54 protein-coding genes and 1 pseudogene (2 of these 55 cut by a window edge) are annotated in these 55,826 nt (G+C 67.1%); 28 read left to right on the top strand and 27 right to left on the bottom strand.

What is annotated here, in order from left to right:
- Positions 1–763: the 3' portion of a TatD family hydrolase gene (locus AC1DQR_RS24820; RefSeq protein WP_416048620.1), read on the top strand. The gene continues 23 nt to the left of window position 1, outside the view; only the last 763 of its 786 coding nucleotides appear in the window; the start codon falls outside the window, past its left edge; it ends in the stop codon at positions 761–763.
- Positions 764–945: 182 nt separating this feature from the next.
- On the top strand, positions 946–1,488 hold the full coding sequence (speG, locus tag AC1DQR_RS24815) for a spermidine N1-acetyltransferase (protein ID WP_183036417.1): 543 nt from the start codon (positions 946–948) through the stop codon (positions 1,486–1,488).
- 24 nt (positions 1,489–1,512) lie between these two features.
- Here the strand turns inward: speG and AC1DQR_RS24810 are convergent, their stop codons facing one another.
- The 3 genes from AC1DQR_RS24810 to AC1DQR_RS24800 form a co-directional block, all read right to left on the bottom strand.
- The gene (locus AC1DQR_RS24810; protein WP_477133971.1) at positions 1,513–3,366 is read right to left on the bottom strand and encodes a flavin monoamine oxidase family protein; all 1,854 of its coding nucleotides are present in this window, start codon (positions 3,364–3,366) and stop codon (positions 1,513–1,515) included.
- A 37-nt stretch (positions 3,367–3,403) separates the two neighbouring features.
- Positions 3,404–4,708, bottom strand: a complete 1,305-nt coding sequence (locus tag AC1DQR_RS24805) for a cytochrome c (protein ID WP_416048622.1) — start codon at positions 4,706–4,708, stop codon at positions 3,404–3,406.
- A gap of 136 nt (positions 4,709–4,844) precedes the next feature.
- Entirely contained in the window at positions 4,845–5,030 is a 186-nt protein-coding gene (locus AC1DQR_RS24800; protein WP_150990214.1) for a DUF2970 domain-containing protein, read from the bottom strand.
- Positions 5,031–5,217: 187 nt separating this feature from the next.
- Here AC1DQR_RS24800 and AC1DQR_RS24795 point away from each other — a divergent pair, with 187 nt between their 5' ends.
- Complete coding sequence (locus AC1DQR_RS24795; RefSeq protein ID WP_416048623.1) at positions 5,218–6,633, top strand: aminotransferase-like domain-containing protein; 1,416 nt, start codon at positions 5,218–5,220, stop codon at positions 6,631–6,633.
- Positions 6,634–6,639: 6 nt separating this feature from the next.
- Here AC1DQR_RS24795 and AC1DQR_RS24790 read toward each other — a convergent pair whose 3' ends face one another.
- Positions 6,640–8,220 (bottom strand): glycine betaine ABC transporter substrate-binding protein, encoded by a 1,581-nt coding sequence (locus tag AC1DQR_RS24790; protein WP_477133975.1) that lies wholly within the window; start codon positions 8,218–8,220, stop codon positions 6,640–6,642.
- 183 nt (positions 8,221–8,403) lie between these two features.
- Between AC1DQR_RS24790 and AC1DQR_RS24785 the strand changes: the two genes are divergently transcribed.
- The 9 genes and pseudogenes from AC1DQR_RS24785 to AC1DQR_RS24745 all read left to right on the top strand — a co-directional run.
- Positions 8,404–9,441, top strand: a complete 1,038-nt coding sequence (locus tag AC1DQR_RS24785; protein WP_477133970.1) for a LysR family transcriptional regulator — start codon at positions 8,404–8,406, stop codon at positions 9,439–9,441.
- Positions 9,438–10,931, top strand: a complete 1,494-nt coding sequence (locus AC1DQR_RS24780; protein WP_416048626.1) for an NAD(P)-binding domain-containing protein — start codon at positions 9,438–9,440, stop codon at positions 10,929–10,931. The genes AC1DQR_RS24785 and AC1DQR_RS24780 overlap by 4 nt, the downstream gene beginning before the upstream one ends.
- Positions 10,928–11,914 carry an ABC transporter permease gene (locus AC1DQR_RS24775; RefSeq protein ID WP_416048627.1) on the top strand — a complete coding sequence of 329 codons (987 nt, stop codon included), beginning with the start codon at positions 10,928–10,930 and terminating at the stop codon, positions 11,912–11,914. Before AC1DQR_RS24780 ends, AC1DQR_RS24775 begins: the two co-directional genes overlap by 4 nt.
- The gene (locus tag AC1DQR_RS24770; RefSeq protein WP_416048628.1) at positions 11,911–12,861 is read left to right on the top strand and encodes an ABC transporter permease; all 951 of its coding nucleotides are present in this window, start codon (positions 11,911–11,913) and stop codon (positions 12,859–12,861) included. The genes AC1DQR_RS24775 and AC1DQR_RS24770 overlap by 4 nt, the downstream gene beginning before the upstream one ends.
- Positions 12,858–13,868, top strand: a complete 1,011-nt coding sequence (locus tag AC1DQR_RS24765; protein ID WP_416048629.1) for an ABC transporter ATP-binding protein — start codon at positions 12,858–12,860, stop codon at positions 13,866–13,868. The genes AC1DQR_RS24770 and AC1DQR_RS24765 overlap by 4 nt, the downstream gene beginning before the upstream one ends.
- Positions 13,865–14,902, top strand: a complete 1,038-nt coding sequence (locus AC1DQR_RS24760) for an ABC transporter ATP-binding protein (protein WP_416048630.1) — start codon at positions 13,865–13,867, stop codon at positions 14,900–14,902. The genes AC1DQR_RS24765 and AC1DQR_RS24760 overlap by 4 nt, the downstream gene beginning before the upstream one ends.
- A gap of 81 nt (positions 14,903–14,983) precedes the next feature.
- Positions 14,984–16,558, top strand: a complete 1,575-nt coding sequence (locus tag AC1DQR_RS24755; RefSeq protein WP_477133969.1) for an ABC transporter substrate-binding protein — start codon at positions 14,984–14,986, stop codon at positions 16,556–16,558.
- A gap of 12 nt (positions 16,559–16,570) precedes the next feature.
- A complete protein-coding gene (locus AC1DQR_RS24750; protein WP_416048632.1) occupies positions 16,571–17,869 on the top strand; it encodes an acyl-CoA thioester hydrolase/BAAT C-terminal domain-containing protein in 1,299 nt (432 codons plus the stop codon).
- A gap of 105 nt (positions 17,870–17,974) precedes the next feature.
- Positions 17,975–19,026: pseudogene (locus AC1DQR_RS24745) on the top strand (CMD domain-containing protein); the annotation flags it as partial.
- Positions 19,027–19,045: 19 nt separating this feature from the next.
- On the opposite strand, the gene AC1DQR_RS24740 reads toward AC1DQR_RS24745, so the two are convergent.
- On the bottom strand, positions 19,046–19,414 hold the full coding sequence (locus AC1DQR_RS24740) for a cupin domain-containing protein (RefSeq protein ID WP_416048633.1): 369 nt from the start codon (positions 19,412–19,414) through the stop codon (positions 19,046–19,048).
- Between the two features lie 34 nt (positions 19,415–19,448).
- Positions 19,449–23,075, bottom strand: coding sequence for an FtsK/SpoIIIE family DNA translocase (locus AC1DQR_RS24735; RefSeq protein ID WP_477133968.1), 3,627 nt, complete (start codon positions 23,073–23,075; stop codon positions 19,449–19,451).
- 276 nt (positions 23,076–23,351) lie between these two features.
- Here AC1DQR_RS24735 and AC1DQR_RS24730 point away from each other — a divergent pair, with 276 nt between their 5' ends.
- Positions 23,352–24,569, top strand: a complete 1,218-nt coding sequence (locus AC1DQR_RS24730) for an EAL domain-containing response regulator (RefSeq protein ID WP_477133967.1) — start codon at positions 23,352–23,354, stop codon at positions 24,567–24,569.
- 26 nt (positions 24,570–24,595) lie between these two features.
- Here AC1DQR_RS24730 and AC1DQR_RS24725 read toward each other — a convergent pair whose 3' ends face one another.
- Positions 24,596–25,009 carry a DoxX family protein gene (locus tag AC1DQR_RS24725; protein WP_416048635.1) on the bottom strand — a complete coding sequence of 138 codons (414 nt, stop codon included), beginning with the start codon at positions 25,007–25,009 and terminating at the stop codon, positions 24,596–24,598.
- A gap of 145 nt (positions 25,010–25,154) precedes the next feature.
- The gene (locus tag AC1DQR_RS24720) at positions 25,155–26,111 is read right to left on the bottom strand and encodes a LysR family transcriptional regulator (RefSeq protein ID WP_416048636.1); all 957 of its coding nucleotides are present in this window, start codon (positions 26,109–26,111) and stop codon (positions 25,155–25,157) included.
- Between the two features lie 147 nt (positions 26,112–26,258).
- Here AC1DQR_RS24720 and AC1DQR_RS24715 point away from each other — a divergent pair, with 147 nt between their 5' ends.
- The gene (locus AC1DQR_RS24715) at positions 26,259–26,861 is read left to right on the top strand and encodes an FMN-dependent NADH-azoreductase (RefSeq protein ID WP_416048637.1); all 603 of its coding nucleotides are present in this window, start codon (positions 26,259–26,261) and stop codon (positions 26,859–26,861) included.
- Positions 26,862–27,203: 342 nt separating this feature from the next.
- The gene (gene egtB, locus AC1DQR_RS24710; RefSeq protein WP_416048638.1) at positions 27,204–28,493 is read left to right on the top strand and encodes an ergothioneine biosynthesis protein EgtB; all 1,290 of its coding nucleotides are present in this window, start codon (positions 27,204–27,206) and stop codon (positions 28,491–28,493) included.
- Positions 28,494–28,568: 75 nt separating this feature from the next.
- Here the strand turns inward: egtB and AC1DQR_RS24705 are convergent, their stop codons facing one another.
- The 7 genes from AC1DQR_RS24705 to mltG all read right to left on the bottom strand — a co-directional run bounded on the left by AC1DQR_RS24705 (position 28,569) and on the right by mltG (position 34,015).
- Positions 28,569–29,258 carry an ankyrin repeat domain-containing protein gene (locus tag AC1DQR_RS24705; RefSeq protein WP_477133966.1) on the bottom strand — a complete coding sequence of 230 codons (690 nt, stop codon included), beginning with the start codon at positions 29,256–29,258 and terminating at the stop codon, positions 28,569–28,571.
- Position 29,259: 1 nt separating this feature from the next.
- Positions 29,260–30,054, bottom strand: coding sequence for a TatD family hydrolase (locus tag AC1DQR_RS24700; protein WP_477133965.1), 795 nt, complete (start codon positions 30,052–30,054; stop codon positions 29,260–29,262).
- A 113-nt stretch (positions 30,055–30,167) separates the two neighbouring features.
- Positions 30,168–30,689, bottom strand: coding sequence for an N-acetyltransferase family protein (locus AC1DQR_RS24695; RefSeq protein ID WP_477133964.1), 522 nt, complete (start codon positions 30,687–30,689; stop codon positions 30,168–30,170).
- Positions 30,690–30,771: 82 nt separating this feature from the next.
- On the bottom strand, positions 30,772–31,209 hold the full coding sequence (locus AC1DQR_RS24690) for a PilZ domain-containing protein (RefSeq protein WP_236701899.1): 438 nt from the start codon (positions 31,207–31,209) through the stop codon (positions 30,772–30,774).
- Between the two features lie 64 nt (positions 31,210–31,273).
- Positions 31,274–32,281: a DNA polymerase III subunit delta' gene (locus AC1DQR_RS24685; RefSeq protein ID WP_416048642.1), complete on the bottom strand. Its 1,008-nt coding sequence runs from the start codon at positions 32,279–32,281 to the stop codon at positions 31,274–31,276.
- Positions 32,282–32,396: 115 nt separating this feature from the next.
- Positions 32,397–33,011 (bottom strand): dTMP kinase, encoded by a 615-nt coding sequence (tmk, locus tag AC1DQR_RS24680; RefSeq protein WP_174426361.1) that lies wholly within the window; start codon positions 33,009–33,011, stop codon positions 32,397–32,399.
- Positions 33,012–33,019: 8 nt separating this feature from the next.
- On the bottom strand, positions 33,020–34,015 hold the full coding sequence (gene mltG, locus AC1DQR_RS24675; RefSeq protein WP_416048643.1) for an endolytic transglycosylase MltG: 996 nt from the start codon (positions 34,013–34,015) through the stop codon (positions 33,020–33,022).
- Between the two features lie 189 nt (positions 34,016–34,204).
- Between mltG and ygfZ the strand changes: the two genes are divergently transcribed.
- The 3 genes from ygfZ (at position 34,205) to AC1DQR_RS24660 (ending at position 36,458) form a co-directional block, all read left to right on the top strand.
- Complete coding sequence (gene ygfZ / locus AC1DQR_RS24670) at positions 34,205–35,200, top strand: CAF17-like 4Fe-4S cluster assembly/insertion protein YgfZ (RefSeq protein ID WP_416048644.1); 996 nt, start codon at positions 34,205–34,207, stop codon at positions 35,198–35,200.
- A 25-nt stretch (positions 35,201–35,225) separates the two neighbouring features.
- Complete coding sequence (locus AC1DQR_RS24665; protein WP_150990383.1) at positions 35,226–35,516, top strand: DUF4936 family protein; 291 nt, start codon at positions 35,226–35,228, stop codon at positions 35,514–35,516.
- A gap of 114 nt (positions 35,517–35,630) precedes the next feature.
- A complete protein-coding gene (locus AC1DQR_RS24660; RefSeq protein ID WP_477133963.1) occupies positions 35,631–36,458 on the top strand; it encodes an NRDE family protein in 828 nt (275 codons plus the stop codon).
- Between the two features lie 11 nt (positions 36,459–36,469).
- Here AC1DQR_RS24660 and AC1DQR_RS24655 read toward each other — a convergent pair whose 3' ends face one another.
- Together AC1DQR_RS24655 and AC1DQR_RS24650 are read right to left on the bottom strand one after the other, a co-directional pair.
- Positions 36,470–36,952 carry a hypothetical protein gene (locus tag AC1DQR_RS24655; RefSeq protein ID WP_416048646.1) on the bottom strand — a complete coding sequence of 161 codons (483 nt, stop codon included), beginning with the start codon at positions 36,950–36,952 and terminating at the stop codon, positions 36,470–36,472.
- Positions 36,953–37,045: 93 nt separating this feature from the next.
- A complete protein-coding gene (locus AC1DQR_RS24650) occupies positions 37,046–37,945 on the bottom strand; it encodes a LysR substrate-binding domain-containing protein (protein WP_416048647.1) in 900 nt (299 codons plus the stop codon).
- Between the two features lie 156 nt (positions 37,946–38,101).
- Here AC1DQR_RS24650 and AC1DQR_RS24645 point away from each other — a divergent pair, with 156 nt between their 5' ends.
- Positions 38,102–39,373 carry an MFS transporter gene (locus tag AC1DQR_RS24645; protein ID WP_416050488.1) on the top strand — a complete coding sequence of 424 codons (1,272 nt, stop codon included), beginning with the start codon at positions 38,102–38,104 and terminating at the stop codon, positions 39,371–39,373.
- 20 nt (positions 39,374–39,393) lie between these two features.
- Here AC1DQR_RS24645 and AC1DQR_RS24640 read toward each other — a convergent pair whose 3' ends face one another.
- Positions 39,394–39,819, bottom strand: a complete 426-nt coding sequence (locus tag AC1DQR_RS24640; protein WP_416048648.1) for a GNAT family N-acetyltransferase — start codon at positions 39,817–39,819, stop codon at positions 39,394–39,396.
- A gap of 202 nt (positions 39,820–40,021) precedes the next feature.
- Between AC1DQR_RS24640 and AC1DQR_RS24635 the strand changes: the two genes are divergently transcribed.
- The 7 genes from AC1DQR_RS24635 (at position 40,022) to denD (ending at position 47,050) form a co-directional block, all read left to right on the top strand.
- Complete coding sequence (locus AC1DQR_RS24635) at positions 40,022–40,774, top strand: FadR/GntR family transcriptional regulator (protein WP_416048649.1); 753 nt, start codon at positions 40,022–40,024, stop codon at positions 40,772–40,774.
- A 42-nt stretch (positions 40,775–40,816) separates the two neighbouring features.
- Positions 40,817–41,713 carry an L-threonate dehydrogenase gene (ltnD, locus tag AC1DQR_RS24630; protein ID WP_416048650.1) on the top strand — a complete coding sequence of 299 codons (897 nt, stop codon included), beginning with the start codon at positions 40,817–40,819 and terminating at the stop codon, positions 41,711–41,713.
- 11 nt (positions 41,714–41,724) lie between these two features.
- Complete coding sequence (gene otnK, locus AC1DQR_RS24625) at positions 41,725–43,029, top strand: 3-oxo-tetronate kinase (protein ID WP_477133962.1); 1,305 nt, start codon at positions 41,725–41,727, stop codon at positions 43,027–43,029.
- The gene (gene otnC / locus AC1DQR_RS24620; protein WP_267603086.1) at positions 43,026–43,664 is read left to right on the top strand and encodes a 3-oxo-tetronate 4-phosphate decarboxylase; all 639 of its coding nucleotides are present in this window, start codon (positions 43,026–43,028) and stop codon (positions 43,662–43,664) included. Before otnK ends, otnC begins: the two co-directional genes overlap by 4 nt.
- 183 nt (positions 43,665–43,847) lie before the next feature.
- Complete coding sequence (locus AC1DQR_RS24615) at positions 43,848–45,179, top strand: MFS transporter (protein ID WP_416048652.1); 1,332 nt, start codon at positions 43,848–43,850, stop codon at positions 45,177–45,179.
- Between the two features lie 49 nt (positions 45,180–45,228).
- Positions 45,229–46,011: a 2-oxo-tetronate isomerase gene (gene otnI / locus AC1DQR_RS24610; protein WP_477133961.1), complete on the top strand. Its 783-nt coding sequence runs from the start codon at positions 45,229–45,231 to the stop codon at positions 46,009–46,011.
- A 49-nt stretch (positions 46,012–46,060) separates the two neighbouring features.
- Positions 46,061–47,050 carry a D-erythronate dehydrogenase gene (gene denD / locus AC1DQR_RS24605; protein WP_416048654.1) on the top strand — a complete coding sequence of 330 codons (990 nt, stop codon included), beginning with the start codon at positions 46,061–46,063 and terminating at the stop codon, positions 47,048–47,050.
- Between the two features lie 81 nt (positions 47,051–47,131).
- Here denD and AC1DQR_RS24600 read toward each other — a convergent pair whose 3' ends face one another.
- The 3 genes from AC1DQR_RS24600 to AC1DQR_RS24590 all read right to left on the bottom strand — a co-directional run bounded on the left by AC1DQR_RS24600 (position 47,132) and on the right by AC1DQR_RS24590 (position 49,916).
- Complete coding sequence (locus tag AC1DQR_RS24600) at positions 47,132–47,569, bottom strand: YbgC/FadM family acyl-CoA thioesterase (protein ID WP_416048655.1); 438 nt, start codon at positions 47,567–47,569, stop codon at positions 47,132–47,134.
- 215 nt (positions 47,570–47,784) lie between these two features.
- Entirely contained in the window at positions 47,785–48,771 is a 987-nt protein-coding gene (locus tag AC1DQR_RS24595; RefSeq protein ID WP_150990354.1) for a tripartite tricarboxylate transporter substrate binding protein, read from the bottom strand.
- A gap of 116 nt (positions 48,772–48,887) precedes the next feature.
- Complete coding sequence (locus AC1DQR_RS24590) at positions 48,888–49,916, bottom strand: alpha/beta hydrolase (protein ID WP_477133960.1); 1,029 nt, start codon at positions 49,914–49,916, stop codon at positions 48,888–48,890.
- A 253-nt stretch (positions 49,917–50,169) separates the two neighbouring features.
- Here AC1DQR_RS24590 and AC1DQR_RS24585 point away from each other — a divergent pair, with 253 nt between their 5' ends.
- Together AC1DQR_RS24585 and AC1DQR_RS24580 are read left to right on the top strand one after the other, a co-directional pair.
- On the top strand, positions 50,170–51,318 hold the full coding sequence (locus tag AC1DQR_RS24585; RefSeq protein WP_416048657.1) for an iron-containing alcohol dehydrogenase: 1,149 nt from the start codon (positions 50,170–50,172) through the stop codon (positions 51,316–51,318).
- 80 nt (positions 51,319–51,398) lie between these two features.
- On the top strand, positions 51,399–51,920 hold the full coding sequence (locus AC1DQR_RS24580) for an O-acetyl-ADP-ribose deacetylase (protein WP_043346598.1): 522 nt from the start codon (positions 51,399–51,401) through the stop codon (positions 51,918–51,920).
- A gap of 138 nt (positions 51,921–52,058) precedes the next feature.
- Here AC1DQR_RS24580 and AC1DQR_RS24575 read toward each other — a convergent pair whose 3' ends face one another.
- From AC1DQR_RS24575 to AC1DQR_RS24550, 6 genes are all read right to left on the bottom strand, one after another.
- Entirely contained in the window at positions 52,059–52,340 is a 282-nt protein-coding gene (locus tag AC1DQR_RS24575) for a helix-turn-helix domain-containing protein (protein WP_174426377.1), read from the bottom strand.
- On the bottom strand, positions 52,337–52,663 hold the full coding sequence (locus AC1DQR_RS24570; protein WP_416048658.1) for a type II toxin-antitoxin system RelE/ParE family toxin: 327 nt from the start codon (positions 52,661–52,663) through the stop codon (positions 52,337–52,339). The genes AC1DQR_RS24575 and AC1DQR_RS24570 overlap by 4 nt, the downstream gene beginning before the upstream one ends.
- An 86-nt stretch (positions 52,664–52,749) precedes the next feature.
- Entirely contained in the window at positions 52,750–53,460 is a 711-nt protein-coding gene (locus tag AC1DQR_RS24565; protein ID WP_416048659.1) for an aspartate/glutamate racemase family protein, read from the bottom strand.
- Between the two features lie 141 nt (positions 53,461–53,601).
- On the bottom strand, positions 53,602–54,522 hold the full coding sequence (locus AC1DQR_RS24560) for an alpha/beta fold hydrolase (RefSeq protein WP_416048660.1): 921 nt from the start codon (positions 54,520–54,522) through the stop codon (positions 53,602–53,604).
- A gap of 72 nt (positions 54,523–54,594) precedes the next feature.
- The gene (locus AC1DQR_RS24555; RefSeq protein ID WP_416048661.1) at positions 54,595–55,497 is read right to left on the bottom strand and encodes an SDR family oxidoreductase; all 903 of its coding nucleotides are present in this window, start codon (positions 55,495–55,497) and stop codon (positions 54,595–54,597) included.
- Positions 55,498–55,552: 55 nt separating this feature from the next.
- Positions 55,553–55,826, bottom strand: the 3' end of a protein-coding gene (locus AC1DQR_RS24550; protein ID WP_416048662.1) for a glutathione S-transferase family protein. 662 nt of this gene lie beyond the right edge of the window; 274 of the gene's 936 nt are visible here — the last part of the coding sequence; its start codon lies beyond the right edge, outside the window; the stop codon is at positions 55,553–55,555.

Raw genomic sequence — 55,826 nt, 5'->3', positions numbered from 1 at the left:
GAACTTCCACTCCTCTCAGATTGCCCCGCACACCGCCGTGATCCTGGAGCGGGCCACGGCAGCGGGCGTAGTCGCCATCCTTGCCACCGGCACCTCGCTGGAATCAAGCCGAAAGGCACGCGACCTGGCCTGCCGGCATCCCCGTTTTCTCTTTGCCACGGCCGGCATCCACCCGCACAGCGCCAAGGACTGGTCACCATCAGCCCTGCAGTCCCTCCAGGCGCTTTGGGAGAGCCCTGACGTGGTGGCGATCGGGGAATGCGGGCTGGACTACAACCGCAACTTCTCGACGCCAGCCGACCAGCGCCACGCCTTCGAGGCACAGCTCGAGGCGGCGGTGCGCTGGAAGAAGCCGCTGTTCCTCCATTGCCGGGACGCCTTCGACGATTTCTACGCCATGGTCGTACCCGCCGTGCGCGCGGGCGCCCACGGCGTGGTGCACTGCTTCACTGGCGCAGCCGATGAAGCAGCCGCTTTCGTAGCGCTAGGCCTGGACATCGGCATCACCGGCTGGGTCACGGATATCAAGCGCGGCCAGGCGCTGCGGGAGGCCGTGCAAGCCATCCCGCTCGAGCACCTGCACCTGGAGACGGACGCGCCCTATCTCGGCCCGAAAAACCACAAGAACCGGCGGCCTTACAACGAGCCCGCCAATCTTCCCTGGATCGCGCAAGCGGTCGCCGAGTTGAAGGGGCTGAGCATGCGCGAAGTGGCGGATCAGTGCACCCGCAACAGCCGCCGCTTGTTTGGCATTCCGGCCTGATGCGCTCCGCTCCACATCAGTCACTTCACGCTTTGCGCCTGAACGTGCCCGCACTACACTGGAACCCGCCCATAGCCGGGCGAGTCCAAAAGACCTTCGCCCGGCCAGTCTTGTGTCTCCAACCGATCCACGATGGCTTGGGCCGACCCATCAATCGAAGAACAATCAAGAAGGGCCCACCGATGGTGACCGAAACCGGCCAAAACCTGCTCCTGCGCCCGCTGGAGCGCAGCCATCTGCATTTCGTCCACAGCCTCAACAACGACGCCAAGATCATGCGTTACTGGTTCGAGGAGCCGTACGAGACCTTCACCGAGCTGTCGCAGCTATACGACCGCCACGTGCACGACCAGCGCGAGCGCCGCTTTATCTGCGAGAACCTGGACGGCGAGGCCGTCGGCCTGGTCGAGCTGATGGAGTTGAACCATATCCACCGGCGCGGCGAGTTCCAGATCATCGTGGCACCCGCCAGCCAGGGCCGCGGCTATGCCAGCACGGCCACGCGGCTTGCCATGGACTACGCCTTCATGGTGCTGAACCTCCACAAGCTGTTCCTGATCGTGGACGTGCAGAACGAAAAGGCGATCCACATCTACGAGAAATGCGGCTTCCAGCGTGAGGGCGAGCTGCGGGAAGAATTCTTCAGCTATGGCGCGTATCACAACGCACTGCGCATGTGCGCCTTCCAGCGCGACTACCTTGCGTCGCGACCACGGCAGCGCTGAACAACCACTGCCGCGCTCCCCCCATCAGCCAGCCAACTCGCCCACCGCCCTCCACGCCTGATCAATGGCGGACGTCAACGACGGGCTGCCCGCGCTATCGCTATTGGCGATCACCACATTGCCAGCGCGGGCGCGCGAGCGATCCAGCACGGCCTGCGCCGCCGCTTCTTCCTCGAACAAGCTGTTGGGCATATAGCTGTAACCGTGTGCCCAACGATTGACGGTGATGCCCCGGATGACATCCTTGCCGGCAAAGCCGCCTGGCGCCAGCATGCGATCGAGCTGGCTGCGCACGCCCTTCTCCAGTTCGCTGAACGGCGTACCCAGCAAGAAGGCGCGCCCCGCGCGAAAGCGCTCGCGCGCCTGCATGCCGCTGTCCGGCACGGTGGGCACATAGAGCATATGCAGCACCACCGAATCTGCCGGACGCGCGCCGGCTGGCTTCTCCAGCCACAGGTCGGTGTAGGCCATGGCCGGCGCGTGGATGCGGCTGGTCTTGAGCGCCTCGAAGGCACGCCAGTTGTCCAGCGCCACCTTGGTGTAGACCACGGGCGCCTTCACGTCGGAGCGCAAGGCTTGTTTTTGCGCGTCCGGCAGGCCGGGCATGATGAACGGGATCATCATGTTGTAGCCCGCCAGCACCACATGCGCGGCTTCGACCCGGTGCAGGTTCCCATTCCAGCCGTAGGTCACGCGCGTGATGCGCTGGTCGGGCTCTATGGCGATGGCTGTGCTGTTCAGCCGCACCCTCACCTTTGCATCTTCGGCATCGAGCCGGCTGTAGTCGAAGCTGGCCGCGCCGATGGCATCGGGGCTGGCGATGCTTGCCACGCCCGGGATCAGGTTCTGCACCAGCAGCCGCGCCAGCGTAGCGTTGCCGTCGGCAAACCAGAGCTTTGACGCGGGCGACTTGCCAAGGCGCGGATTCAGGCTGGGCGGTGGCATGTTCTTGCCCGCCGGCAGGCCAATGGCCAGCGCGTCGAACACGGACACGCCGTCGGCGTCGAGCGCATAGGCATCGTTGCTGCGGCTGCGGAAAAAACTCTGTCCATCCAGCCCCAGGCCGGCCTTCTCGCGCAGGAACGCCGCGTAGCTGGTGCGCTTCAGGTAGGCCAGCCGCTCGCTTTCGCTCATGCCGGCCAGGTAATCCGTGCCGCCATCGGCCAGCCGCGCCAGCGCGGCGCGGTCTTGCTGGGGCAACGGCGCCTTGTCGAGGAACGCTTTGAAGGCGGCGGCATCCACAGGCTGCGTGCCTACCCCCTGCGCGGTTATCCCATTGCGGCTATCGATCAGCCCCGCAAACGGATCGCCGGCAAGCAACTGGTCCCGGCCGAAATGCTCCTGGTCGAAGAACACCGAGCGGCCCATGCCCAGTTCGCGGTAAGGGTCGCGTTCGGCGGCTTGATGCCGCTTTGCGTCTACACCGAGGCCGGCCAGCAGCGTGGCCACCGCGCGGCTGTCCAGCGCGGTCGATGGCATCTCGGCGCTGCCGCCGTACGTCACCAGTTTCTGCCCGCGCACGGTGAACTCGTTGCGCTTGGCGTGCCCGCCGAAATCGTCGTGGTTGTCCAGAATCAGGATGCGCTTGCCGGCGCCAAAGCGGCGCTGGTAGAACCACGCGGCCGCCAGCCCGCTGAGCCCGCCACCCACCACCACCAGGTCGTAGACTTCGCGTGCCATGACGGCGGGATACTTGGCGCCCTCACGCGCCAGGCTGTGCGCGAGCGTATAGGTGCCCGCATGGTTGCCGCGCAGCCCGGTCAGCGCGGGCGGGTAGCCGGCACCGCGTTCGGCGGCTTGCAATAGCTGGGACGGCGCCAGCCCCGCGGCAATGGTGAGTGCGGCGCCGTTGAGGAAATCTCTGCGCGTGATAGTCATGGCAATAGGATTCGCTTGATGTAGGTGGCGCGCGGGCTCAACGGGATTCGGCGGCGTCGCGCTGGCGCCCGAGCGCGGCACGGCGGGCGGCGACAGTCGCTTCCTTGACCGGGCTGGCCTGGTTGCCCCAGCCTGTGCGGATAAAGGTCAGCACATTCGCCAGTTCCTGGTTGTCCAGCGTCCAGCCATAGCCGGGCATATGGTAATCGGTGGCCGCGGTGCCCACGTGCGCTGTCACGGCCCCATCGAGCAGCAGGTTGGCCAGCGAGGTCGGATCGGGATCCACCACGGTGGGATTGCCCGCCAGCGGTGGGAAAACGCGGGCAAAGCCCTTGCCGTTGGCACCATGGCAAGGCATGCAGAACTCGGCGTACTGGCGCGCGCCGGTGGCATCGAAACGGCCCTGCGCGAGCGTGTCGGCGGTATTGGCGTCATAGGCATACGGCGTTTCGTCGCTGCGCGCGCCGGGCACGGACTTGAGGTACACCGCAACGGCATCGAGGTCCGGGCGCGTCATGAACTGCGTGGACGACGCAATCACCTCGGACATCGGCCCGAAGGAAGTCGCATGCGCATTGCGGCCGGTATGCAGGTATTCGGCAATGTCCTCGCGCGACCAGCTGCCCAGCCCGGTGCGCGGATCGCCGCGCAGGTTGGTGGAGGCCCAGCCTTCCACACTGGCGCCGGCCAGGAAGTGCCGGCTGCGCTCGTCCAGTCCCTTCTCGGCCATCAGCATGCCGCGCGGCGTATGGCATGCGCCACAGTGGGCCACCGCCTGGACCAGGTAAGCCCCGCGATTCCACGCGACGCTCTGACCCGCATTGGCAGGAACCGGGCCAGACTCCAGGAACAGCCAGTTCCAGACGCGCAGCAGCCAGCGCATGCCAAACGGCCAACGCATCTCGGGCTCGGCGGTTTGTTGCCGCACGGCTTTCACTTCGGTGCGCAGATAAGCGTATAGCGCCTGCACATCCGGCTCGGCGAGCTTGGCGTAGGACGGGTAAGGCATGGCTGGATACAGCCGCTTGCCATGCCTGGCCACGCCCTCGCGCAGCGCGCGGTCGAATTCCTCGAACGAGTAAGCGCCAATGCCGCTGTCCACGTCCGGCGTGATGTTGGTCGAGTAGACGGTGCCGACGCCGGTCTTCAACGGCAAGCCGCCGGCAAACGGCGCGCCGCCGGCGCTGGTGTGGCAGGACGCGCAATTGGCAACCTTGGCCAGGTAGCGGCCGCGCTCGATCTGCGCGGCACCGGGGGCGTCAGCTGCCGCCGCGAAGCATGGCGCCAGCAATAGGACAGCAAAGGCAACGGTAGCGGAAAACCGCCTTGTGGCAAGGCTCATGGGGCTGTTTATCGTTTTAAGCGCCGCGATGGCATTCAGTACGGCGAACGTGCACAGCCCGCACGCGGCGGGCTGTACTTCGTGGTGGCGGGCCTGGAGGCCCCTTGGGCTCGGGAGGAATTGGCGGGCTCGCGGCTCAGGCGTGGGTCACCGCCCAGTGCGCCAGCGACACGAGCAGCAGCACCAGCCCCGCCGCCAGCGCCACCCCCGTCAGGATCAACGGCACTGGCCGCACGGCCTGCAGGTCGCGCATATGTTCCTGGCCCTTGCGCAGGCCAAAGAATCCCCACAATACCGTGAGCACCAATCTCAAGGGGTTCATTTCGCTCTTCCTTACATGCTTGCCAACCGCCGCGTGACCTTGCGGCGCTTTGGCTTTTGGTAGTTACGGGGGATTATGGCGTCGGCTGGCAAGGAATAACAGAATCAGATCTGCGATAATTTTGCGTATCAGTTTGAGCGCCTGAGACTGCGCTCATCGCTACGCCACGGCAACGCCCCCTGCCCCCATGAAACGCTATGAAGAACTGGCGGAAACGCTGGCCAAGGACATTCGCAACGGTAACCTGCCGCCCGGCACCAAGATGCCGTCGATCCGCAAGACCGTGACCCAGTTCGGCGTGAGCCCCGCCACCGCGTTCCAGGCCTATTACCGGCTGGAGGAGCGTGGCTTGGTGCGGGCACGCGAGCGCTCTGGCTACTACGTGACCGGCCAGGTCGGCCGGCCGCTGCCGCAACCGGCTGTGCGGCCCTCGCACCAGGTCTCGACCGACGTTGATATTTCCAAGCTGGTCTTCTCTGTGCTGGACGCGGCGCGCGATCCGCAGCTCGTCCAGCTTGGCTCGGCCTTCCCTTCACCCGAGCTGTACCCCTGGGAGCGGCTGGGCAAATCGCTGGCCCGGGCCGGGCGCGAGCTCGATCCCTGGTATTCCGTCAACGACATGGCCGCCGGGCACCTCGCCCTGCGCCAGCAGATCGGCCTGCGCTACCTCGGCGCGGGCGCGCCGCAGCCCACCGACGAGATCATCGTCACCAACGGTGCGCTGGAAGCGCTGAATCTGTGCCTGATGGCGGTGACCCAGCCCGGCGACGTGGTGGCGATCGAGTCCCCCGGCTTCTATGCCGCGCTGCAGGCGCTGGAGCGGCTGCGCCTGCGAGCGGTGGAGATCCCGGTGGACCCGCGCGAAGGCATCGACCTGGACGCGCTGGATGCCGCGCTCCAGCGCCATCCGATCAAGGCCTGCTGGTTCATGACGCAGTTCCAGAATCCAATGGGCGCGAGCATGTCCGAGGCCAGGAAGCAGGCGCTGGTAGCCTTGCTGGCGCGCCACCGCGTACCGCTGATCGAGGATGACGTCTATGGCGAGCTGTATTTCGGCAATCGCTGCCCCCTGCCCGCCAAGGCCTTCGACCAGGAAGGGCTGGTCATGCACTGCAGCTCGTTTTCCAAGACGCTGGCGCCGGGCTTCCGGGTGGGCTGGGTGGCCCCCGGGCGGTATGGCGAGGCAATCAAGCGGCTGCGGCTGATGACCACGCTGTCGGCGGGCGTACCTACGCAGGTGGCGCTGGCCGAGTACCTGCAGAACGGCGGCTACGACAAGCACCTGCGGCGCCTGCGCCATCTGCTGGAGATGCAGCAGGGCCAGCTGATCGCGGCCATCGGCCGGCATTTCCCGGAGAACGTGCGGGTCTCGCAGCCCGCCGGCGGGTACTTCCTGTGGGTGGAGTTTGCGGCCGGATTCGATGCGCTGGCGCTGCATCGCGCGGCGCTGGAACATGGCATCGGCATTGCGCCGGGCCCGATCTTTTCAGCGCGCCAAGGCTATCGCAACTGCATCCGGCTGAACTATGGCCACCTGTGGAGCGATGCCGTGGAAGCCGCCGTGGCCAAGCTGGGCGAACTGGCGAAGGCGCAATTGCAATAGGGCGCGTCAGGCTACCGTCCCGCCCCGGGCATGCCTGCCCAGATACCATTCGCCCAGCTCGAAGCCGGCCTGCACCAGCAGCGCAAGCACCGCGGCCGGGATGGCGCCCGCCATCAGCAGCACATGGTCGTTCAGCGCCAGCCCGGTGGCGATGCGCTCGCCATAGCCGCCGGCACCGACAAAGGCGGCAATGGTGGCGGTGCCCACGCTGATGATGGCGGCGGTCTTGATGCCGGCCAGCAGCACCGGCATCGACAGCGGCAGCTCCACATAGCGCAGCACCTGGCCGGGCGTGAAGCCCAGGGCGCGCGCTGCCTCGCGCATGCCGGCTGGCACCTGCTGCAAGCCGGTCAGCGTGTTGCGCACGATGGGCAGCAGCGCATAGAGGAACAGCGCCACCATCGCCGGCCAGACGCCGATGCGCCCCAGCAGCGGGATCAGCATCGCCAGCAGGGCCAGCGACGGCACGGTCTGCAGCACGCTCACCGTGGCCATCAGCACCTGCCCCAGCCGCTGCCGGCGTGCGGCGACGATGCCAAGCGGCACGCCCAGCAAGCTGGCCGCACCAACCGCGCCCAGCACCAGGGCCAGGTGGCGGCAGGTCAGCCGCAAGGTATCGCGCCCGAACAAGGTGCCGGCAAGGCCCGCCCGCGCGCTTGCCGTTGCATCCGCCACGCTGGCGTTGCCTTGCGCCAGGAAGGCCCGCGCCACGGCGGCAAAGGATTGCCCATCCAGTTCCGCCGCGGCATTCATGGCGATCATGTCCGCCGCGCTCACCTTGCCGGCCAGCCCCGTCAATGCCTGCCAGGCGGCCGGGAAGCGCTGCGGCAGGTCCAGTCGGTACAGCACCACGGCGTCATAGCGGGGAAAGTAGTGGCGGTCGTCCGTCAGCACGCGCAGACCGTATTTGCGGATCTTCGCATCGGTGGAATAGATATCGATGGCGTCGACCTGCCCGTTGGCCAGGGCTTCGTAGGCCACGCCGTGGTCCAGCCCCAGGGGCCGCTGGGGTAAGCCGTAGCGCTGCGCCAGCCCGGGCCAGCCGTCCGCCCGGCCCAGGAATTCATGCGACAGCCCGAGGCGCAGTTGCGATTGCGCGGCCAGGTCGCCCAGCGCCGCCAGCCCGAGCTGCCGGGCCTTCCGCTCCTCCATGGCAAGCGCATAGGTGTTCTCGAAGCCAAGCGGAATCCCCGCCGCCAGGCCCAGCGGCGCCAGCGCCTGGTTGATCTGCGCCAGGCTGGCGCCGGCGGGCAGCTTGAGGATTTCACTGGAAACGGTGCCAGTGTAATCCGGATAGAGGTCGATGCTGCCGGCCTTGAGCGCCTCGAACACGATCGCCGTATTGCCAAGGCCGGGCGTGTGCTGCGCACTGGCTTGGGCCGCGGCGGTCTGGGTGAGCACCTCCCCGAGGATGTAGGACTCGGTAAAGCGCTTGGAGCCGACCCGCAGGGTATCGGCGCTGGCCGTGCCGGCTGTGGCCAGCAGCGACAAACAGGCCAATGCCCAGCATAGGAGCAAGGCCAGCCGAGGCTCGGTACGGCGGGGGATTCCGGGTTGCAAGGTCAAATGAAGCGCTCTCCTGAGCATGGTGCGTGGCACGCGGACTGCTGGGCCGGTTCATCACATGATACGTGCATGGCCGCGACGGCGACGCCGGCGCGCAACCGCTTTGTGCCGCATGAGCACATACGAAAATAGTATTTGCAATCCGAATGCTAGCGGGGCGAGAATCCACAAAACACATACATAGCATCAGCAACTCGGGCCCCCATGGAAATCCGGCAACTGGAAGCCTTCGCGGCAGTCATGACCAGCGGCAGCGTGACCGCCGCCGGGCGCCTGCTGGGGCGCTCCCAGCCGGCCATCACGCGCCTGATCCAGGAGCTGGAAAGCGAGATCGGCTTTGCCCTATTCGCCCGCAGCGGGCCGCGCGTCAGCCCGACCGAGCGCGGCTTCCTGCTGTACGAGGACGTGGAGCACGCGCTGGTTGGCCTGCAGCAGATCCGCGCCCGCGCCGCCGAAATCGCCCGCGAGGAAAACCGCTCGCTGCAGATCGCGGCCACGCCGGCCCTGGCGGCCGGGTTATTGCCCCTGGCCCTGGCCGGCCACCAGCCGGACCATGCGACGGCCGGGGCGGCAAGTGGGGCAGCCCACGCCAGCCACATCCATATCAATAGCGCCTCCCCCGAAAAAGTCGTGCATTCGGTGCTGACCGGCGCGGCCGAGATCGGCCTGACCAGCCTGCCGCTGGAGCATCGCGGCGTCACCGTGCACTGGATCGGACAAGCTGCCTGCGTGGCCGCTGTGCGTGCCGACGATCCCCTGGCGGCGCTGGCTACGATTCCGCTGTCCGCCTGCAGCGGCCGGCGCATCGTCACCATGCAGAATCCCTACCGGCTGCGCCGCCGCCTGGACGAGGCGTTTGCCCGCGCCGGGGTGGAGCCGGCCGCGCTGATCGACACCAACTCCTCGCTCAACGCGCTCACCGCCGTGCGCGCCGGGCTGGGCATTGCCGTGCTGGAGCCAGTGACCGCGCGCGGCGTGCCGCTGGCCGATATCGTGGTGCGCCCGATCGATGCCGACATTCCCTTTTACTTTGGCGTGATCACCCCGCAGGCCAGGCCGGCCAGCGCGGCGGTGCTGGCGCTGATCGACACGCTGGCCGGCGCGGCCCGCGCGCTGCTGCCGGATTTCGCCCAGCGCGGCCCGGAACAGCACGGCGCGCTGCTGCAAGCGCTGTATGGCGACGCCACCGCCACCGAGCCGGCCGCCGGCACGCCCTACGACACGGAACACACCGACCTATGAACTCGCCCGCTGACACCTTCCCGGCTGCCGCCAACGCCGCCGGCCTTGCCGCCCTGGAAGCGCGCCTGCGCCAGGACCTGTCCTGGCTGGAACTCCCGGCCAAAAGCTGGACCGTGGCGCGCACGCATGACGGCGAGCCGGTGCTGGACGCTGCCGTGATCGGCGGCGGCATGGCCGGCATGGCCGCGGCGGCTACGCTCAAGCACCTGGGCATCAATGCGCGCATCTTCGATCGTTCGCCGGAAGGCTTCGAAGGCCCTTGGGCCACCACCGCGCGCATGGAAACGCTGCGCTCGCCCAAGCAACTCACCGGCCCCGCGCTCGGCCTGCCCGCCCTGACCTTCCGCGCCTGGTTCGAGGCGCAGTTCGGCACCAACGCCTGGGAAGCGCTGGACAAGATCCCGCGCCTGCAATGGATGGATTACCTGCGCTGGTACCGCCGGGTGCTGGACCTGGATGTGCGCAACGAACATGTGGTCGAGCGCGTGGTGCCCCGCCCCGATGGCATGGTGGCCCTGGAAATCCGCGCGCCCGCCGGCACGCTGAGCGTGCTGGCGCGCCGCGTGGTGCTTGCCACCGGCCGCGACGGCCTGGGCGGCGCGCATGTGCCGCCCTTCGCGCAGGACCTGCCGCGCTCGCGCTGGACGCACTCGAGCGATGTGTTCGACTACAACACCTTGCGTGGCAAGCGCGTGGGCGTGATCGGCGCCGGCGCGTCGGCCATGGACAGCGCCGCCACCGCGCTGGAAGCGGGCGCGGCCAGCGTGGACCTGCTGATCCGGCGCGCCGACATCCCGCGCGTCAACAAGGGCAAGGGCGCGGGCAACCCTGGCCTCACGCATGGCCACCCGAGCCTGCCGGATGACTGGAAATGGCGCATCCGCCACTACATCAACGCGCAGCAGGTGCCACCGCCGCGCGGCAGCACGCTGCGCGTCTCCCGGCACGAGAATGCACGCTTCAACCTGGCCTGCCCCATCGAGCGCATCGAACAGGCCGGCGACGCGCTGCTGGTGCATACGCCCAAGGGCGCGTTCGAGCTGGATTTCCTGATCTTCTCCACGGGCTTTCGCATCGCGCTGGAAACGCGCGAGGAGTTCGGTGCCTTCGCCCGCCATATCCGCTACTGGCGTGACCGCTACACGCCGGCCGCGGGGCAGGAAGACCAGGAACTGTCGGACTCGCCGGACCTTGGCCCGGCGTTCGAATTCCTGGAGAAGACGACGCACGCATGCCCCGGCCTGTCGCGCATCCACTGCTTCTGCTATCCGGCGGCGCTGACGCACGGCACGGTATCGGGCGACATCCCCGCCATCAGCGACGGCGCCAGGCGCCTCGGCCAAGGCATCGCCGCGCTGCTCTACCAGGAGGACGTGGCGCTGCACTACGCCAATATGGAAGCCTTCGACGAGCCCGAGGTGTTCGGCGATGAGTGGGTCCCCGCCGGGCCACCCCCGGCGCTGCCCAGCGACGCGGCGAACGCATCATGAGCCGCTGGCCGATCCGATGGCTGGCCAAGCGGCTGGCGCAATCGCTGCTGGTAGTGCTGGCGATGACGGTGATCGTGTTCGCCGGCCTGCACGCGATCGGCAACCCGGTCGATATCCTGATCGGCCAGGACGTGGACCAGGTCGAGCGCGCGCGCATCATCGCCAGGCTGGGGCTGGACCAGCCACTTTGGCGCCAGTACCTCGCCTTCCTGCAAGGCGCCCTGCACGGCAACCTGGGCAACAGCTTTGTCTATAACGTGCCCGCCATCGAGCTGATCCTGCAACGGCTGCCCGCCACGCTGGAGCTCGCCGTGGCGGCGCTGCTGCTGGCGGTGCTGGTGGGCGTGCCCTGCGGCCTGTTTGCCGGGCTGTATCCGGAGCATCCGGTGTCGCGCTTGCTGATGACCGGCAGCATCGTCGGCTTCTCGCTGCCGACCTTCTGGGTCGGGCTGATGCTGATCATGGGCTTCAGCGTGCGGCTGGGCTGGCTGCCCTCGGGTGGGCGCGGCGCCACCGCCGAGTGGCTGGGCGTGCCGTGGTCGTGGCTGACCACCGACGGCCTGCGCCACCTGATCCTGCCGGCCATCAACCTGTCGCTGTTCAAGGTGTCGCTGGTGCTGCGGCTGACCCGCGCCGGCGTGCGCGAGGTGCTGCCGCAGGACTGGGTCAAGTTCGCGCGCGCCAAGGGCTTGTCGCCGATCCGCGTGGTGCTGGGCCATGTGCTGCGCAACACGATGATTCCGCTGGTCACCGTGCTGGGGCTGGAGTTCGGCTCGACCATCGCGTTCGCGGTGGTGACCGAGAGCATCTTCGCCTGGCCGGGCGCCGGCAAGCTGATCCTCGACAGCATCAACGCGCTCGACCGCCCGGTGATCGTTTCCTACCTGATTGTGGTGGTGTGCCTGTTTGTCACGCTGAACCTGATCGTGGACATTCTCTACAAGCTGCTCGACCCGCGCGTGCGGCTGGAGGCCGCCACATGAGCGCCATCGACAACCCCGCCAAAGCCGCCAAAGCCGCCACAGCCGCTCCGGCGGCGCCCCAGGCGCTGCGCCGCGAATCGCCGTGGCGCCGCATGGCGGCAGATTTCTTCGCCTCGCGCACCGCCGTGTTTGGCCTGGTGCTGCTGGGGATCCTGGTGCTGGCCGCGGTCTTTGCCCCGCTGGTCACCCCGCAGAATCCGTATGACCTGCTCCAGCTCGACGTCATGGACGCGCGCCTCGCGCCCGGCACGCCGAGCGGCACCGGCACCTACAGCTACTGGCTCGGCACCGACGGCCAGGGGCGCGACATCTTCTCGGGCATCCTCTACGGCCTGCGCATCAGCCTGAGCGTGGGCGTGGGCTCGGCGCTGATCGCCGGCGTCATTGGCACCCTGCTTGGCCTGCTGGCCGCCTATGCCGGCGGCCGCGTGGACAGCATGATCATGCGCACCGTGGACCTGCTGCTGTCGTTCCCGTCGATCCTGGTCGCGATGATGATCCTGGCCTTCCTCGGCAAGGGCGTGACCAATGTGGTGCTCACGCTCGTGATCCTGGAGTGGGCCTACTACGCCCGCGCCGCGCGCGGCCAGGCGCTGGTGGAAAGCCGGCGCGAGTACGTGGAAGCCGCTCGCGGCCAGGGCATTTCCAACTGGCGCATCGTGGTGGGCCATATCCTGCCGAACTGCCTGCCGCCGCTGATCGTGATTGCCTCGCTGCAGGTGGCGCGCGCCATCACGCTGGAGGCCACGCTGTCGTTCCTTGGCCTGGGCGTGCCGGTGACCGAGCCCTCGCTGGGCCTGCTGATTGCCAACGGCTACCAGTTCATGCTGTCCGACGAGTACTGGATCAGCTTCTTCCCCGGCATCGCGCTGCTGGTCACGGTGGTGGCCATCAACCTGGTGGGCGACCGCCTGCGCGACGTGCTCAACCCGAGGTTGCAGAAATGACGGCGCCGGACATCAACAACGCCGTGCCGACGCTGGAGGTCCGCCACCTGCGCACGCACTTCGAAACCCGCGCCGGCGTGCTGCCGGCAGTCGACGACGTCTCTTTCACCGTGCCGCGCGGGCGCATTCTCGGGCTGGTGGGCGAATCCGGCTCCGGCAAATCGGTCACAGGGTTTTCCATCATGGGCCTGGTGGATCCGCCGGGACGCGTCGTCGGTGGCGAGATCCTGTTCCAGGGACGCGAGCTGACCAGCATGCGGCCTGCGGAGCTGCGCCAGTTGCAGGGCAACCGCATCGCGATGATCTTCCAGGATCCGATGATGACGCTCAACCCGGTGATGCGAGTGGACGCCCAGATGATCGAGGCGGTGCGCGCGCATAGCCCGGCGAGCCACAAGCAGGCGCGCGAACTGGCGCGCGACACGCTGGGCATGATGGGCATCCCCAGCCCGGAGGAGCGCCTGCGCGCCTATCCGCACCAGCTCTCCGGCGGCATGCGCCAGCGCGTGGCGATTGCCATCGCCATGCTGCACCGGCCCGACCTGATCATTGCCGACGAACCCACCACCGCGCTGGACGTCACCATCCAGGCGCAGATCCTGTCCGAGGTGCAGAAGCTGGCGTGCCAGCACGGCACCGCGCTGATCTGGATCACGCACGACCTGTCCGTGGTGGCCGGGCTGGCCGATGAAGTCGCCGTGATGTACGCCGGGCGCATCGTCGAGCAAGGGCCGGTCGATGCCGTGCTGGACCATCCACTGCACCCCTACACCGCCGGCCTGATCGGCAGCTTGCCCAGCCTGAACAAGCGCGGCCAGCGGCTGCGCCAGATCCCCGGCATGACGCCCAACCTGCTGGCGATGCCGCCCGGCTGCGCCTTCGCGGCGCGCTGCCCGCGCGTCTCCGAGGTGTGCGCGCAGGCGCCCGCCATCACCTCGCCGCAAGCCCTGCGCCAGGTGCGCTGCTTCCATCCGGGCCAACCGGCCATTGCCGCGGAGTTCGCATGAAGCCGACTGAACACGCTGCCGGCGAGCAGCCGCAATTACCCGCCCTGATCGATGCCCGCGATCTCGCCAAGCGCTTTGGCGAGCAGCATCCCGGCCGCATTGGCCGCGCGCTGCAGCGCATGGGCTGGTCGGAACCCGCACCGGTCACGCATGCCGTGGATGGCGTGGACCTGCAGATCCGTCGTGGCGAAGTGGTCGGCCTGGTCGGCGAATCCGGCTGCGGCAAGTCCACGCTTGGCCGCATGGTGGCCGGCCTGCTGCAACCGTCAGCGGGGGAAATCCACGTGGACGGCCAGAGCATCGAGGGCCTGGACGCCAGCGCCCGCCGCGCACTGCGGCTGAAGATCCAGATGGTGTTCCAGGATCCGTACGCCAGCCTCAACCCGCGCCTGCGCGTGGACCGCATCGTCGGAGAAGGCGCGCGCCTGCACGGCCTGGTGGACGCGGCCGGCTTCGACGACTACGTCAGCGCCCAACTGGAGCGCGCCGGGCTGGACCCGGCCCTGCGCCAGCGCTACCCGCATCAGTTCAGCGGCGGGCAGCGCCAGCGCATCGGCATTGCACGCGCGCTGGCCGTGCAACCGGAACTGCTGGTGTGCGACGAAGCGGTGGCCGCGCTGGACGTGTCGATCCAGGCGCAGGTGCTCAACCTGTTCATGGACCTGCGCGAGCAGCTTGGCCTGACCTATCTCTTTATCAGCCACGACCTTGGCGTGGTCGAGCATGTATCGGACCGCGTGGTCATCATGTACCTGGGCCGCGTGGTGGAGAGCGCGCCGACGGAAGACATCTTCCGGCGGCCCAACCACCCGTACACACAGGCGCTGCTGGCGGAAATCCCGCGCCTGGACTCGCGCCACAAGACCTTCACCGCGATCAAAGGCGAGATCCCCAGCCCGCTGGCGCCGCCACCGGGCTGCCACTTCCATCCGCGCTGCCCGCATGCCATGGCGCGCTGCCGGACCGAGGTGCCGCGCCTGCGCGGCATCGCCGTGAACCATCTCAGCGCCTGCCACCTGAACGAGGCTGGCTGACGGTCGGCCATCTGTTGGCTAACTGTTGGCCAATGCGCGCCACACCTATCAACCCTTCTCACGCCCCGAGGAAACCTGCCCATGAAACGCCTGCTGTCCCTCTCGATCAGCGCCGCCGTTGCCGCCATGCTCTGCGCCGGCGCGGCCTCCGCGCAGTCCCTGTCGATCGCTTTTGCCGATCCGCTTTCGTCGCTGGACCCGCAGCTCAACAACCATGCCGGCGACCGCTCCGTCGACCTGCATTTCTGGGATCTGCTGATCGAGAACAAGGACAACAAGCTGCAGCCAGGGCTAGCCCTGTCGTGGAAAGCGCTGGACGACAAGACCTGGGAGTTCAAGCTGCGCCGCGACGTGAAGTGGCAGGACGGCAAGCCTTTCGGCGCGGAGGAAGTGATCTTCTCCTACCAGCGCGCGCGCAATGTGCCGGGCAGCGTGGCGTCGTACGCGGGCTACCTGCGCACCATCGAGTCGATGAATGCCAAGGATCCGTACACCCTGGTCATCAAGACCAATATCCCGAACCCGGATCTGCCCCTGAACCTGGCCTCGATCCACATCGTCAGCAAGCACGTCGGCGAGAAGTCCAGCACCGAGGACTACAACAGCGGCCGCGCCGTGGTTGGCACCGGCCCGTACAAGTTCATCTCCTACACGCCGGGCGATCGCGTGATGATGACGCGCAATGATGGCTACTGGGGCGGCAAGCCGGCCTGGCAGCAAGTCAGCTACCGCTACATCAACAACGGCCCGGCGCGCACCGCCGCGCTGTTGTCCGGCGACGTCGATGTGATCGACAAAGTCTCGGTGTCGGACCTGGCCAAGCTCAAGCAATCGCCCAACATCAGCGTGTTTCCCTATGCCGGCCTGCGCGTGATGCTGCTGCAGCCGAGCTTCAAGCCCGGCCCCAATCCGTACATCACTGACAACGCCGGCAAACCGCTGGAAAAGAACCCGCTGCTGGACGTACGTGTGCGCCGCGCCCTGTCGCTCGCCATCAACCGGCAGGCGGTGGTGGGCCGCATCCTGCAGAACACCGCCAGCGTAGCCAACCAGTGGATGCCGAAAAACACCTTCGGCTACAACCCGGAGGTCAAGGACATCCCCTTTGATCCGGAGCAAGCCAAGAAGCTGCTGGCCGAGGCCGGGTTCAAGGATGGTTTCAAGCTGACCATGCACGCGCCCAACGACCGCTATCCGCAGGGCCCGGAGACCGCGCAGGCGGTTGCCCAGTTCTGGACCCGCATCGGCGTCAAGACCCAGGTGGAAGTGGTGCCCTGGTCGGTCTACTCTGGCCGCGCCAACAAGAACGAATACGCGGTCAGCATGCTGGCCTGGGGCAACGGCACCGGCGAGGCCAGCTATGCGCTGGTCAACGTGCTGGCCACCGTGGATGCCAAGAAAGGCCTGGGCGCCTCCAACTGGGGCCACTACAGCAACCCGGCCGTGGACAAGGCCCTGGACGAATCCACCGCCGAGTTCGATGTGCCCAAGCGCGAGGCCATCCTGCGCCGCTCGGTCAAGCTGGTGTCGGACGACGTGGGCGTGCTGCCGCTCTACCACTACCAGAACATCTGGGCCGCCAGGAAAGGCCTGAAGGTGGCGCCAATGACCAGCGACCGCACCGCGGCGATGATGGTCACGCGCGACGGCAAGTAAGACGGGGCGAACATGGCACAGCTTCATATCACCCCGGCCGACGACCTGATCGACGTCGCGCGGCGGATTTCCGTGTCGGGACTGCGTCCCGGCGAAACCATTGCCATCGCCACGCGCACGCTGCGGGGCCGGGAGCTTGCCTGGGCCAGCGAAGCCACGTTCGCGGCGGACGCCGCCGGCACCGTGGACCTGGAGCGCGACGCGCCGCTGTCGGGCAGCTACACGGGCGTGAGCCCCATGGGCCTGCTGTGGTCGCAGCGCCCGGTCGATAGCGACAGCCGCGAGCAGTTCCATGCCGACGCCACCCGGGCGCTCGTGACCGGGATCACAGTGCGGGCCGATGGCGCGCAAGCACGCGGCGAACTGGTGCAGCGCCTGGCGGCTGCCGGCGTGACCCGCCGGGAAGTGCGCGAGGACGGGCTGGTCGGCACGCTTTACCTGCCCGCGGGCCCCGGCCCGCATCCGGCGGTGATGGTGCTCAACGGCTCGGGCGGCGGCATCAACGAACCGCGCGCCGCGCTCTACGCCTCGCGCGGGTATGCCGCGCTGGCATTGGCATACTTCAAGGCGCCGGGGCTATCGGACTACATCTCCAACACGCCGCTGGAGTACTTCGAGCGCGGCCTGCACTGGATCCGCGAGCACGTCCGGCCTGCGCGCGACTTCATCGCGCTGTCGGGCCAGTCGCGCGGCGGTGAGCTTGTGCTGCTGCTGGGCGCAACCTTCCCCGAGCTGGTCTCGGCTGTGATCGGCTACGTGCCCGGCGCGGTGGTGCACAGCGCGCAGAACGCCGCCGATCCCGCCATCGGCCGCGAAGGCCCCGCCTGGCTGCACCACGGCAAGCCGCTGCCGCATGTGTGGGAGAACAACCGCACGGCAAGCTGGGCGCCCTTTGACGAAGGCCCGGCGCCTCACCGGCATGAACGCGCCATCCTGACCGCGCTGCAAGACCCCGAAGCGGTGGCGCGCGCCCGCATCCGCGTGGAGGCGATCCGCGGGCCGGTGATGCTGCTGTCGGGGACCGACGACGGCTCCTGGCCTTCCAGCCTGTATGCGCGCATGGTGGCGGACAAGCTGGCCGAGGCGGGGCATGCGCACGACGTCAAACACCTTGATTTCGAGCAAGCCGGCCACGCCATCCTCTTCCCGTATGTGCCGACCACGCAGATGGTCTATGCACATCCGGTATCCAGACGCATCAGCACCACGGGCGGCACAGCGGCGGCCAATGCCGTGGCCGACGAGCAATCGTGGATCGGCGTGCGCGATTTCCTGGCGCGCGCCGTGGCGCGCCACGCTGGCCAAGCCTGATTTGCCGAACAATAAAATCACTGAGTCAAGACCGAGAACCCCATCATGACCCAAGCCAATCCAGCCACCGCCGACGTGGTGGACAACGTTGCCGGCCTCGCCGCCGGCTCGGCCACCCACGCATTGCGCCATCAGCGTGAGAAGGTCGCCGCCGCCACGCAAGGCAGCTATGACGCACTGTTCGATCCCGCCCTGCCCGGCCTGCCGCTGACCGAGCGCCTGCTGGTGGCGCTGTACGCCGCGCGCCTTACGCCCGCGCCGGAACTGGTTGCGCATTACAGCGCGCGCCTGGCGCAAGCCGGCGCCGATGCCGACCTGGTCACCGTGGCCGGGCAAGGCAATCCGGATTCGCTGGCCGATCCGCGCCTGCGTGCCATCCTCGCCTTCACCCGCACGCTGATCGAGAACCCGGTAGCGGGCGACGAAGCCGCCCTCAAGGCCCTGCCCGCCGCCGGCCTGGCCACGCCCGAGGTGGTGACGCTGGCGCAGCTGATCGCCTTCCTGTCCTACCAGGTGCGCCTGGTAGCCGGCCTGAAGGCCCTGCAATCCCAGGAGGCTGCAGCATGAGCGCACCCATCAAGGCAAACGGCTTCACCAACGAGGTGCTCGACTGGAAAGCCTGGCTGGATGTGGTCCAGGTGGACCACGCCACGCCAGAGCAGATCGCGGTGCTGGAAGAAAGCCATCCCAAGGCCAAGGTATCCGACTACTACCTGTTCCTGGTGCATCAGCCAGAGATCCTGCGCCAGCGCTCCACCGCCTTCAACGCCATCATGTACGCCCCCGGCGGCATGGCGCGCGCCGAGCGCGAGCTGGCCAGCACGGTGGTGTCGCGCATCAATGGCTGCGTGTACTGCGCGTCGGTGCATGCCCAGCGCTTCGAGCAACTGGCCAAGCGCAACGATGTGATCACGCAGGTGTTCGAGGACCCGCATACGGCGGGCACCACCGCGCGCGAGCAGGCGATCTCGAAGTTCTCGATCGCGCTGACCGAGCGGCCGGATGTGGTGAATGCCGACACCTTGCGCGCGCTGCGCGAGGTGGGCGTGAGCGATGCCGAGATACTCGACCTGATCCACTCGATCGCCATCTTTGCGTGGGCGAACCGCTTGATGCTGAATCTGGGGGAGCCGGTGTTTCCGGCTGTGGAGAGTTAACGCTGTGCGCAGACGCTAGTCAGCCCTGCGCGGCCGGCTCGCAATGCACCGCGAGCCAGACCGTAGACTGTTGCGCATCCGTCCACGCCACGCGATGCCGGCAATGCGCCGGCAGATGCAGGTAGTCGCCGGGCGCGAGCGTGCGCGGCTCGGCCTCGCCATCCAGGTGCAGGCCTGCGCTGCCGCTGACCAGCAGCACCCATTCGTCCTGCGCGCTGTCGTACCAGAAACCCTTTGGGCTGGCCTGGCCGTTCGAGACGATGCGCTCGATCTTCAGGCCGGGCCGCTCCAGCAAGGCTTCGAAGCGCTCGGCAGTCCGGTCGACCGGCACCTGTGCCAGCAGGTTTCCCTGTGGCACAGGCGGCGGGTTGCCCTTGGCATTCATCATCGTCTCCGGTTGGACGGCACGCCTGCCGCCAACGTCAATCGCCCGGGCCCGGCGCAAGCACGTCGCGCGCGCCGTTGCGGCCCATCGGCGAGACCAGTCCCGCCACTTCCATCTGCTCGATCAGGCGCGCCGCACGGTTGTAGCCAATGCGCAACTGGCGCTGCACGGCGGAAATCGAGGCCCGCCGGCTGGTGAGCACGAAGGAGGCCGCTTCGTCGTATAGCGGGTCGGCCTCCACATCGCCACCACCTTCTGCGAACAAGTCCGACGCTGCGGCCTCGGCGGGATCGCCCGCGAGGATAGCCTCATCGTAGTCGGGCTCGCCGAACTGCTTCCAGTGCTCCACCACGCGGTGCACTTCGTCATCGGCCACAAAGGCGCCGTGCACGCGTTGCGGATAGCCGGTGCCCGGTGGCAGGAACAGCATGTCGCCCTGTCCCAGCAGGCTCTCGGCGCCCATCTGGTCAAGGATGGTGCGCGAGTCGATCTTGGACGAGACCTGGAAAGCCACCCGGGTCGGGATGTTGGCCTTGATCAGGCCGGTGATCACATCCACCGACGGGCGCTGCGTGGCCAGGATCAGGTGGATGCCTGCGGCGCGGGCCTTCTGCGCCAGCCGCGCGATCAGTTCTTCGATCTTCTTGCCAGCCACCATCATCAGGTCGGCCAGCTCATCGATCACCACCACGATGAACGGCAGCGTGCGCAGCGGCTCGGGCGCATCGGGCGTCAGCGAGAACGGATTGGGCACGTGCTCGCCCGCGGCCTCGGCGGCGCGGATCTTCTGGTTGAAGCCGGCCAGGTTGCGCACGCCCAGCGCCGACATCAGGCGGTAGCGCTTTTCCATTTCGCCCACGCACCAGTTCAGCGCGTGCGCGGCCTGCTTCATGTCGGTCACCACCGGCGACAGCAGGTGCGGGATGCCTTCGTAGACCGACAGCTCCAGCATCTTGGGGTCGATCATGATCAGGCGCACATCGTCCGGTGTGGCCTTGTACAGCAAGGACAGGATCATGGCGTTGACCGCCACGGACTTGCCCGAGCCGGTGGTGCCGGCCACCAGCAGGTGCGGCGCGCGCGCGAGATCGGTCACCACCGGCTTGCCGGTGATGTCCTTGCCCATCGCCAGCACCAGGTGCGAGTTGTGCGCGAGAAACGATGAGGCGGCCACGATCTCGGACAGGCGGATCATCTGGCGCCGCGCGTTCGGCAGCTCCAGCCCCATGCAGGTCTTGCCGGGAATGGTCTCGACCACGCGGATCGAGGTCACGCCCAGCGCCCGCGCCAGGTCCTTCATCAGGCCGACCACCTGCGCACCGCGCACGCCCATGGCGGGATCCACCTCGAAGCGCGTGATGACCGGGCCGGCCGAGGCGCCAACCACCGACACCGGCACCTTGAACTCCGCCAGGCGCTGCGCGATCAGGTTGCCGGTTTCCTGCAACTGCGCCTCGGTCACCTGCTGGATGTCCGCCGTGGCGGTTTCCAGCAGGCCCAAGTCTGGCAAACGGTAGTCCGAAATACGGGACGGCGGCGGCGTGACGGCAATGACTTGCGACGCCGGCACGGTGCTGGCTGCGGGTGCTGCGGGTGCTGCGGATACGGCGAATGCGGCGGCTACCGGCGCATTAAGCGCCACCACCTTGCCGACCACGGCCGGAAGCACGATGCGCGGCTTGGGCGCCGGCGGCGTGGCTGGCAGCGCTTCGGGCAGCGGAGCCGGCGCTTCTTCTATCGCAGGCGCGGGGCTGGCAGCGCTAACCTCGCTGTGGTGCTCGACCAGCAGGTTGGCATCGAGAACGCCTTCGGCGATCTCTTCCGTGGCGTCTTCAGGTTCGGCTTCAGGTTCGGGTTCGCCTACGGGCCTTAGGTCAGCTTCGGCATCCTGAACGAACAGGATATTGGGTGCGGCTTGTGCTTCTACTTCCGGCTCTGCTTCCGGCTCTGCTTCGGCCCGCCCAGCCGGCCCGCCGGCGCCTTCCGGCTCCTCAAGCATTGCCGGTTCGTCCACCTCGGGCGCCAGGACAACATCTGGCAAGGCAACCGCCTCGGGCTCGGCCGGGACAGCCACGTCGGCATCCACGGCGGACGGTTCGGCAACGACTTCGTCGCTGGTTTCGACTGTTGCCTCGGCTGTTGCTTCGGCCGGGCTTTCGATCGAGGCTTCAGCCACGACCGGCACTGCTACCTCGCTTACGGCACCGGTGTCAACATCGGTGCCTGCCTCGGCGACAACAGCGGCGACCGCAGGAGCGGCTTCCGGCTCCGGCTGCGCGTCGGCCGCCGGAGCAGCAGGCCGCGTCGATTTCCAGGCACTGGCCAGTGCGCTCAGTTCCGCCATCAGCGCCTCGGCTTCCAGGCGGAGCGCATCCAGCGTCACGGAGGGCGTCGCGCCTTCGCCAGCGGATTCCGCGCGCGGCTCTGCAATCTGCGGGGCGTCAACGGATGCAGCGGCGGGAATGGCAATGTCCTCGGTGGACAGCACCGCCATAGGCCGCGGCTCGGCGGGCGCCACAGCGGGGACGGCCTCGGCCTCCAGCACTTCCGTTTCCCGCGCCTGGCCGGACAGCTCATCAGGCTCTGCCGGCCCCGCTGGCACGGTGGCAACCTGTTCGCTTCGGGGCTTGCGCGCATCGTCGTCCTGCCCGACCGGCAAGACAACGGGCACAACAACCGGCATGACAGCTGGCCGCACCGCGGCAGCTGTCGTCCCGCTCTTTGCAGCAGCGGGCTGGGCGGATTGCGCATCGGGTCGCACATTGGCTTGCGGCAGTGTCGTGATGGCCGAGCGTGCGCTCATCTGCGGATGGCGCACTGGGCTGCTTGCCACGGTCGCGCGTGCGGCCGCAGCCGGGCCAGGACTGGCTGCTCGGGCCTGCACCGCCGCCGCGGCACCAGCAGCAGCCGCGACGGACGCAGTGCGTGCGGTTGCCGGGCTAGTGGCTTGCGGCTGGCTGGGAGTGCGCAGCGGCGCCGGCCTCGCAGGCGCCTTGGCTGCAGGCGGTGGCGATGCGGACGCAGGGGCCTCCGGCTTGGCAGCGCCCGGCGGCCCGGCCTGCTGCAGCCAGATCTCGCCCGGCTGCGGCGGCGAGTTGCGAGTGCGCGCCGGCGGCTGCCAGACTGGCTGGCGCCGCGCCGATACGGCTTCGATGCCCTTGTGGCGCGGCACATAGTCGGTCGAGCCCGGCACGGCGGTATGCGTGGCGCCGAGGTGGGTGGTCTCCCAGCTGTCCGGCTCGCGCGCGGCGCGGGCGGGTGGGCGCTGGGGCGCCAGCTCGGCCTCGTCCGGCTCCGGCAAGCTGGGCTTGCGCAGGAACAGGCTGCGCCAGGTTTCGCCGAAGACCATCGGCGCGGCCAGGGCTAGCACGCCCAGCATCAGCAGCAGGCTGGCGCTCCAGCCGAGCATGCCGGAAACCAGGGTGCCCAGCGCGCGTCCGGCGCTGCCACCCGACGTGCTGCCTGCCATGCCGCCCTCGCCCGCCGCGCCTGTCAGCGCTTCGAGCGAAGCGCTTGCGCACAGCACGATCAACGTGCCAAGCCATACGCGCAGCGTGCCGCGTCCACTGAAAAACCGGCGCTCGCCGGCGAGCAGGCGCGCCACCTGGCGCCACACCAGCGGCACAAGCCACAAGGTCGAAAATCCGAACCAGCCAAAACCCATTATCGAAACGCCATCATCAAATACCTCGGGCGACGATTGTAGCGGGTCTGGGCGCGGCGTTTCCGCCCAAGGTGGCAATCGCAACGGAATATCGCCTGCTTTCCGGCGTCTGGCACCCTCCCCCGCCGCGCGAACCCTGTGCGCCGACGCCGGCATTCACCCGCGCAAAGGCACGCCCACCATGCGGCATGTGCGCTACTATGGACGAAGCCTGCTTCGAATCCACTGTGCCCGTTCTCACCGGCCGATTTCCATCGACCTAATCCCGAGCCAACCATGCAGACGCGCTACGCCGGACTGTCCGCCCTGGTGGTCGATGACCACCCGTTCCAGTTGCTGGCGGCGGAACAGCTGCTGACCCAGCTGGGTGTCAGCGACGTACATTGCGCCGCGGACGGCCGCATTGCACTGGACCTGCTTGCCGCGCGCAAGGTCGACCTCGTGCTCTGCGATATCGAGATGCCAGGGCTCAACGGGCCCGGCATGATGGACGAGCTGACCCGGCGCAAGGACCACGCCTTCGCCGGCGCCCAGCCCCTGTGGGTATGGGTGTCCGCGCTGCAGGACGACATCATCGATTCCCATGTGAGCCTGGCCGATTCGGTTGGGCTCGCCCACGTGCGCGCGGTGCGCAAACCGATCTCAGCGGTGGTGCTGGAGGAAATCCTGCAGGATGCGCTGGAGCGCGACCTCACCGCCGAAGCCCCGGCGGCGGCCCCAAGCCAGCCGGATGACCGCGAGCTGCTGGCCGCGGTGCAGACGCCCGGTACCATCTTCATCATGCTGCAACCGCAGTTCAGGATCAGCACCGGCGCGCTGGCCGGCGCGGAAGCGCTTTGCCGCTGGCGCCATCCGACCATGGGCCTGATCCGGCCCGACCTCTTCATCCCAAGGCTCCAGGCGCTGGGCGAGGCCGATGCCATCTTCCAGCTGGCGGGACAGCAATGCCTGTCGGTGCAGCGCCAGTTGCTGGCGCGCGGCGTGCGCATCCCGCTGAGCATCAATGCCTCCGCGCAGACGCTGTGCCGGCCCGGCGTGCTCGACGCCTTCGACGCCATGGTGGAAGCCAGCGGCATGCCGCGCCAGTTGCTGAACATCGAATTGACCGAGGGCTACCCGGTCTGCGACACCCGTGCCCTGTCGATCGCGCTGAACCGCCTGCGTCTGCTAGGCTACGGCGTGGCCATCGACGATTTCGGGATCGGCATTGCCACCCTCAAGCTGCTGGCGGACCTGCCCTTCACCCAGATCAAGCTCGACCGCTCGTTCGTGGTGGCGGTGCCCGGCAACAGCCAGCGCGCGGCGATCTGCCGCAACGTCATCAACCTCGCGCGCGACCTCAAGCTGGAATGCGTGGCCGAGGGCATCGAGACCCCCGCGCAGCGCGATGCGCTGCAAGCCCTGGGCTGCGACCTTGGCCAGGGCTACCTGTGGTCCCCCGCGCTGCCACCCGACATGTTCGTGGCCGAAACGCTGGGCCGCTGGACGCCCTGAGGACGACCCCGGGCGGGGCAGCTACGCTAGTTCCACTTACCGCCGATGCCGCCCACGCTCAGGCGCCCCGCGCCCAGCAGCGCGACCGCGAGGGCGCCGGCCAGGAACATCGCTTGCAACTCCAGCGCCCAGCCGCCGGTATCGGCCATCATGCCCAGCTGCTTCACATGGACAAGGCCCACCGCCACCAGCATGTTGACGACGACAATCAGCGCGGCAACCCGGGCCCACAAGCCAAGGATCAGCAGCACCGGCGCCACCACTTCCCCGATGTAGACGCCATAGGCCAGCACCACGGGCAGGCCGGCCTGCGTCACCACCTGCGTCACGAACCCCGGCCCGGCGATGAGCTTGGAAATCCCGTGCAGCAGGATCAGCACGCCTAGCACAATGCGCAGTATCGCCTTGCCCAGGTCCTGCGATGGCTGAGAACCACTCATGGTCGTCACTCCTTGTCCGGATCAGAAAACGAAAGCGCGAATGCGCCGCCCGCAGCCGAAGCGCCTTTGGCTCCACGCGCGGCACGCATATTTACCTTAGTGCGCCGCGCGGTGAAGGTAAAGGCACAAGTTGCGCGGACGCGTCTCAGATCTGGCCGACGGGCCGGTGCATGCCAGGCTGGCGCGGCGGCTGCATGCCCGCCTTGCAGGCCGTCTCGGGCAGGATGTCGGCAAGGAAATCCAGGAAGCGCCGCAGCGCCGGCGGCATGCCCTTGCGCGAGGGAAAGACCGCGTGCAATGTCCCGACCGGCATGATCCACTGCGGCAGCAGCACCTCCAGTTCCCCGCTCTCGATGGCATCGCGGCAAAACATGCGCGGCAGCATCGCCACGCCAATGCCCGCGATGGCGGCCGCGCGCAGCAGGGCGAATTCGTCGGTGACAAGGCGCGGATCGTACGGCACGTGGATCGACTGCCCGGTATTGCAGGTCAGCGTCCAGACATGCTTGCCGTCGTGCGGCTTCTGGTTAACGCCCGGCATGCCATCCAGCGCCTCGGGCGTGCGCGGGCGGCCGATGCTGTCCAGCAGCCCCGGGCTGGCTACCAGCATGAGTGGGCTCTCGCCGTAGGTGCGCACCACCAGCGACGAGTCGTCCATCACCTCGCGCACCCGCAGCGCCAGGTCGAAGCCTTCGGCAATCACGTCCACGCGCCGGTTGGTGGCTTCCAGTTCGATGCGCACACCGGGATTGGCCTGCATGAAATGCCCGATGGCGGGCGCCAGCAGGCTTTGGGCGATCGCCACGGGGCAGCTCACGCGCAAGGTGCCGCCGGGCTGGTCGCGAGCCTGCTCGATCACTTCGCGCGCCGCTTCGGCCTCCGCCAGCATGGCGCGGCAGCGCTCATAGTAGGCCTCGCCGATGGGCGTCACACGCACCTGCCGGGTGGTCCGGCGCAACAATTGCACCCCCAGGTCGCGCTCCAGCTGGGCAATGCGCCGACTGAGCCGGGACTTCGGCACGCCGCTGGCGCGGCTCGCGGCCGAAAAACTGCCGTGCTGGACCACCTGGGCATACAGCGAAAGATCGTTCAGGTCTTGCATGGATCATCCTTGGCGGTAGGAGCGCCAGGGTAGCAGCCCGCCTACGTTCTGCGCCTGGAACAATAAGTTCTATTTTGCCCCACTACCGGCATCAATAGCAGAACGCTATCTTTCATTCATCCAACCCGAACCCCAGTGGAGATGAACATGAAGATCTTGCAAATCGACTCGAGCGTACTTGGCGGCCATTCCGCTTCCCGCAGCCTGACCGCCAAGGTGGTCGCCGACCTGCGCGCCAAGCACCCCGAAGCCACCCTGACCGTGCGCGACCTGGACCAGGACGCGCCGGCGCACCTGTCCGGCGCGCTGCTGCCCGTGCTGGGCGGCCCGAAGGATGGCCTCAACGCCGTGCAGGAAAGCGAGCTGCAACGCACCGAAGCCTTCCTCAAGGAATTCCTCGAAGCCGACGTGCTGGTCGTCGGTGTGCCGCAATACAACTTCGGCATCCCCAGCCAGCTCAAGTCCTGGATCGACCGCATCGCCCAGGCTGGCCGCACCTTCAAGTACACCGAGACCGGCCCGGTCGGCCTGGCCGGCGGCAAGCGCGTGATCGTGGTGTCGTCGCGCGGCGGCGTGCGCCAGGACGCCAACGCCCTGGACCTGCATGAGCAGACCGTGGACGTGGTGTTCCGCTTCCTGGGCCTCACCGACATCACGTACGTGCGCGCCCACGGTCTGGCAATGGGCCCCGAAGCCCGCGAAGCCAGCCTCGTCGCCGCCAACGGCGCCGTGGCAGCCCTGGCAGCCTGATCCCGGTACGGCGGCCTCGCGCCGCCCAGCCCAGCGCAAAGCGCCCGCCCGCAGTCATGCCGGCGGGCGTTTTGCATTCCTGTGTTTCAGCCCGCGCACCTTGCAGCGCTGCGCCCAGCCACGGATTCTTGCAGGCGCGAGCCGGCTATGCCCACCGCGCGATCGGGTCTATGATGGTTCCGAACGCCTGAGCGGTTTCGGTGCATGTCCATCCAGGGGGAAGCCCGCGCGGCCTTGTTGTGCAGGCCTGGGTCGGAACCTGTCCGCAATCCACACGCCACGGCCAGCCGCCGCCCAAAGCGGCATCCGCGGCAGATGCATTAGTCCGATCCGGGAGCCCGCATGTCCTCTGCCCTGCTGCCTGCCAGCGCCGTGCATCCTCCGCACGAGCCAGCCCTGCTGTCCCAGTACCGTCACGTGCGCGCGGCGACCGAAGCCATGGTCGCCGACCTCACCGACGCTGACGCCACGGTGCAGTCCATGGACGACGCCAGCCCCGCCAAATGGCACCTGGCGCATACCACCTGGTTCTTCGAAGAATTCGTGCTGACGGCGCGTATCCCGGACTACGAGCCGGTCGATCCGCAGTATCGCTACCTGTTCAACTCCTACTACGAATCCGTCGGTGCCCGCCACCCGAGGCCACGCCGCGGGCTGCTGTCGCGGCCGTCGCTCGACGAGATCCTGGCTTACCGCGAGGCGGTCGACGAAACCATGCTCGGGCTGCTGACCAGCGCGCAGACCGATGCCGAGGCGGCGCTGATCGAGCTTGGCCTGAACCACGAGCAACAGCACCAGGAACTGCTGCTGACCGACATCCTGCATCTGTTCGCGCAAAACCCGCTGAAGCCGGCCTTCGCGCCGGAGCTGCTGGCGCCCGTGATCGCCGATCCGCGCCCGGCGGCGGAATGGATCCGCTTTGCCGGTGGCGTGGTCGCCATCGGCCATGACCGCGACGGCTTTGCCTTCGATTGCGAAGGCCCGCGGCACAACGTGCTCCTGCAGCCTTACCAGTTGTGCTCGCACCCGGTCACCAACCACCAGTGGTTTGAATTTATCGAGGATGGCGCCTACCGTACCGCCGGGCTGTGGCTGTCGGACGGATGGCGCTGGGTGTGCGAACAAGGCATCGAGGCACCGCTGTACTGGGAGGAGCGCGAAGGCACCTGGTGGCAAATGAGCCTGCGCGGCATGCAGCCAGTGGATCCGGATAGCCCGGTCACGCATATCAGCCTCTATGAGGCCGATGCCTTCGCCCGCTGGGCCGAGCGCCGCCTGCCGACCGAGGCGGAATGGGAGCACGCCGTGCGCAACCTGCCCGCTACCGGGAATTTTGTCGAGGGACGCGTGCTGCGGCCGCTGCCCGATCGCCAGAATACCTCCGGCGTGCTGCGGCAGATGTTCGGCGACGTGTGGGAATGGACTGCCAGCCCCTTCCAGCCCTACCCGGGCTTCCGGCCTAGCGCCGGCGCGGTGGGGGAATACAACGGCAAATTCATGTGCAGCCAGATGGTGCTGCGCGGCGGTTCCTGCGTCACGCCGGAGTCGCATATCCGCGCCAGCTACCGCAACTTCTTCTACCCGCACCAGCGCTGGCAGTTCACCGGCGTGCGCCTGGCCGACGACGCCTGAACACCTGAACGCTCGATCGCCTGAGCAGGAACCAGGCAAAAACGCCGGGTTTTGGCCCGGCGCGTTTTCGTTATGTCAGTTCCAGCCCTTTTGCGGAGGCTGCGCGCTTAACGGCGTCTGCGGATACAGCTTCTGCCAGCGCGACTTCAGCCCCTCCGCGATTTCCTTCTGGTGATAACGCTCGGCAAAATCGATCACGGTCATGCCCTGCTGGTTCTTCAGGCGCATGTCGGCGCCTTCGTCCAGCAGCAACTTGACCGTCTCGATATGCCCGCCGCGCGCCGCCATCATCAGCGGCGTGCTGCCATTGGGGCTTTCCGCGTCGATATAGGCGGCGTGGTCGACCAGGAACTTGACGATCTCGTTGTTGCCGTTGGTCGCGGCGTAATGCAGCGGCGTCCAGCCGGTCTTGTTGATCTCGACCTCCATCTGGTCGACCATCAGCTTGACCAGGTCCAGTTCGTTCTGCAGGCTGRCCATCATCAGCGGTGTCTCACCGGCCGCATTGGTCTTGTCGAAATCGATGTCCTTGGCACGGATCAGCGCCTCCGCCACCTTCAGCGACTTCTCGCGCAATGCCACCACCAGCATGGGATTGCCCTTGGCATCCACCAGGTTGGGGTCGACCCCGCGCGCCAGCATCTTCTGGGCGGCCTTGACGTCATCGAACTCCACCGCATGGCGCATATCGTCCACAGGCGCGGCCCAGGCTACGGCGCCCACCAGCATGGCCGCAACGGCGGCGAGGCGTCGGACAGTATTCATGTTAAGCATGAGATTTCCTATCTATATGCTTGAAAAGATGGAAGAAATTATCCGACGTATGTTCTGCGAGCGCCTCAACCGGCATGCCACGCAGGTTGGCGATGAACTCACCCACATGGCGCACCCAGGCCGGCTGGTTGGTCTTGCCGCGGTACGGCACGGGGGCCAGGTACGGCGAATCGGTCTCGATCAGGATGCGGTCCAGCGGGATCTTGCGCGCCGTTTCCTGCAACTCCACCGCATTCTTGAAGGTGACGATGCCGGAGAACGAGATGTGGAAGCCCTCGTCCAGCGATTGCCGGGCGACCTCCCAGTTCTCGGTGAAGCAATGCATCACCCCGCCGGCTTCGCCCGCGCTTTCCTCGCGCATCACGCGCAAGGTGTCTTCGGCGGACGAACGGGTATGGATGATCAGGGGCTTGCCGGTCTGCCGCGCGGCGCGGATATGGGTGCGGAAACGCTCCCGCTGCCATTCCATGTCCGCGATGCTGCGGCCTTCCAGCCGGTAGTAATCGAGCCCGGTCTCGCCGGTACCGACCACCCGCGGATGCGCCGACAGCGCCAGCAGGCGCTCCAGCGTGGGCTCCTCGCCCTCCTCATAGTCGGGATGCACCCCGACGGTGGCGTACAGGTGCGGATGCTGCTCGGCGAGCGCCAGCACGCGCGGAAAATCTTCCAGCGTGACCGAAATGCACAGGGCATGCGATACCTGGTTGGCGCGCATGTTCTCCAGCAATTCGGGCAGGCGCGCGGCCAGGTCGGGGAAATCTAGATGACAGTGGGAATCGACAAACATTGGGGCGGTTTCCGGATAGAGACGCCGCCGCGGGCGGCGCCACCCGCCATTGTATCCGGTCGTGCCAGCGAGCCAGCGTGCCCGGTGCCTGGCGGCGCCTGGCTGGCGAGCTCCTACTCGGCCGGCTTGGTCAGATGCCGCCCGAGGATGACCAGGTCGCGCTCGACCCCATCGAGCACAGCCACGCGCGGCAGGTTGCCCCAGCGCTCGAAGCCCAGCGAGGCGAACAGGGCCAGGCTGGGCGCGTTATGGCCAAAGATGAAGCCCAGCAGCGTATTGACCCCGATTTGCGGCGCATGCGCGATGGCCAGCTGCAGCAGGTGGCGCCCCAGGCCCTGCCCGCGGCGGGTGGCATCCAGGTAGATCGAGACTTCGGCGGTGGCGCCGTAGGCCGGGCGTCCATAAAAGTCGGAAAAACTGAGCCACCCGGCCATGCGCCCTTCACCGTCCTCGGCCACCCACAGCGGACGCCGCTCCGGCTGATGCTCATCGAACCAGGCCTGGCGCGATTCCACCGCCACGGGCTCGGTGTCCGCAGTGACCATGCGTGAAGCGACGGTGCTGTTGTAGATGGCGACAATGCTGGCCAGGTCACGCTGCAGCGCGGGCCGCACGGTAAAGGCGGAATCACTCATTGTTGAATTTCTTCTCGGACGGGCCAGAAAATTTGGCAAAAATCAACCATATCAAATACTTAAACCACAAATCTAAAGTCAGTTATAACGTCTGACTGGGCCGGCCGGACTCAATGGTCTTGCCCAGGATCTCTTCCACCGCGCGGCGCAGGTTGCGGCCGTTGTCGTCATCCGGCAGGTGAATCCCGATGCCAGGCGTCTTGTTGGGCGTGCCGACCGGGGTAATCCATGCCACGTGGCCGGCAATCTGGTACTTCTGCGGCCGGTCCACCAGCGAAAGCACCAGGAAGACCTGCTCGCCCAGCCGGAAGGGCCGGTTGCTCGGGACAAAGATGCCGCCGCGGTGCAGGAACGGCATGTAGGCCGCATAGAGGCCCGCCTGGTCCTTGATCGACAGCGAAAGCACGTTGGGCCGGGAAGCGGCACCCGGGACCGTCGGCGCCCCGATACCGCCGGCGGCGGCCAAGCCTGCGGCTCCGGGAACGCTGGCGCCCCGTGCCCCTGTCACCTCTGTATTCATGACTGACCCCTTGTTACTGACTGTTGGCCTTCAGGCCATATTGGATTTGTTCAACGTCTTGGGCTTACTGAAACAACTGCCGGTACTCCAGAAACACGGCCTCCATCACCAGCCGAGCCGCCAGCGGATGGTTCTCGCTGCGGCGATGGCCCACCAGCCGCGTGGAGAACGCCTGCAACCGGTGCGCATCGGTTGCCTGTGCGCAACGCGCCAGGGCTGCCTGCTCGCGCGGAAAATAACGCGGCCCCGGCGTTGCGGCCAAGCGGGCCGACAGCAGATCGTACGTCCAGCGCTGCAGGATGCCAAGCACCGACGGCACCGGCAGCTTCTGCACCTGCTCGGCCGCCGCCAGCGCATCGAAGCCGGCGCCKGCGCCAAGCTGGCTCACCAGCCAGCGCTGCATCGGCTGCTCCTCGGCCTCGGCGGCATGCAGCGCGGTCAGCGGGGARCCGCCGGCCAGCGCCAGCTGCGCCTCGGCGTCTCCCACGCCCTGGCTGCTCAGCCAGCTCATGGCCGCATCGGCCGTGGGCCGATGCACGGAAAACTGGCGGCAGCGCGACAGGATGGTGGGCAGCACACGATCCAGCCGGTCGGTCACCAGCAGGAACACGGTGGACGGCGGCGGCTCCTCCAGCGTCTTGAGCAAGGCGTTGGCGCCCTCATGCTGCAAGGCGTCGAGCGGATACACCACCACCAGGCGCAAGCCGGCGCGGTGCGTGCCGATGCCGACCGTTTCAATCAGGGCCCGCACCTGCTCCATGCGGATGACCTTGCTGGGCGCCTTCTTCTTGCCGCTTTCATCCGTCTGCGCGTCGTCCGTCGCCTCCATGGCCTCCGGGCGCACCACGCTGAAGTCCGGGTGGTTGCCCTGGCTGAACCAGTGGCAGGCCGGGCATGTGCCGCAAGGCTGCCCGTCGGGGCGCGGCGTCTCGCACAGCAGTCCCTGGGCAAAATGCAGCGCCAGGTCGCGTTTGCCGATGCCTTGCTGGCCGTGAATGAGCAAGGCATGCGGGAGCCGCTCGCGCAGCGCGTTCAGCCGTTGCCAGTCTTCTTTCTGCCAGGGATAAAGCATGCGGATCAGTGAGTTAGGGGTGAAACTTCGTGTAACTACGCGCATGGCGCGAGAGATAGAGGACCAGGCTCGGCTAGCCCCATCCCTATCCATATTCTCGAATCCTGCAGCCAATTCAAAGTGTTGCGAGGATTTTCTCAAGCTCTACCTGAATCTCGGGAATGCTCCGGGTCGCGTCGATGACCCGGAAACGCTGCGCGGACTCCGCCGCGCGGCGCAGGTATTCCTGCCGTGTGCGCTCGAAGAACGCACGCGACTCGGCCTCGAACTTGTCGGGCTCGCGTGCGCCGGCCAGGCGCGCGCTGGCGGTTTCCAGCGGCACATCGAACAGCAGCGTCAGATCGGGCTGCAGACCATCCTGCACCCAGGTCTCCAGCACTTCGAGCCGTGCGCGCGGCAGGCCCCGGCCACCGCCCTGGTAGGCAAAGGTGGCATCGGTGAAGCGGTCGGAAACCACCCAGTCACCGCGCGTCAGCGCGGGTTCGATGACTTCGGCAATATGTTCGCGGCGGGCGGCGAACATCAGCAAGGCCTCGGTTTCGAGATGCATCTTGCGGTGCAGCAGCAACTGCCGCAGATCCTCGCCAAGCGGAGTGCCGCCGGGCTCGCGGGTGGTAACGACCGATGCGTTACCTGCCAGGCGGGCGCGCAGGCGGTCCGCCACCCACTCCACGTGGGTGCTCTTGCCGGCACCGTCGATGCCTTCGAATGTGATGAATTTTCCGCGCATGGGGAGACTTATTTGCCGCGCTGGTATTTATCTACCGCGCGGTTGTGTTCGGGAAGCGAGTTGGAGAAATGGCTGCTGCCGTCGCCGCGCGCCACGAAATACAGTGCGTCGGACGGGGCCGGCGCGGTGGCGGCGGCCAGCGAGGCCAGCCCGGGCAACGCGATCGGGGTGGGCGGCAGGCCGTTGCGCGTGTAGGTATTGTAAGGGGTGTCGGACTGCAGGTCGCGCTTGCGGATATTGCCCTCGAACGCCTCGCCCATGCCGTAGATCACCGTGGGATCGGTCTGCAGCATCATGCCCTTCTTGAGCCGGTTGACGAACACGGCCGCAATCAGCGGGCGCTCGGCCTGCTGGCCGGTTTCCTTCTCCACGATCGAGGCCATGATCAGCGCATCATAGGGCGACTTGTACGGCAGGTCAGGCGCCCTGGCGTTCCAGGCGTCGGTCAGGCGCCGCTGCATGGCGCGATACGCATGCTTGTACAGTTCGAGATCGCTGCTGCCGCGGGCAAACAGGTAGGTGTCGGGGAAAAACAGGCCCTCTGGCGCCGGCTCCGGCGCGCCGATGGCCTTCATCAGTTCCGCGTCCGACAAGCCGCGGCTATCGTGCTTGAGCGCCGGATGCGCATCCACGGCGGCGCGCATCTTGCGGAATTCCCAGCCTTCGATGACGGTGAGCACATAGTGGTTGACCTCGCCCCGGGCGATCTTGCCGATCACCGACAGCGGCGTGGCGCTGCTGTCGAACTCATAGCCCCCGGCCTTGAGGTCGGCGCCATGGCCGGTAAGCCGCACCAGCAGCGCGAACAGGCGGGGGTCCATCTGCACCCCGCCACGCTGGATCTGGCGGCCAACGCTGGCCACGCTGGAATTGGGCTTGATCACCACCTCAATGGGCGAGGCTGTCAGCGCGAGCGGGCGATTGGCCCACCAGGCAAAGGCGCCGGCGGCGGCAATCGTGAAAATCACGGCGACCAGCAGCAGCCGCAGGAAAAGACGTTTCATGTAAAAGAGAAAGTAGCGGCGCACAATGCACCGCGGCAAAGCCGGGTTCACCCAGTGTCGACCATGGGCATCCCGGCTGAAATGGCGACAGCCTCATATAATACCGGGAGCCTTGCACCTTTAGCCGCTTGTAGCTCCTTGCACCTTCCATCCGGCGCGCCCGTGCGCGCCTTGCCTGCGATACCTGCCATGAATGCCCCTGCCCCAGACCGTGCCACCCAGTTCGAAGCCGTGCGTCAAAGCGGAGTCGTCTGCCGACCCGCGCACCTGGGCCTGATCCGGGTTGCCGGCGAAGACGCCGGCAGCTTCCTGCATACCCAGCTGACCAATGCCGTGGATGACCTGGACGCCGGCACCGCCCGCCTGGCCGGCTACTGCTCGCCCAAGGGACGGCTGCTGGCCAGCTTTCTGATGTGGCGTGACGAGGAAGGCATCGTCCTCCAGTTGTCCGCCGACCTGCAGCCCGCTATCCAGAAGCGCCTGTCGATGTTCGTGCTGCGCGCCAAGGCCAAGCTGTCCGATCTCACGCCGGCCCGCGCGGTGCTGGGCGTGGCAGGTGCCAGTGGCGCCGCCGCCCTGCAGGCGGCCGGCCTGCCCGCACCGGCCGCGCCCTGGGCCAGCGCCGCGGCCGCCAGCGCCACCGTGATCCGGCTGCCGGACGGCGCCGGGCTGCCGCGCTGGCAGGTGGTGCTGCCGGCCGAACAGGCCGACGAAGTCCAGGCCGCGCTGTCGGCGCAGCTGGTGCCGGTGGATGCCGTGGTGTGGGACTGGCTGGAGGTGCAAGCCGGCGTGCCGCGCATCGCCGCAGCCACGCAGGAGCAATTCGTGCCTCAGATGATCAACCTGGAACTGGTCGGCGGCGTGAGCTTTCGCAAGGGCTGCTATCCGGGCCAGGAAATCGTCGCGCGCAGCCAGTACCGCGGCACGCTCAAACGACGCATGTGGCTGATCCATGGCGAAGGCGAAGTGCCGGGCGCGGCCACGGAGATCTTCCGCCCCGAGGATCCTGAGCAGCCCTGCGGCATGGTGGTCAATGCCGCCGCTGCGCCACAAGGCGGCTGGGATGGCCTGGCCGAACTGAAGATCGATGCGGCGGGTGGCGCCCTGCACCTGGGCAGTGCTGCCGGCAGCCCGGTGCGCGTGGGCGAGCTGCCCTATGCGGTCCCCTTCGGCGACGCCGCCTGAACCCCTGGCAACACTGGGAATAGCCATGAGCGACCACCTGTACGTCTATTTCCGGGTACCGGAAGCCCGCGCCGATGAGGCCATCGCGCACTGGCACCGCTGGATGGAGACCGTTGCCGAAGCGAGCGGAATTGGTGGTACGCTCTTACGCAGGCCCGAGGCGCGCGACGGCATGCAGACCTGGATGGAAGCCTACGCCGATGTACCGCCAGCCTTCGACCAGCTGCTCGACGGACTCTGGCGGCAAAGCGGGCTGCAGCAGTGGATCAGCGGCGAGCGGCAGGTGGAGCGTTTTGTCGATATCGACCAGCTCTGAGGGTGGCCGTGGAACGGCCCCGCCGCGCTGGTCCCTGAATGACGAAGCCGATGATCAAATCGCAGTCAATGCAGTGAATGTGGCAACCGCAGTGAATGCAGCAAAGGAAGCGCTATGTGCTTGATTCTGGTGGCCTGGCAATCGCACCCGGACTATGCCCTGGTGGTGGCCGGCAACCGCGACGAGTTCTATGCCCGCCCGGCGGCGCCCGTGCATTGGTGGGAAGACGCCCCCCAGGTGCTGGCCGGACGCGACATGGCGGAAGTGATCGGCGAGCCAGGCACCTGGATGGGCCTGGCCGGCGACGGCCGCTTTGCCGCCCTGACCAACTACCGCGCCCCGTCCGAAAAACGCACCGATGCGCGCTCGCGCGGTGAGCTGGTGGCCGGATTCCTGCGTGGCGACAGCGATCCGCAATCCTATCTGTCCGGGCTGGTGCCCCGCACCGGCGCCTACAACGGCTTCAATTTGCTGGCGTGCAACCTGCGCGAGCTCTGGTGGTACAGCAACCGCGGCGCCTCGCCCTATCCGCAGCGCCTCAAGCCCGGCATCTATGGCCTATCCAACGCTTTGCTGGATACGCCGTGGCCCAAGGTGCGCAGCCGCGTCGGCGCGCTCGCCGAAACACTTGCCGCCGACACCGGCCTGGCCGGCGCCAGCATCGAACCCTATCTCGACCTGCTGGCCAATGATCGCCAGGCCTTGGATTTCGAGCTTCCGCGCACGGGGGTGACCCCGGAGTGGGAAAAACTGCTGTCCTCCGCCTTCATCCGCTCGCCCAGCTATGGCACCCGCGCCAGCACCGTGCTGCGCGTGCGCCATGACGGCCGCTTCGAGCTTAGCGAACGCAGCTTCGACGCCAACGGCCGCACCGGCGAGGTGTCCTACCGTGGACACCTGCGCGTTGCCCGCGACGCCGGCTCGGTGCAAGCGCCGCGCTAAGGCGGGCGCGCTCAGTACAGCTGGGCCGCCAAGCCGGTCGGGCGCAATGCCACGTTCAGCGCCCGGATCGCGGCGGGGTCATTGCGCACCGCCAGCAGCCATGCATCCTCAAAGTGCCCGATCTCCAGCAGTTGCACCCCGTGCGGCGCCAGTTCGCGGTTGACGTGCGCCAGGTAGAGCGCGGCGGGCTCCATATCGAAATCAAAGTCGTCGCCACCTAGCGGAATACCGTCTTCGTCGTAGAGATCGTCGACGTCGATAGCCGAGACACCCGCCGCGCGCAGCGTGGCGAGGCGCGTCACGGCCTGCACGCCCAGCGTGCTGAAATCCCACCAGTCCACCTTGACCAGGCAGTGCTCCGCCAGCCAGGGCCGCAACCATGCCGAGAGCAGGTCTTCGCCGGCAGGCGGTTCGCCCAGCGGCGCACGGTCGAGGTCTAGGGCGGGCGTGGCATCGGCCAAGGCCTGGAGCAGGCGGGAACGGATTTCAGACATAGACAAGATCAACGCGAAAGCGACGGCAAAAACAAAGACTGCGATGGTACAGCGTAGGCGGCCGGCTGCAAGCCCCGCAAGTTATCGCTCCATTCAGGCCACAGCCGCCAGCCTGGCCGGCAATGCAGCCCGAACCGCCTCGCTCACGATGCCTGCCAGCCGGGTGGCGGGTGCCTCCAGCTCGGCATCCTTGCGGTAAAGCGCCAGCGCCAGCGAGGGCAACGCAGGCAGCCCGCCCTCGCCCGGCTCCCAGGCCCGCACGGAAGGTGGCAAGCCCATGCCGGTGCGGATGGTCAGCCCCAGCCCGGCCGCCGCCCCTGCCCACAAGCCGCCCAGGCTCGCGCTGCTGAAAGCCACCCGCCAGGCAATGCCGGCGCGGTCCAGGGCGGCCGTGCCCGCGGAGCGGAAACGGCATGGCGGCTCGAATGCCACCAAGGGCAGCGGGCCGTTGCCTTGCCACGGCGCACGCGCGGCGGCGGGCCCGATCCAGCGCATCGGCAACATCGCCACCTGCTCCACATGCGGCATCCGCACGCCATCGTCCCACGCCAGCGCCAGGTCCAGGCGGCCGGCGGCCACGCTGTCCAGCAGCTCGGTGTTGCGCGCCACGCGTGCCTCGATCTTCACCTTGGGGTGCGCGCGGGCGAACCGGCCGAGCACCTCGGGCAGCAGCACCTCGCCAAAGTCCTGCTGCAGGCCGAACCGCACCCAGCCTTCCAGCGCCACGCCGTGCACGGCGGCCGCGGCCTCGTCGTTGAGTTCCAGCAGCCTGCGGGCATAGGCCAGCATGGTCTCGCCCGCCTCCGTCAGCGCCAGTCCCCGTCCGGCCTTGCGAAAGATCGCCGTGCCCGCCTGCTCCTCCAGTTTCTTGAGCTGCGCGCTAACCGCCGAGGTGGAGCGGCCCAGCCGGTCAGCGGCCCGGGCATAGCTGCCGAGCTCCATGCCGGCGACGAAGCTGCGTAGTACATCAAGGTCGAAGTTCACCGCTGCCATGTCAAACCATCCTGTTATTTGGGATGTTTAATCAATAATTATCTGATATTCAGGATCATTCTGCGGCGGCAGAATCAGGGCGTCAAGGCTTGCATATGCCGTTTTCCCAAGGATGATCCCGTGCCCCGCGTTCCCGCCCCGCTCCCGTTTGCCGCTGTGCCTGGCCCTGCCGGCGCAGCCCTCGCCCCACGCCATGGCCCAGGCCATCGCTGGAAAGTGCTGGCCCTCGGCGTCGCGGCCAATGCCAGCTTTGCCGCGGCGTTCTCGGGCATTCCCACCACGGCGGTGCTGATGCGCGCCGGCTACCGGATCAGCGATGGCGAGCTGGGTTTTTGCCTGGGCATGATGGGACTTGGCATTGCGGTGAGCGAAGTGCCGTGGGGCTTGCTGACCGACCGCTGGGGCGACCGCCGCGTGCTGCTGACCGGCTTGATGGCCACCGCGCTGTGGCTGGCGTTGATGGCGGTGTTCGTGGCGCCGCTGCCCGGCCATATCCCGGGCAACACCGCGCTGGCGCTAGGCCTGTTGGGGCTGGGCCTGCTGGGCGGCAGCGTCAACGGCTCCAGCGGCCGCGCCGTGATGGCATGGTTCCGCGAAGGCGAACGGGGCCTAGCCATGAGCATCCGCCAGACCGCGGTGCCCGCCGGCGGCGGGATTGGCGCGCTGATGCTGCCGCTGCTGGCGCAGTCCTTTGGCTTTGCCGCCGTCTACGGCGCGCTGGCCGTGTTCTGCGGCGTCACTGCGGCCTTTGCCTGGCACTGGATGCACGAGCCGCCGGCCGAGCCGGCGCGCGCTACGTTGCCCGCAGGCGGCGTGGCCGGCAAGGCAGGGCCCGGCCCGCTGAGAAGCGCGCAGGTCTGGCGGCTGGTGAGCGGCATGGGCCTGATGTGCGTGCCACAAGTGGCTGTGCTGACGTTCGCAACGATCTTCCTGCACGATTTCAGCCACATCGGCATTGCCGCGGCGGGCATGGCCGTGGCGGCGGTTCAGGCAGGCGCTGCCGTCATGCGGGTGTGGAGCGGCCGCTGGACCGACCGCCATGGCAACCGCCGCGCCTATATGCGCGCCTGCAGCTTGCTGACCTTGCTTGTGTTCGCCACGCTGGCGGGGCTGACCTGGCTGTGTGCCGCCGCACCGGGCTGGCACGCCTTGCTGACGCCGGTGCTGATGGGATGCCTGGTGCTGGGCGGCATCTGCACTTCGGCCTGGCATGGTGTGGCCTTCACCGAGCTGGCGACGATCGCGGGCGCCAGCCGCGCAGGCACCGCACTCGGGCTGGGCAATACCTTTGCATTTTCGGGCTTTTTCCTGGTGCCGCTGGCGATCCCGGCGATAGCCGCCGGCTATGGCTGGGCGGTCGTGTGGCTGGCGGCCAGCGCGAGCGCCCTATTGGCGCGGCCCTTGTTTGCTCGGCAGGCCCGCGCCTGACGACAAGCCGCCCGTCGCGTTCAGCCCAGCAATTTGCGCATTTCCACGTGAGCAATGCCGGCCTCTTCAAATTCCTCGCCGACCTGCTCGAAGCCCACACGCGCGTAGAACGGTGCCGCATAGCGTTGCGCATTGAGCACCAGCTCAGGGTAGCCAAGCTCCGCGGCCTTGGCCATCAGCGCATCCAGCACCCTGGCGCCGACGCCGCTGCCGCGCGCGGGCTTGAGCACCGCCATGCGGCCGATGTGGCCATCCGGCAGCAGGCGGCCTGTGGCCAGCGCGCTGCCGTCCTCGGCCAGCGCCAGGGCGTGCCAGCTCGGCTCATCCCATTCGTCCCATTCCAGCTCAACCGGCACGCCCTGTTCTTCGACGAAGACGGCATAGCGGATGGCGCGCGCGGTATCGCGGGCTTCGGACCAGGGGGCGAGGCGGATGGTGATCGTCATAGTTATTCGGTGCGCAAAGCGCAAAGCGGTGAAAAAACGGCCAGAGGGGCGGACGCCATGATACTCCGGCCACGGCGGGGGCAAGCGACGCCGACCATTGCTGCAATGCCGCATGGAGAAAGGGGTAGGGGTAATTCCCGATCCGCACTCTTCACAGAAAATTTGTATGATGACCATATTACCTAATCACCTGAGGCCTCCCGTGTTCCAGAAAGTCCCGGCCCGAGCCCTGACAGACACCGTTGCTGAACAACTGCTGGAGAAGATCGAAAGCGGCGCCTTCGGCCGTGGCGACAAGCTGCCCACGGAGGCGGTACTGTCCGAGGAATTCGGCGTCAGCCGCACCGTGATCCGCGAAGCCATCGCCCGGCTGCGCCACGAAGGCGTGGTGGAATCGCGCCAGGGCAGCGGCGTGTTCGTCACCGAGCAGGCCGGCATCCGGCCGCTGCGGATCGACTACACCGATGTGGCCACGCTCGAATCGGTATTGCAGATCGTGGAACTGCGCCGGGCCATCGAGGCTGAGGTGGCCGCACAGGCGGCGCGCGACCGCAGCGATGCCAGCATGATGGCCATCGACGCCGCGCTGGCGCGCATCGACGCCGAGGAGGCCGCCGGCGGCGATGGCGTGGCGGCCGACGTGGCCTTTCACCGGACCATCGCCGAAGCCACCGGCAACCCGTTCTTTCTCAAGACGCTGGCGTTCCTGAGCCAGTACCTGGAAACCGCCACCCGCGTGACCCGTACCAACGAGGCACGCCGCGCGGATTTCTCGCGCCAGGTGCGCGAGGAACACCAGGCCATCGTGGCCGCCATCCGCGCCGGCGACGCGCTGGCCGCGCGCAACGCGGCCGAGACCCATATGTACAACGCGGCGCGGCGCCTGTCCCATGGCGGGCAGCCCGAGACCGCCACCGACCTTGCCGACGCGCCCGCGCGCGGCCTTCCCCACTGATCGACTGATCCACTGATCACCGCCCTCCTGGCAGGAGTCTTCATGAGCAAATCAATTGGCGTCATCGGCCTCGGCGCGATGGGCAACGGCGTAGCGCACAGCCTGCTGCGCGCCGGCTTCAAGGTACATGCCTGCGACCTGCGGCCCGACGTGCTGCAGCGCTTTGCCGATGCGGGGGGCATCCCCTGCGCCAGCCCGGCCGAGCTCGGCGGCAAATGCGATGTGGTGGTCACGCTGGTGGTCAACGCCGCGCAGACCGAGGCCGTGCTGTTCGGCGAACAAGGCGCGGCAAGCAGCCTGCGCCCCGGCACGCTGGTGATCGCCAGCGCGACCGTGCCGCCGGGCTTCGCCGAGGCACTGGGCAAGCGGCTGGGCGAGCGCGGCATCCTGCTGCTGGACGCACCGGTCTCCGGTGGCGCCGCCCGCGCCGCCAGCGGCGAAATGACCATGATGACTTCTGGCCCGGCCGAGGCCTATGCGCTGGCCGAGGACGTGCTGGCTGCCATGGCCGGCAAGGTCTACCGGCTGGGCGACGCGCATGGCGCCGGCTCCAAGGTAAAGATCATCAACCAGCTGCTGGCTGGCGTGCATATCGCCGCGGCGGCAGAAGCCATGGCGCTGGGCCTGCGTGAAGGCGTGGATGCCGATGCCCTGTATGAGGTCATCACCCACAGCGCGGGCAATTCGTGGATGTTCGAGAACCGCGTGCCGCATATCCTGTCGGGCGACTACACGCCGCTGTCCGCTGTCGATATCTTCGTCAAGGACCTCGGCCTGGTGCTCGATACCGCGCGCACCAGCAAGTTCCCGCTGCCGCTGTCGGCCGCGGCGCACCAGATGTTCATGATGGCATCCAGCGCGGGACACGGCGGCGAGGACGATTCCGCCGTGATCAAGATATTTCCCGGCATCGAGTTGCCGGCGAAGAAGGCTGAGTGAGGCAAGCCAGCATGACTGCACAGAACCCTTCCTCGCGCGCCGTGCTTGGCTGCATTGCCGACGACTTCACCGGTGCCACCGACCTGGCCAACACGCTGGTGCGCAACGGCATGCGCACCGTGCAGGCTATCGGCGTGCCGGCGGGCGGCGCGGCGCTGCCCGGCGTGGAGCAGGCCGATGCGCTGGTGGTCGCGCTCAAGTCGCGCACCATCCCGGCGGCCGATGCCATCGCGCAATCGCTGGCTGCGCTGCGCTGGTTGCAAGCCCAGGGCTGCCGCCAGTTCTTTTTCAAGTACTGCTCCACCTTCGACTCCACCGACGCCGGCAATATCGGCCCGGTGACCGAAGCCCTGCTGGCGGCGCTTGGCAGCGACTTCACCATCGCCTGCCCGGCATTCCCGGAGAACGGCCGCACCATCTTCCGCGGCCACCTGTTCGTGGGCGATGTCCTGCTCAATGAGTCGGGCATGGAGAACCACCCGCTCACGCCGATGGATGACGCCAACCTGGTCCGCGTGCTGCAGCGCCAGAGCCAGGCCAAGGTGGGCCTGCTGCGCTACGACGCCGTGGCGCGCGGCAGCGACGCGGCCCGCCAGGCCATGGCCACCTTGCGCGGCGATGGCGTGAAACTAGCGATTGCCGACGCCGTAAGCGATGCCGACCTGCATACGCTAGGCGAGGCGTGCGCTGACCTGCCGTTGCTCACCGGCGGCTCGGGCCTGGCGCTCGGCCTGCCGGCCAACTTCCGCCGCGCTGGCTCGCTGCCGCAACGCGCGGATGCCGACAGAGTGGCGCCGGTGGCCGGGCCGGCCGTGGTGCTGGCCGGCAGCGCGTCCAAGGCGACCAATGCGCAGGTGGCGCAATGGCTCGTGGCCAAGCGCCCCGCCCTGCGCATCGACCCGCTCGCGCTGGCGCAAGGCGCGCCCGTGCTTGAGGAGGCGCTGGCCCTGGCGGGCGCCCATGCGGAGCCGGTACTGTTCTACGCCACCACCACGCCGCAGGAGGTCAAATCGGTGCAGGCCGCCCTCGGCGTGGAGCGCGCCGGCCATCTGGTCGAGCAGGCACTGGCGGACATCGCCGCCGCGCTGAAAGCGCGCGGCACGCGCCGCTTCGTGGTGGCCGGCGGCGAAACCTCGGGCGCGGTGGTGCAGKCGCTSGSCGTGCARGCCCTGCGGATCGGCACGCAGATCGCGCCGGGCGTGCCCGCCACCGTCACGCTGGAAGCGCAGCCGCTGGCGCTGGCGCTCAAGTCCGGCAATTTCGGCGGCATGGACTTCTTTGACGAAGCGCTGCGCCAGCTTGGAGGGCAAGCATGAGCACCGAAGCCAGCCTGCGCGAAGAAATCTGCCGCATCGGCGCCAGCCTCTACCAGCGTGGCTACACCGTCGGCAGCGCCGGCAATATCAGCGCGCGCATGGAAGACGGCTGGCTGATCACGCCGACCGATGCCTGCCTGGGCATGCTGGACCCGGCCGCCATCGCGAAGGTGGACAGCGGCGGCAACTGGGTGGCCGGCGACAAGCCGTCCAAGACGCTGACCCTGCACCGCGCCATCTACGACAACAACCCCCAAGCCCATGGCGTGGTGCATACGCACTCCACCCACCTGGTGGCGCTGAGCCTGGCGGGCGCCTGGCAACCGGACGATGTGCTGCCGCCGATCACGCCTTACTACGTGATGAAGGTCGGGCATATCCCGCTGATTCCCTACCATCGCCCGGGCGACCCGGCGGTGGCGGCGCGCGTTGCCCAGCTTGCCGCCGAAGTGCGCGGCGTGCTGCTCGCGCGCCTTGGCCCGGTGGTGTGGGAGGCCACCGTCTCGCGCGCCGCCTTCGCGCTCGAGGAACTTGAAGAAACCGCCAAGCTCTGGCTGATGCTCAAGGACAAGCCTGACCCGCTCGACGAGCAAGCGCTGGCTGAACTGCGCGATACGTTCAAGGCGCGCTGGTAGGGACCACGCGCGCAGGTACGACAAAGCCCTAACAACAAAAACACAAGCAAAGCAGAACCGGCCGCCGCCCGCCCTCGCTAACGCCTGGGCCGCGGCAAGGGCAGCGTTCGCCCCCGGTTTGCCGCTAACAACGGACATCAAGCCGGAACCAAGCCGGGACCAAACCGATACACGGAGACAACCATGCATGCATCCACCCAGGCCGCGCTAACCGGCGCCGGCCAAGACATCGACCGCGACATCGAGAAACGCGCTTATAGCAAGGTGTTCTGGCGCATCATGCCGTTCCTGATGCTGTGCTACGTCATTGCTTACCTGGACCGCGTCAACGTGGGCTTCGCCAAGCTGCAGATGGCGCAGGACCTGGCGTTTTCCGAAACCGTGTTCGGCCTTGGCGCCGGGTTGTTCTTCATCGGCTACTTCCTGTTCGAAGTCCCCAGCAACCTGCTGATGCACAAGCTCGGCGCTCGCGTCTGGATCGCGCGGATCATGATCACGTGGGGCATCATCTCGGCGCTGTTCGTCTTCGTGAAGACGCCCACCACCTTCTACATCATGCGCTTCCTGCTCGGCCTGGCCGAGGCGGGTTTCTATCCCGGCGTGATCCTCTACCTGACCTACTGGTATCCGGCCAACCGGCGCGCCAAGATGATCGCGCTGTTCATGTCGGGCATCCCGGTGGCTGGCATGCTCGGCAACCCGCTGTCGGGCTGGATCATGGATGCCTTCCATGACTACGGCGGCATGCGCGGCTGGCAATGGATGTTCCTGATCGAGGCCCTGCCCGCGCTGCTGATCGGCATCATCACCGTGTTCGTGCTCAAGAACGGCATCGACCAGGCGCCGTGGCTGGACGCCAACGAGAAGCGCGTGCTCAAGCGCAATATCGAGGAAGACGCGCGCCAGGCCGGCGCCTCGGGCACCGGCCACTCGCTCGGCGCCGTGTTCAAGGACAGCCGCGTCTGGTGGATGTGCATGATCTACTTCTGCTTTGTCACCGGGCAATATGCGCTGACGTTCTGGATGCCCACGCTGGTCAAGACCAGCGGCGTTACCGGCAACCTCAATATCGGCCTGCTCAGCGCGATTCCGTTTATCTGCGCCATCGTGGTGATGAACTTCCTCGGCCACAGCGCCGACGCCCGGCGCGAACGCCGCTGGCACCTGATCGTGCCGGCACTGATGGGCGCGGTGGGCTTTGCCATTGCCGCTTCGTTTACCCACAATACCGGGGTGGCCATCGCCGCGCTGTCGCTCGCCGCCGCCGGCGTGCTGACCTGCGCCCCGCTGTTCTGGTCGCTGCCCACCGCCTTCCTGTCCGGGCTGGCCGCTGCCTCGGGCATTGCGGTGGTGAATTCGGTGGGCAACCTGGCGGGCTTTGTGGCACCGTACATGGTGGGCTACCTGACCGATCTCACCCACAGCACGCAATCGAGCATGTATGTGCTGTCGGGCATGCTGGTGCTCGGCGCCGGGCTGGTCTGGCTCACGCCGGCCAAGCTGGTCAACCGCTAGGCCAAGAACACAAGAACTCAAGAATAACGCACTTCTCCTGGAGCACCGCATGCCGCGTTTTGCCGCCAACCTGTCGATGATGTACACCGAGCACGCCTTCCTGGATCGCTTCGCCGCCGCAGCGGCAGACGGTTTCAAGGCCGTGGAGTATCTCTTCCCGTACGAGCACAGTGCCGCGGAAATCCGCGCGCGGCTCGACGCCAACGGCCTGGCGCAAGCGCTGTTCAACGCGCCGCCGGGCGACTGGGCCGCTGGCGAGCGCGGCATGGCCGCCCTGCCCGGGCGCCAAGCCGAATTCCGCGACGCCTTCGGCCGCGCACTGGAATACGCTGCCGTGATCGGCAATGACAAGATCCACGTGATGGCCGGCCTGGTGCCGGCCGGCGCGGACCACGGGCGTCATCGCGCCTGCTACCTGGAAAACCTGGCGCATGCCGCGCAGGCTGCGGCTGCACAAGGCATCACGGTCCTGATCGAGCCGATCAACGCACGCGACATGCCCGGCTACTTCCTCAACCGCCAGGACGACGGCCAAGCCATCTGCAAGGAAGTGGGCGCGGCCAACCTGAAGGTGCAGTTCGACTGCTACCACTGCCAGATCGTGGAAGGCGACCTAGCCATCAAGCTCAAGCGCGACTTTGCCGGCATCGGCCACATCCAGATTGCCGGCGTGCCCGAGCGCCACGAGCCGGACCTGGGCGAGCTGAACTACCCGTACCTGTTCGACGTGATCGATGGCCTTGGCTATGACGGCTGGATCGGCTGCGAGTATCGTCCGCGCGCCGGTACCTCGGCGGGTTTGGCCTGGCTCAAGCCTTACTTGAAGGCCTGAGCGGTCGCTGTCTCCATGCCGCCCACGGCGGCACAACCGGAAAACGAACATGCAAGTACTGATCACCGGCGGGGCCGGCTTTCTCGGCCTGCAACTGGCCCGCCAGCTGTTAAAGCGCGGCACCCTGGACATCGACGGCAAGCCCGTCGCCATCGCGGGCCTGACGCTGCTCGACGTGGCAGCACCGCCTGCGCTGAACGACGCGCGCGTGCGCGTGGTCACCGGCGACTTGTCGGATCCCGCCGTGCTGACGCAGGCCATCGACGAACACACCGGCGCGGTGTTCCACCTGGCGGCGGTGGTCAGCGGCCAGGCCGAGGCGGATTTTGACCTGGGCATGCGCGTGAACCTGGATGCCGCGCGCGCGTTGCTGGAAACCTGCCGGGCGCTTCACGTGAAACATGGCAGCCGGCCACGCGTGGTGTTCACCAGTTCGGTGGCAGTGTACGGCGGCACCCTGCCCGCTGTGGTGCAGGACGATACCGCGCTCAATCCGCAATCCTCCTACGGCGCGCAGAAGGCCATCGGCGAGCTGCTGCTGTCGGACTACAGCCGCCGCGGCTTTGTCGACGGCCGCGTGCTTCGCCTGCCGACCATCAGCGTGCGGCCAGGCAAGCCCAATGCCGCGGCTTCGTCGTTCGCCAGCGGCATCATCCGCGAGCCACTGGCAGGCGTTGCCGCCAATTGCCCGGTCTCGCCGGGAACGCCGCTGTGGCTGCTGTCCCCGCGCGGGGCGATTGCCGCGCTGGCGCGGGGCATGGAGATCGATGGTGCCAAGCTTGGCGAACGCCGGACGGTGAACCTGCCCGGCTTGTCGGTCACGCCCAAGGAGATGGTGGCGGCGTTGCGGCGCGTGGCCGGCGACACCGTGGCGGATCGCGTGAGCTGGGAGCGCGAGGCGCGCATCGAGAATATCGTCGGCACCTGGCCTGCCGCATGGAATACGGAGCGCGCGCTGGCGCTGGGGTTCCAGGGCGACGAGGATTTCGATGCGGTGATCCGGGCGTATATCGAGGATGCGGGCATAGCGGCGCGTTGAACCCGCAGACGCGTCTTGTAGCGGCGCTGGCTTGCACGCAGGCCAACGCCGCCGCACCTGAAACCACGAAAGCCGGACAGATCAAGCGTCCGGCTTCACCACTTCATACGCCGTGATCGTTTCCCGCACCGGCCCCGGAATCGGCGCCGACTTCTGCGTAGCGGGATCCGCGCAGACATAGACGATCTCGCCCGTGACGAGGTGCTCGTCGCCGCGGTACATCTCCACGCGGAACAACATGCTGGAGCGGCCCAGGCGCGCAATCCGCCCCCGGATCTCCAGCATGTCGTCAAAGCGCGCGGACGCGTGATACTCCAGCGTGGACTTCACCACAAAGATGTCCACGCCGTGCGCGTGCAGCACATCCTCCGGATACCGGATCCCCACCGCCCGCCAGTACTCCGTCACGCAGATATCGCAGTAGGTCAGGTAGTGCGCATTGAACACGATCGACTGCGGATCCACTTCGGCCCAACGCACGCGCAGCGGCATGCCGTGACGGAAATCTTCCTTCGCCATGTCAGCGTCCCTCCTTGATTGCCGGCCAGATATCGGCCTGATATGAAAACGGCGCCGGCCCCGGACAGGGCGGCGCCGGCATAAAGCGGCTAGGAGGCTGTTTCAAAATGAAGCGAAGCGGTTCTGGCTAGGCGCGCGGCCGCAGACAGTACAACTGGTACGGCAAGGCCGCGCAACGACGCCAGAATCTTTTTGAAATGGCCTCTAAGTCAGGCTTATTGCGGCTTGTTCAGCCCCAGCTTGTCGATAATGGCCTTCTCTTTCTTGACCGTATCGGCGGCGAAGTGCGCGTATTGCTCGCTGCTCATGTAGAACGGCTCCATGTCGAACTTGGCCAGCGCATCGCGGTAGTTCTGCATTTCCATGGCCTTCTTGAAGCCGTCGTGCAGCTTCTTGACGATCTTCGGATCGGTGCCCTTGGGTGCCACCACGCCGAACGGCGAGGTCTGCACGATGCCCAGGCCCAGCTCCTTCAACGTCGGCACATTGGGGAAGCGCGCCGAGCGCTTCTCGCCCCAGGTCGACAGCAGGCGCAGCTTGCCGGACTCCACGTACGGTGCCCAGGCCGGGGTGTCCGCCACCGACATCACGTGCCCGCCCAGCAGGGCCTGCATCGATTCCGAGTTGCCCTTGTACGGAATATGCGAGAACTGCACGTTCTGCTTCATGGCCAGCTCTTCCATGGTCAGGTGCAGCGTGGTCATCGAGCCCGGCGAGCCGTAGGTCAGGCGGCCCGGGTTGGCCTTGGCGTAGGCGATGTAGTCCTGCATGGTCTTGATCGGCGAATCCACCGGCACAACCAGGCCAAACGAGTAGCCGGCCAGGTTGATCACGTACGACAAGTCCTTGACCGGATCCCAGTTGATCTTGGTGGTGTACGGCAGGCGGTAGACCGGCATGGCTACCTGCGCCAGCGTGTAGCCGTCCGGCTGGGTCGATTGCATCAGCTGGGCGGGCAATACCCCGCCCGCGCCAGGCTTGTTCTCGATGATCACCGGCTGGCCGAGGATCTTGGAAGCGTTTTCCGCCAGCACGCGGAACGGCAGGTCGGTGGAACCGCCCGCGGTATAGCCGATGATCAGGCGAATCGGCCGTTGCGGGAAATTGTCCGCCTGCGCCAGGGCCGGCGCGCTGGCCAGCCCCAGGGTAGCCGCGGTGGCGGCGAGCGCGCCCGCATGGGCGAGGAAATGGCGGCGTTGCATGAGTCTGTGTCTCCTTTTGCTACTGCTACAAGTAATGCACTACACGTAAAGCCAATGAAACCTGGGGTTCTGCGACCGCTTCGATCTGGCTGCCGGCCCGTGCCGGCAAGTCCCGCTCAGCCGTCGAAGGCAGCGCGCAAGGCGGCGACCGCGTCGCCATGCGCGCCGGCCACCGCCGGGACAAAGCGTCCCAGCTTGAAAAAATCGTGGATCATGCCCTGGTAGTCAGCCACTTGCGCCGGCACGCCCGCGGCGCGCAGCTTGGCCGCGTAGGCCACGCCTTCGTCGTGCAGCGGGTCGTAGCCTGCCACGGCGATCCAGGCCGGGCAGCAGCCGCGCACGTCGGCCCCCGTGCCGCCACCGTCCAGCGGGGCAAAACGCCAGTCGTCGCGGCTGGTTTCGCTGTCCAGGTATTGCGAGAAAAACCACTGGATCATCGGCGCGGTCAGCAGATAGCCATCGGCCAGCGCGCGATGCGAAGGCGTGTCCTGGCGGGCGCAGGTGCCGGGATAGATCAGCATCTGCAGGACAGGCTCCAGGCCCAGATCCCGCGCGTGCACGGCGCAGGCGCTGGCCAGGGTGCCACCCGCGCTGTCCCCGCCCAGGGCGATACGGCTGGCATCGGCGCCCAGGCGCGCAGCCTCGGCGAACACCCACGCCATGACATCGAACGCATCGTTCGCCGCATGAGGAAACTTCCACTGCGGGCCAAGCCGGTAGTCCACCGACAGCACCATGCAATCCGCCTGCATGCACAGCAGCCGGCTCAGGGGATCGTGCGAGTTGACGCTGCCCACCGTGAAGCCGCCGCCATGGAAGTACACCAATAAGGGCAACGGCTCGGCCCAGCTGGCCTCGCGCGGCGCATACAGCCGCACCGGGATGTCGTAGCCATCGCGCGCGGCTACCGTCAGATTTTCCACGCTGTGCACAGCCAGCGGCGCGATATCCATGATGGGCGCGCTCTTTTCGTACGCGGTCTTGGCGTCGGCCGGGTCCAGTTCATGGATGGACGGACGCTTCACGCGCCCGATCAGCTCCAGCAACGCCGCCACCTGCGGGTCCAGCGGCACCGGCGGCATGCCGGGCAAGGCAGGCACAGGCTGGGCGGGCGCAGCGGTGGAATCAGGCGGGACAGCGGACATGGACACTCAGAATCAGTAGCAATGAACCTTCGGCAGCAGCCGAATCCCCAGTGGCGTCAGCGCCGCTGGCGTTCGAATTGTGAACGATCGTTCGATTTTAGTATGATTCCAGATGTTTCTGCAGCAAAGCAGATGAAATTTCCCTGGGGCTGGTCAGGGCGGCAGGTTTTGCGCGATCATCGACCATCGTCAGAAAAGCCAGAAGTCAGAAACCAGAAGAAATAGAAAACCCTCATCGACGGAGACAGCATAGATGGCCTTCATTTATTACCTGACCCACATCCACCTGGATTTCGGCACCATCAGCCAGCTCAAGGCAGAGTGCGAGCGCATCGGCATCCGGCGCCCGCTGGTCGTCACCGACAAAGGCGTGGTTGCCGCCGGTGTGGCCCAGCAGGCTGTCGCGGCCCTGGGCGGCCTGCCGCACGAGATCTTCGACGAAACCCCCTCCAATCCGACCGAAGCCATGGTCAAGAAGGCCGCGGCGCAGTATCGGGATAGCGGCTGCGACGGGCTGATCGCGGTCGGCGGCGGCTCCTCCATCGACCTGGCCAAGGGCATCGCCATCCTTGCCACCCATCCCGGCGAGCTGACCACCTACGCCACCATCGAAGGCGGCAGCGCCAGGATCACCGAGCGCGCCGCGCCGCTGATCGCCGTGCCGACCACCTCGGGCACCGGCAGCGAGGTGGCGCGCGGCGCCATCATCATCCTGGAAGACGGCCGCAAGCTCGGCTTCCACTCGTGGCACCTGTTGCCGAAATCCGCCATCTGCGACCCGGGCCTCACGCTCGGCCTGCCGGCCGGCCTGACCGCCGCGACCGGCATGGATGCCATCGCGCATTGCGTGGAAACCTTCCTGGCGCCAGCCTTCAACCCGCCCGCCGACGGCATCGCCCTGGACGGCCTGGAGCGCGGCTGGAAGCATATCGAACGCGCCACCCGCGACGGCCAGGACCGCGACGCGCGCCTGAACATGATGAGCGCCTCCATGCAGGGCGCCATGGCCTTCCAGAAGGGACTGGGCTGCGTGCACTCGCTATCGCACCCGCTCGGCGGCCTCAAGGTGGACGGCAAGACCGGCCTGCACCACGGCACCCTGAATGCGGTGGTGATGCCGGCGGTGCTGCGCTTCAACGCAGACGCGCCCAGCGTGGTGCGCGACAACCGCTACGCCCGCCTGCGCCACGCCATGGGCCTGCCCCAGGGCGCCGACCTGGCCCAGGCCGTGCACGACATGACCGCGCGCCTCGGGCTGCCCACTGGTCTGCGCCAGATGGGTGTCACCGAAGATATGTTCGACAAGGTGATCGCCGGCGCACTGGTCGACCATTGCCACAAGACCAACCCGAAAGAGGCCAGCGCCGCGGATTATCGGCGTATGCTGGCGGAATCCATGTAAGTGCCGCGGCGGGCCGGCAGCACAGGTGCGCGGAACAGCCGGGGCGATCCAGCTTTACCACCCAGCACGGAGAAGAGGTCATGACAGGGGAACACCTGCAGGTCTTGCACGGAGACATCACCCGCATGGAAGTCGACGCCATCGTCAATGCCGCCAATAGCGGCTTGCTCGGTGGCGGCGGTGTCGACGGCGCCATCCACGGCGCTGGCGGTCCCGCCATCATGGCCGCCTGTCGCGGCATTCGCGAAACCAAGGGCGGCTGCCCCACCGGCCAGGCGGTGATCACCACCGGTGGCCTGCTGCCCGCGCCTTACGTCATCCACGCGGTCGGCCCGGTCTGGCAAGGGGGCGACCACGGCGAAGACGCCCTCCTTGCCAGCGCCTACCAGGCCAGCATCGCGCTAGCCGCGCAGCACAAGCTGCGCACCATCGCCTTTCCCAATATCAGCACCGGCATCTACGGTTTCCCGCGCGAGCGCGCCGTGGATATTGCCATCGAGGCGGTACGCAAGGCCCTGGTGGCCGCACCCACCATCGAGCAGGTCAGTTTTGTCTGCTTTGATGACGAGAATTACCGGTTGTATCGGCACAGGTTGAGCTAAATGGCTGACGGGAAATCGGCATTCTCCTGCGATTTCCCGTTTCGTTTTGCTGTCTTCCTTCACTGTCGCCGCCCTCTTTCCGGGTCTTCTCTTCTTCGCCTGCAACCTCGGGCTTTCCCGCGAGAGACGTTACCGTACTCAGGCGGCATCCAATTCGATATGCACACGCCGGCCGAGGGCAGTAGCGATATTCACCAGTGCGTCAAGGGAGAACCGGGATACGCGCCCACGCAGTAGGTCATTGATCCGCGGTTGGGTAACTCCACAATGGCTGGCCGCATCAGCCTGTTTCCAGTCATTGGACTTGATGATAGCCGCGATTTGTTGCATCAATTCCGCCCGCGCGCGGAGATTGGCGGCTTGTTCTGGGGTGTCCGCAATGGCATCCCACACGCTGTTAAAAGTCTCGATGTCAGTCATTTGGCACCTCTCATGAGCTCCGTGTACCGGATCTTGGCTAGATCGATATCGCGCTGCGACGTGGTCTGTGTTTTCTTCTGGAAGGCATGCAGTACATAGACCGCGTCGGCCAACCTTGCCGTGTAGACCACACGATAGGTTCCTGAATCGTCCCACACGCGAATCTCTTCCACACCCTTGCCAATGTCGGGCATGGGCTTGAAGTCGTCTGGCTGCTGCCCACGCTGGACCTTGTCTAGTTGATAGCCGGCATCTTGCCTGGCAGGCTCCGGGAACTCTCGCAAGGACTTGAGCGAGTTTCCGAGGAATCGGATTAGCTTCATCGCTCGAATATACTGATTCGGATATAAAAAAACAAGTCCTTTGCGACAACGCCTGCGATGCGACCCGAACCCRTCCCCTTCCCGACCTAATTCGCCACCACCACCCGCTCCAACGCCAGCCCCACCGCGGCCTGCGCATGCAAAGCCGTGGTATCGAACACCGGCAGCGCCACATCATCCTGCCCGATCAGCAGCGCGATCTCGGTGCAGCCCAGAATCACCCCGCCCACGCCCTGCGCCTGCAAGCCACCGATAATCCGCCGGTACACATCGCGCGAGGCGTCGCGCACGATGCCGTGGCATAGCTCGTCGTAGATGATCCCGTGGACCAGCGCGCGGTCGGCGGCGTCCGGGACCACGACTTCGATGCCGTGCTTGTCCTGCATGCGGCCACGATAGAAGTCCTGCTCCATGGTGAAGGCCGTGCCAAGCAAGCCCACGCGCCGGATGCCGGCGGCGCGCAATGCTTGCGCGGTGGGATCGACGATGTGGAGAAAGGGAATGTCGAGCGCGGCTTCCAGGACAGGGGCCACGCGGTGCATGGTGTTGGTACAGAGCAGCACGAAATCCGCGCCGGCGGCCTGTACCTGCAGGGCGGCTTGCCGCATGGCTTCGCCGAGTTCGTCCCAGCGTTGCGCGTGCTGCAGTGCCTTGATCTGCTCGAAGCTGACCGTGACCATGACGCTGCGCGCGTTATGGTGGCCGCCGAGACGTTGTTTCATGTCCTGGTTGATCAGGCGGTAATACTCGGCCGAGGATTCCCAGCTCATGCCGCCGATCAGTCCGATCGTCTTCATCTTGACCTTCCTTGCGCACTGGCGCCGTCGAATCAGGTCAATGTAGCAGCAGGCGCCACCCCGCCCCATGCACAGTGCGGAGGGTTCCGACCGGGCCAGCGCAGGCGCGCGTGCCTGACGCGGCCTGGCATGCACGACAAATCAGGGCAAAGCGCTCCGGATCAACAGGTTGATGCGCTCCGGCTGCTCGTGGATGACCCAGTGGGTGCCATCCGGAATGCGTTCCAGCCGCATGTCCGGGATGAACTTGTCCAGGCCATCCAGCAGGCTCTTGGGCAGCGCGGTGTCGCGCTCGCCCCAGACCACCAGCGTTGGCACACGCACGGTGAAGGCGGCGGGATCGAGCCTGGAGATATCGGGAGGCGTCTCGCCAGGACCCGGCGGATGCATGGGCGACGCGCGGTAATAGTTCACACCGCCGGTCAGCGAGTGAGAGCCGCCGGCGCCGGGCTGCGACCAGGCCGCGTGGTATTTCTCGCGGGTCTCGCCGGTGAACCAGGGCGCGGGCTGCTTGCCCTGCCCGTTCAGGAAGCCCTCGAGCTTGGCGAAGCCGTCCGCCGCCAGCGCCTGTTCCGATCCCGGCTCGCGCAGCCAGTTCATATAGGCCGAGGCGGCTTGCTGCTGGGGATCGCTGGTCAGCGCCTTGGCAAACACATAGGGATGTGGCGAATTGATGATGACCAGCCGCTCCACCATCTGCGGAAACTGGATGGCCAGGTTCCAGCAGATTGCCCCGCCCCAGTCGTGCGCCACCACCACGCAATGTGAGTAGCCCAGCGCGTTGATGAACTGGACCAGGTCCTCGACGATGTGGCGGGGACGGTAGGCCTCGACTTCCGCGGGCTTGCTTGATAGGTTGAAGCCGCGCAGGTCCGGCGCCACGGCGAAGTGGGTCTTGCCGAACTCGGCCAACTGGGCTTCCCACTCGTACCAGAACTCGGGGAAGCCATGCACGAACAGCACCAGCGGCTTGCCGCGCTCGCCGGCGCTGGCGTAGTGCAGGCGCGTGCCATTGGGCAAGGTGGCGTACTGCAGATGGCGAATGACTGCAGGTTTGGTCATGTATTCCTCCCTTGCCGCAATGGCTGTCTCTGGTGGACTTGCTGCTGGCCGCACCTGGCGGCTCCCCCTCGGTTATCCGCGCAAGGCGGCAATAAGCCCGGCGCGCACTTCCGGCTTGTCGGCGAACGGGTCGCTTGGGTTGCGTTGGCTAATGATATCTTCGAAGCGCTGCCGCACGGGATCCAGCTGCTGCGGATGCGAGTAAATATAGAAGCCGTTGTCGCGGATGGCATCGAAGGTGAGCTGCGCGACTTCGGCGGCCATGACCTTGCCCGAACTGACCGCTTTGTCCGACATGGCTTGCGACACCAGTTGCGAGCGCGTGGGCGGGGCGTCATTGGCCAGCCCGGCCGGCCGGTTGCGGCCCGATTGCGTGATGCCGGTCGGCACGAAATACGGGCACAGCACCGAGCAGCGCACCTGCTCGCTGACCAGGCTGAGATCCTGGTACAGCGATTCGGACAGGGAAACCACGGCGTGCTTGGATACGTTGTAGACGCCCATCGCGGGCGGGCTGAGCAAGCCGGCCATGGAGGCCGTATTGACGATATGGCCTTCGAACGACGAGTCCTTGGCCGCCGCCGCGAGCATCAGCGGGGTAAAGATGCGCACACCGTGGATCACGCCAAAGAGGTTGACGCCCAGCACCCACTCCCAGTCGCGCTCGGTGTTTTCCCACATCAGGCCGCCCGCGCCCACGCCGGCGTTGTTGAACAGCAGGTTGACCTGGCCAAAGGTGGCGATGGCGGCATCGGCCAGTGCCTGCACCTGTTCGGCCTTGGACACATCCACGCGCACGCCGATCACCGGCACGCCTTGCGCCTTGAACTCCGCCACGGTGGCATCCAGTGCGTCCTCCTGCACGTCGGCCAGCACCAGCTTCATGCCGAGTCCCGCACCCAGCTTGGCGAATTCCTTGCCGAAGCCCGATGCACCGCCGGTGATCACTGCCACCTTGCCCTGGAATTGCTTCATGTTGTCTGCCTCTCGTTTGCTGTCGTTGTTATGGGGTTGCCTTGCCGCGCGGGTCTTAGCCCGCGTGCTGCACTTGATAGCCTTGGCGCGGGAAATGCACGTTGACCGCGCCCGCACGCGGGTCCTGGCGGCGCAATGTGGCACGGTGGGCGTCCAGCGCCACCAGCACGCCGGCCACGGGATCGCGCGCGTAATCCGTTGGCGTCACGGTGACCGCGTCGCCCGCTTCGAAGCCGCTGCCGGCAGCCACCCCGCCAGGCAACGCGGCCGGATCGGCGTGCCGTGCCACTTCCAGCGCCGACTCCGCGCTGACCACCCGCACCGTGCCA

The organism is Cupriavidus sp. 05L411 (genome assembly GCF_056398045.1).
Note: the sequence above shows the minus strand (reverse complement) of the source record. Positions and strands in the feature narration are given on the sequence as shown.

Bases quoted from the DNA above. Each gene is read 5' to 3' on its own strand.
- AC1DQR_RS24720 (WP_416048636.1), bottom strand. From the start codon at position 26,111: ATGCAAGACCTGAACGATCTTTCGCTGTATGCCCAGGTGGTCCAGCAC.
- AC1DQR_RS24600 (WP_416048655.1), bottom strand. From the start codon at position 47,569: ATGGCGAAGGAAGATTTCCGTCACGGCATGCCGCTGCGCGTGCGTTGG.
- AC1DQR_RS24780 (WP_416048626.1), top strand. From the start codon at position 9,438: ATGAACTCGCCCGCTGACACCTTCCCGGCTGCCGCCAACGCCGCCGGC.
- AC1DQR_RS24730 (WP_477133967.1), top strand. From the start codon at position 23,352: ATGCAGACGCGCTACGCCGGACTGTCCGCCCTGGTGGTCGATGACCAC.
- AC1DQR_RS24580 (WP_043346598.1), top strand. From the start codon at position 51,399: ATGACAGGGGAACACCTGCAGGTCTTGCACGGAGACATCACCCGCATG.
- AC1DQR_RS24795 (WP_416048623.1), top strand. From the start codon at position 5,218: ATGAAACGCTATGAAGAACTGGCGGAAACGCTGGCCAAGGACATTCGC.
- AC1DQR_RS24740 (WP_416048633.1), bottom strand. From the start codon at position 19,414: ATGATGAATGCCAAGGGCAACCCGCCGCCTGTGCCACAGGGAAACCTG.
- tmk (WP_174426361.1), bottom strand. From the start codon at position 33,011: ATGCGCGGAAAATTCATCACATTCGAAGGCATCGACGGTGCCGGCAAG.
- AC1DQR_RS24800 (WP_150990214.1), bottom strand. From the start codon at position 5,030: ATGAACCCCTTGAGATTGGTGCTCACGGTATTGTGGGGATTCTTTGGC.
- AC1DQR_RS24560 (WP_416048660.1), bottom strand. From the start codon at position 54,522: ATGACCAAACCTGCAGTCATTCGCCATCTGCAGTACGCCACCTTGCCC.
- otnC (WP_267603086.1), top strand. From the start codon at position 43,026: ATGAGCACCGAAGCCAGCCTGCGCGAAGAAATCTGCCGCATCGGCGCC.
- AC1DQR_RS24770 (WP_416048628.1), top strand. From the start codon at position 11,911: ATGAGCGCCATCGACAACCCCGCCAAAGCCGCCAAAGCCGCCACAGCC.
- AC1DQR_RS24750 (WP_416048632.1), top strand. From the start codon at position 16,571: ATGGCACAGCTTCATATCACCCCGGCCGACGACCTGATCGACGTCGCG.
- AC1DQR_RS24570 (WP_416048658.1), bottom strand. From the start codon at position 52,663: ATGAAGCTAATCCGATTCCTCGGAAACTCGCTCAAGTCCTTGCGAGAG.
- mltG (WP_416048643.1), bottom strand. From the start codon at position 34,015: ATGAAACGTCTTTTCCTGCGGCTGCTGCTGGTCGCCGTGATTTTCACG.
- AC1DQR_RS24565 (WP_416048659.1), bottom strand. From the start codon at position 53,460: ATGAAGACGATCGGACTGATCGGCGGCATGAGCTGGGAATCCTCGGCC.
- otnI (WP_477133961.1), top strand. From the start codon at position 45,229: ATGCCGCGTTTTGCCGCCAACCTGTCGATGATGTACACCGAGCACGCC.
- AC1DQR_RS24760 (WP_416048630.1), top strand. From the start codon at position 13,865: ATGAAGCCGACTGAACACGCTGCCGGCGAGCAGCCGCAATTACCCGCC.
- egtB (WP_416048638.1), top strand. From the start codon at position 27,204: ATGTCCTCTGCCCTGCTGCCTGCCAGCGCCGTGCATCCTCCGCACGAG.
- AC1DQR_RS24660 (WP_477133963.1), top strand. From the start codon at position 35,631: ATGTGCTTGATTCTGGTGGCCTGGCAATCGCACCCGGACTATGCCCTG.
- AC1DQR_RS24715 (WP_416048637.1), top strand. From the start codon at position 26,259: ATGAAGATCTTGCAAATCGACTCGAGCGTACTTGGCGGCCATTCCGCT.
- ygfZ (WP_416048644.1), top strand. From the start codon at position 34,205: ATGAATGCCCCTGCCCCAGACCGTGCCACCCAGTTCGAAGCCGTGCGT.
- AC1DQR_RS24810 (WP_477133971.1), bottom strand. From the start codon at position 3,366: ATGACTATCACGCGCAGAGATTTCCTCAACGGCGCCGCACTCACCATT.
- AC1DQR_RS24790 (WP_477133975.1), bottom strand. From the start codon at position 8,220: ATGCTCAGGAGAGCGCTTCATTTGACCTTGCAACCCGGAATCCCCCGC.
- AC1DQR_RS24650 (WP_416048647.1), bottom strand. From the start codon at position 37,945: ATGGCAGCGGTGAACTTCGACCTTGATGTACTACGCAGCTTCGTCGCC.
- AC1DQR_RS24695 (WP_477133964.1), bottom strand. From the start codon at position 30,689: ATGAGTGATTCCGCCTTTACCGTGCGGCCCGCGCTGCAGCGTGACCTG.
- ltnD (WP_416048650.1), top strand. From the start codon at position 40,817: ATGAGCAAATCAATTGGCGTCATCGGCCTCGGCGCGATGGGCAACGGC.
- AC1DQR_RS24755 (WP_477133969.1), top strand. From the start codon at position 14,984: ATGAAACGCCTGCTGTCCCTCTCGATCAGCGCCGCCGTTGCCGCCATG.
- AC1DQR_RS24735 (WP_477133968.1), bottom strand. From the start codon at position 23,075: ATGGGTTTTGGCTGGTTCGGATTTTCGACCTTGTGGCTTGTGCCGCTG.
- AC1DQR_RS24665 (WP_150990383.1), top strand. From the start codon at position 35,226: ATGAGCGACCACCTGTACGTCTATTTCCGGGTACCGGAAGCCCGCGCC.
- AC1DQR_RS24690 (WP_236701899.1), bottom strand. From the start codon at position 31,209: ATGAATACAGAGGTGACAGGGGCACGGGGCGCCAGCGTTCCCGGAGCC.
- AC1DQR_RS24765 (WP_416048629.1), top strand. From the start codon at position 12,858: ATGACGGCGCCGGACATCAACAACGCCGTGCCGACGCTGGAGGTCCGC.
- AC1DQR_RS24585 (WP_416048657.1), top strand. From the start codon at position 50,170: ATGGCCTTCATTTATTACCTGACCCACATCCACCTGGATTTCGGCACC.
- AC1DQR_RS24725 (WP_416048635.1), bottom strand. From the start codon at position 25,009: ATGAGTGGTTCTCAGCCATCGCAGGACCTGGGCAAGGCGATACTGCGC.
- speG (WP_183036417.1), top strand. From the start codon at position 946: ATGGTGACCGAAACCGGCCAAAACCTGCTCCTGCGCCCGCTGGAGCGC.
- AC1DQR_RS24655 (WP_416048646.1), bottom strand. From the start codon at position 36,952: ATGTCTGAAATCCGTTCCCGCCTGCTCCAGGCCTTGGCCGATGCCACG.
- AC1DQR_RS24775 (WP_416048627.1), top strand. From the start codon at position 10,928: ATGAGCCGCTGGCCGATCCGATGGCTGGCCAAGCGGCTGGCGCAATCG.
- AC1DQR_RS24805 (WP_416048622.1), bottom strand. From the start codon at position 4,708: ATGAGCCTTGCCACAAGGCGGTTTTCCGCTACCGTTGCCTTTGCTGTC.
- AC1DQR_RS24615 (WP_416048652.1), top strand. From the start codon at position 43,848: ATGCATGCATCCACCCAGGCCGCGCTAACCGGCGCCGGCCAAGACATC.
- AC1DQR_RS24555 (WP_416048661.1), bottom strand. From the start codon at position 55,497: ATGAAGCAATTCCAGGGCAAGGTGGCAGTGATCACCGGCGGTGCATCG.
- AC1DQR_RS24640 (WP_416048648.1), bottom strand. From the start codon at position 39,819: ATGACGATCACCATCCGCCTCGCCCCCTGGTCCGAAGCCCGCGATACC.
- AC1DQR_RS24595 (WP_150990354.1), bottom strand. From the start codon at position 48,771: ATGCAACGCCGCCATTTCCTCGCCCATGCGGGCGCGCTCGCCGCCACC.
- denD (WP_416048654.1), top strand. From the start codon at position 46,061: ATGCAAGTACTGATCACCGGCGGGGCCGGCTTTCTCGGCCTGCAACTG.
- AC1DQR_RS24785 (WP_477133970.1), top strand. From the start codon at position 8,404: ATGGAAATCCGGCAACTGGAAGCCTTCGCGGCAGTCATGACCAGCGGC.
- AC1DQR_RS24575 (WP_174426377.1), bottom strand. From the start codon at position 52,340: ATGACTGACATCGAGACTTTTAACAGCGTGTGGGATGCCATTGCGGAC.
- AC1DQR_RS24700 (WP_477133965.1), bottom strand. From the start codon at position 30,054: ATGTTTGTCGATTCCCACTGTCATCTAGATTTCCCCGACCTGGCCGCG.
- AC1DQR_RS24590 (WP_477133960.1), bottom strand. From the start codon at position 49,916: ATGTCCGCTGTCCCGCCTGATTCCACCGCTGCGCCCGCCCAGCCTGTG.